Annotated in this window: 45 protein-coding genes, 1 tRNA gene and 1 pseudogene; 22 read left to right on the top strand and 25 right to left on the bottom strand. The window is 44.9% G+C overall.

Going from position 1 to position 54590, the window contains the following annotated elements; translation table 11 throughout:
* Positions 1–74: 74 nt before the first annotated feature.
* Entirely contained in the window at positions 75–971 is an 897-nt protein-coding gene (locus E5S67_RS11850; protein ID WP_172187342.1) for a PstS family phosphate ABC transporter substrate-binding protein, read from the bottom strand.
* Positions 972–1021: 50 nt separating this feature from the next.
* On the bottom strand, positions 1022–2173 hold the full coding sequence (locus E5S67_RS11845; RefSeq protein WP_339382844.1) for a sulfate ABC transporter substrate-binding protein: 1152 nt from the start codon (positions 2171–2173) through the stop codon (positions 1022–1024).
* A gap of 131 nt (positions 2174–2304) precedes the next feature.
* Between E5S67_RS11845 and E5S67_RS11840 the strand changes: the two genes are divergently transcribed.
* Positions 2305–2520 carry an ATP-binding cassette domain-containing protein gene (locus E5S67_RS11840; protein ID WP_216670371.1) on the top strand — a complete coding sequence of 72 codons (216 nt, stop codon included), beginning with the start codon at positions 2305–2307 and terminating at the stop codon, positions 2518–2520.
* A gap of 446 nt (positions 2521–2966) precedes the next feature.
* Here the strand turns inward: E5S67_RS11840 and E5S67_RS11835 are convergent, their stop codons facing one another.
* On the bottom strand, positions 2967–3839 hold the full coding sequence (locus tag E5S67_RS11835) for an alpha/beta fold hydrolase (RefSeq protein ID WP_172187340.1): 873 nt from the start codon (positions 3837–3839) through the stop codon (positions 2967–2969).
* Positions 3840–3877: 38 nt separating this feature from the next.
* On the bottom strand, positions 3878–4087 hold the full coding sequence (locus E5S67_RS11830) for a hypothetical protein (RefSeq protein WP_172187338.1): 210 nt from the start codon (positions 4085–4087) through the stop codon (positions 3878–3880).
* A gap of 139 nt (positions 4088–4226) precedes the next feature.
* Between E5S67_RS11830 and E5S67_RS11825 the strand changes: the two genes are divergently transcribed.
* Entirely contained in the window at positions 4227–4721 is a 495-nt protein-coding gene (locus E5S67_RS11825) for a GAF domain-containing protein (RefSeq protein WP_172187336.1), read from the top strand.
* A gap of 91 nt (positions 4722–4812) precedes the next feature.
* On the opposite strand, the gene E5S67_RS11820 is transcribed toward E5S67_RS11825, so the two are convergent.
* The 7 genes from E5S67_RS11820 to E5S67_RS11790 form a co-directional block, all read right to left on the bottom strand.
* Entirely contained in the window at positions 4813–5190 is a 378-nt protein-coding gene (locus E5S67_RS11820; protein WP_172187334.1) for a helix-turn-helix domain-containing protein, read from the bottom strand.
* Positions 5191–5204: 14 nt separating this feature from the next.
* A complete protein-coding gene (locus E5S67_RS11815) occupies positions 5205–5498 on the bottom strand; it encodes a type II toxin-antitoxin system HigB family toxin (RefSeq protein WP_172187332.1) in 294 nt (97 codons plus the stop codon).
* A gap of 200 nt (positions 5499–5698) precedes the next feature.
* Positions 5699–6241, bottom strand: a complete 543-nt coding sequence (locus E5S67_RS11810; RefSeq protein ID WP_172187330.1) for a hypothetical protein — start codon at positions 6239–6241, stop codon at positions 5699–5701.
* Between the two features lie 226 nt (positions 6242–6467).
* A complete protein-coding gene (gene uvrA / locus E5S67_RS11805; protein WP_172187328.1) occupies positions 6468–9431 on the bottom strand; it encodes an excinuclease ABC subunit UvrA in 2964 nt (987 codons plus the stop codon).
* A 73-nt stretch (positions 9432–9504) separates the two neighbouring features.
* A complete protein-coding gene (locus tag E5S67_RS11800) occupies positions 9505–9948 on the bottom strand; it encodes a retroviral-like aspartic protease family protein (RefSeq protein ID WP_172187350.1) in 444 nt (147 codons plus the stop codon).
* Between the two features lie 120 nt (positions 9949–10068).
* On the bottom strand, positions 10069–10701 hold the full coding sequence (locus tag E5S67_RS11795) for a 7-carboxy-7-deazaguanine synthase QueE (RefSeq protein WP_172187326.1): 633 nt from the start codon (positions 10699–10701) through the stop codon (positions 10069–10071).
* Positions 10702–10886: 185 nt separating this feature from the next.
* Positions 10887–11585 (bottom strand): class I SAM-dependent methyltransferase, encoded by a 699-nt coding sequence (locus tag E5S67_RS11790; protein ID WP_172187324.1) that lies wholly within the window; start codon positions 11583–11585, stop codon positions 10887–10889.
* 1113 nt (positions 11586–12698) lie between these two features.
* Here E5S67_RS11790 and E5S67_RS11785 point away from each other — a divergent pair.
* Both E5S67_RS11785 and E5S67_RS11780 read left to right on the top strand, forming a co-directional pair.
* The gene (locus tag E5S67_RS11785) at positions 12699–13469 is read left to right on the top strand and encodes a hypothetical protein (RefSeq protein ID WP_172187322.1); all 771 of its coding nucleotides are present in this window, start codon (positions 12699–12701) and stop codon (positions 13467–13469) included.
* Between the two features lie 445 nt (positions 13470–13914).
* A complete protein-coding gene (locus tag E5S67_RS11780) occupies positions 13915–14361 on the top strand; it encodes a hypothetical protein (protein WP_172187320.1) in 447 nt (148 codons plus the stop codon).
* 219 nt (positions 14362–14580) lie between these two features.
* On the opposite strand, the gene E5S67_RS11775 is transcribed toward E5S67_RS11780, so the two are convergent.
* Both E5S67_RS11775 and E5S67_RS11770 read right to left on the bottom strand, forming a co-directional pair.
* Positions 14581–15135: a cyclic nucleotide-binding domain-containing protein gene (locus E5S67_RS11775; RefSeq protein WP_172187318.1), complete on the bottom strand. Its 555-nt coding sequence runs from the start codon at positions 15133–15135 to the stop codon at positions 14581–14583.
* 337 nt (positions 15136–15472) lie between these two features.
* Entirely contained in the window at positions 15473–16456 is a 984-nt protein-coding gene (locus E5S67_RS11770; RefSeq protein ID WP_172187316.1) for a DUF1517 domain-containing protein, read from the bottom strand.
* Between the two features lie 303 nt (positions 16457–16759).
* Here E5S67_RS11770 and hemB point away from each other — a divergent pair, with 303 nt between their 5' ends.
* Both hemB and E5S67_RS11760 read left to right on the top strand, forming a co-directional pair.
* Positions 16760–17743, top strand: coding sequence for a porphobilinogen synthase (gene hemB / locus E5S67_RS11765; protein WP_172187314.1), 984 nt, complete (start codon positions 16760–16762; stop codon positions 17741–17743).
* Positions 17744–18242: 499 nt separating this feature from the next.
* Entirely contained in the window at positions 18243–18731 is a 489-nt protein-coding gene (locus E5S67_RS11760) for a GNAT family N-acetyltransferase (RefSeq protein WP_172187312.1), read from the top strand.
* Between the two features lie 179 nt (positions 18732–18910).
* Here E5S67_RS11760 and E5S67_RS11755 read toward each other — a convergent pair whose 3' ends face one another.
* From E5S67_RS11755 to E5S67_RS11725, 7 genes are all read right to left on the bottom strand, one after another.
* Positions 18911–19846, bottom strand: a complete 936-nt coding sequence (locus E5S67_RS11755) for a sensor histidine kinase (RefSeq protein WP_172187310.1) — start codon at positions 19844–19846, stop codon at positions 18911–18913.
* 25 nt (positions 19847–19871) lie between these two features.
* A complete protein-coding gene (locus E5S67_RS11750) occupies positions 19872–20465 on the bottom strand; it encodes an L-threonylcarbamoyladenylate synthase (protein ID WP_172187308.1) in 594 nt (197 codons plus the stop codon).
* A 16-nt stretch (positions 20466–20481) separates the two neighbouring features.
* Positions 20482–21438: a YcxB family protein gene (locus E5S67_RS11745; protein ID WP_172187306.1), complete on the bottom strand. Its 957-nt coding sequence runs from the start codon at positions 21436–21438 to the stop codon at positions 20482–20484.
* Between the two features lie 421 nt (positions 21439–21859).
* Positions 21860–22747 carry a peptide chain release factor N(5)-glutamine methyltransferase gene (gene prmC / locus E5S67_RS11740; protein WP_172187304.1) on the bottom strand — a complete coding sequence of 296 codons (888 nt, stop codon included), beginning with the start codon at positions 22745–22747 and terminating at the stop codon, positions 21860–21862.
* Between the two features lie 152 nt (positions 22748–22899).
* Positions 22900–23766, bottom strand: a complete 867-nt coding sequence (locus E5S67_RS11735; protein ID WP_172187302.1) for a Tic22 family protein — start codon at positions 23764–23766, stop codon at positions 22900–22902.
* 149 nt (positions 23767–23915) lie between these two features.
* Positions 23916–23989, bottom strand: a tRNA-Pro gene (locus tag E5S67_RS11730).
* Between the two features lie 466 nt (positions 23990–24455).
* Complete coding sequence (locus E5S67_RS11725; RefSeq protein ID WP_172187348.1) at positions 24456–25007, bottom strand: GNAT family N-acetyltransferase; 552 nt, start codon at positions 25005–25007, stop codon at positions 24456–24458.
* Between the two features lie 246 nt (positions 25008–25253).
* On the opposite strand from E5S67_RS11725, the gene E5S67_RS11720 reads away from it, so the two are divergent.
* The 11 genes from E5S67_RS11720 to E5S67_RS11670 all read left to right on the top strand — a co-directional run bounded on the left by E5S67_RS11720 (position 25254) and on the right by E5S67_RS11670 (position 39967).
* Entirely contained in the window at positions 25254–25430 is a 177-nt protein-coding gene (locus E5S67_RS11720) for a hypothetical protein (RefSeq protein WP_190274376.1), read from the top strand.
* 85 nt (positions 25431–25515) lie between these two features.
* The gene (locus E5S67_RS11715; protein WP_006631881.1) at positions 25516–26241 is read left to right on the top strand and encodes a hypothetical protein; all 726 of its coding nucleotides are present in this window, start codon (positions 25516–25518) and stop codon (positions 26239–26241) included.
* Between the two features lie 1204 nt (positions 26242–27445).
* Positions 27446–27670, top strand: a complete 225-nt coding sequence (locus tag E5S67_RS11710; protein WP_172187300.1) for a hypothetical protein — start codon at positions 27446–27448, stop codon at positions 27668–27670.
* 37 nt (positions 27671–27707) lie between these two features.
* Positions 27708–28577, top strand: coding sequence for an alpha/beta fold hydrolase (locus E5S67_RS11705; protein WP_172187298.1), 870 nt, complete (start codon positions 27708–27710; stop codon positions 28575–28577).
* Between the two features lie 300 nt (positions 28578–28877).
* Positions 28878–30020 carry a heat-inducible transcriptional repressor HrcA gene (gene hrcA, locus E5S67_RS11700; RefSeq protein ID WP_425487375.1) on the top strand — a complete coding sequence of 381 codons (1143 nt, stop codon included), beginning with the start codon at positions 28878–28880 and terminating at the stop codon, positions 30018–30020.
* A 108-nt stretch (positions 30021–30128) separates the two neighbouring features.
* A complete protein-coding gene (locus E5S67_RS11695; RefSeq protein WP_172187294.1) occupies positions 30129–30380 on the top strand; it encodes a hypothetical protein in 252 nt (83 codons plus the stop codon).
* 164 nt (positions 30381–30544) lie between these two features.
* Positions 30545–32152, top strand: a complete 1608-nt coding sequence (gene metG / locus E5S67_RS11690; protein ID WP_172187292.1) for a methionine--tRNA ligase — start codon at positions 30545–30547, stop codon at positions 32150–32152.
* A 90-nt stretch (positions 32153–32242) separates the two neighbouring features.
* Positions 32243–32848 carry a LabA-like NYN domain-containing protein gene (locus E5S67_RS11685; RefSeq protein WP_096831201.1) on the top strand — a complete coding sequence of 202 codons (606 nt, stop codon included), beginning with the start codon at positions 32243–32245 and terminating at the stop codon, positions 32846–32848.
* A gap of 204 nt (positions 32849–33052) precedes the next feature.
* Positions 33053–34249, top strand: a complete 1197-nt coding sequence (lptC, locus tag E5S67_RS11680) for an LPS export ABC transporter periplasmic protein LptC (protein ID WP_172187290.1) — start codon at positions 33053–33055, stop codon at positions 34247–34249.
* 1013 nt (positions 34250–35262) lie between these two features.
* Complete coding sequence (locus tag E5S67_RS11675; RefSeq protein WP_172187288.1) at positions 35263–38061, top strand: hybrid sensor histidine kinase/response regulator; 2799 nt, start codon at positions 35263–35265, stop codon at positions 38059–38061.
* Between the two features lies 1 nt (position 38062).
* Entirely contained in the window at positions 38063–39967 is a 1905-nt protein-coding gene (locus E5S67_RS11670; RefSeq protein WP_172187286.1) for a two-component system response regulator, read from the top strand.
* Between the two features lie 128 nt (positions 39968–40095).
* Here E5S67_RS11670 and E5S67_RS11665 read toward each other — a convergent pair.
* The 5 genes and pseudogenes from E5S67_RS11665 to E5S67_RS11650 all read right to left on the bottom strand — a co-directional run bounded on the left by E5S67_RS11665 (position 40096) and on the right by E5S67_RS11650 (position 45028).
* Positions 40096–40692: pseudogene (locus E5S67_RS11665) on the bottom strand (Uma2 family endonuclease).
* A 171-nt stretch (positions 40693–40863) separates the two neighbouring features.
* Entirely contained in the window at positions 40864–42303 is a 1440-nt protein-coding gene (ffh, locus tag E5S67_RS11660; protein WP_172187284.1) for a signal recognition particle protein, read from the bottom strand.
* A 168-nt stretch (positions 42304–42471) separates the two neighbouring features.
* The gene (locus E5S67_RS33330; RefSeq protein WP_246276741.1) at positions 42472–43017 is read right to left on the bottom strand and encodes a hypothetical protein; all 546 of its coding nucleotides are present in this window, start codon (positions 43015–43017) and stop codon (positions 42472–42474) included.
* Complete coding sequence (locus tag E5S67_RS33325; RefSeq protein WP_246276740.1) at positions 42972–43835, bottom strand: helix-turn-helix domain-containing protein; 864 nt, start codon at positions 43833–43835, stop codon at positions 42972–42974. The genes E5S67_RS33330 and E5S67_RS33325 overlap by 46 nt, the downstream gene beginning before the upstream one ends.
* Positions 43836–44248: 413 nt before the next feature.
* Entirely contained in the window at positions 44249–45028 is a 780-nt protein-coding gene (locus tag E5S67_RS11650) for a calcium-binding protein (protein ID WP_172187282.1), read from the bottom strand.
* A gap of 507 nt (positions 45029–45535) precedes the next feature.
* Here E5S67_RS11650 and E5S67_RS11645 point away from each other — a divergent pair.
* From E5S67_RS11645 to E5S67_RS34720, 5 genes are all read left to right on the top strand, one after another.
* Positions 45536–47923, top strand: coding sequence for a GAF domain-containing protein (locus E5S67_RS11645; protein ID WP_172187280.1), 2388 nt, complete (start codon positions 45536–45538; stop codon positions 47921–47923).
* A 297-nt stretch (positions 47924–48220) separates the two neighbouring features.
* Positions 48221–53677, top strand: a complete 5457-nt coding sequence (locus E5S67_RS11640) for a trifunctional serine/threonine-protein kinase/ATP-binding protein/sensor histidine kinase (RefSeq protein ID WP_172187278.1) — start codon at positions 48221–48223, stop codon at positions 53675–53677.
* A gap of 111 nt (positions 53678–53788) precedes the next feature.
* Positions 53789–53929, top strand: a complete 141-nt coding sequence (locus E5S67_RS11635; RefSeq protein WP_172187276.1) for a hypothetical protein — start codon at positions 53789–53791, stop codon at positions 53927–53929.
* A gap of 1 nt (position 53930) precedes the next feature.
* Complete coding sequence (locus tag E5S67_RS34725; protein ID WP_172187346.1) at positions 53931–54224, top strand: helix-turn-helix domain-containing protein; 294 nt, start codon at positions 53931–53933, stop codon at positions 54222–54224.
* Between the two features lie 117 nt (positions 54225–54341).
* Positions 54342–54563 carry a transposase family protein gene (locus E5S67_RS34720; protein ID WP_172187344.1) on the top strand — a complete coding sequence of 74 codons (222 nt, stop codon included), beginning with the start codon at positions 54342–54344 and terminating at the stop codon, positions 54561–54563.
* The last annotated feature ends 27 nt before the right edge of the window (positions 54564–54590 follow it).

Raw genomic sequence — 54590 nt, 5'->3', positions numbered from 1 at the left:
AACAAGTTAAACACAGAGGTACTGGAATCATAATGAATACTCCTATATTTATTGTTTCAAGCACTGCATAGCCCTTAACTGAACCGTATTGCCACATAGCCCACACCATCCACCCATTTCCAAGAATTTTCTAAATAGAATTTCACGAATCTTTCCAGGGAAGGATTGGTTTCAAGGGCTTTTTTATTGACGTAGATAAAGAGAGGTCGAGATAGGGGGCTGTAGATATTTCTCAGAACGTTATCAAGGGGAACTGGTTTAACACACTTTCCATCCGCATTTTCAATCCCCACCGCGTTCAATTTGTCTTGGTTTTGGAGCAAGAAGGCAATTCCCAGATAGGCCAGTCCCGATTTATTGCCAATCACCCCTTGAACGAGGGTATTTTGGTTGCGACTGGGGGTAAAGTCGGTACGACTATTTCTCCTTTTACCTGTTATAGCTTGGGTGAAATAATCAAAGGTTCCCGTATCGGAAGGAGGGGCAAACAGCAACAGTTTTTCGTCTGGAAATTCGGGATTGATTTGTTTCCAACTTGCGATCTTGCCTTCCGATTTGGAATTCCACATTGTGTCTAATTCCTGAATCGTTAGACATTTGGCAAAGTTATTTTCCTTATTAACAACTACCGCAAGACCATCAAGAGCCATCGGCAGTTCAATAAATTCGATTCCTTTTTCCTCACATTTTTTGATTTCTTCGTCTCTGATCGTGCGAGAAGCCCCCGCAATCTCAAGGTTTCCAGCACAAAACTTGCTAAACCCTCCCCCTGTGCCACTGGCAGCGACGCTGACTTGGGCATTGGGATAAAGTTTTTGGTATTCTTCGGCGACGGCGAGGGAAACGCTAAAGCCCACAGCACCACCATCAATACTGATTTGCTGTTCCTTATCTCCTGAATTGCCACAACTCGTCATCAGGTTGCCCGTGACGATGAGAGGGATTAGGTAAAACCAACGAGAAAATTTCATAGGATTTGAGCGTAAATTTGGAAAAATGAAAGTGAATTAGGCGTTTAGGTTCAGGACTTGCCTTTAATTTGGTCAAAGATGCCATCCTTTGCAAAAAACTTCTCTTTGATCGAAGGCCACCCTCCTAAATCTTGAGCATTAAACAAGGTTTTAATTGGGGGAAATTGCACCTCTGTGCCTTGAGCGATAAAGGGATTGACCGAACGGTAGCCTAATTTGGCGAATTCTTGCTGAGCTTCGTCTGAATAGAGAAAATCGACAAAGGCTGCTGCCACTTCTCTCGTTCCATGCTTATCCACGTTTTTATCAACTATCGCCACGGGATTATCGATAGAGATATTGAGGGAAGGAACAAAATAACTGGTTTTGGGTCGGTTCGTTCCAGCTAAAATCACTTCATTTTCATAGGTTACTAAGGCATCTCCCTGCCCTTGTTGGAAGAATAAGTCGCTGGCTTCCCGCGCATCTTTCGTTAGGGTGGGAATTTTTTTATAGATTTTTCCCACAAAATCAAGGGCTTGTTCAGGATCTCCTCCTTCTTGGGTGACTGACCCCCACAGACCTAAAAATTGCCAAACACCAATACCAGAGGTTTGAGGATTCGCTGTAATGACATTTACATCTTCTTTGGCTAAATCTGCCCAAGTTTGAATATCTTTGGGGTTGCCTTCTCGGGTGACAATTGCCGCCACCGATTGACTAACTACTCCCCTTCTAGGAACTCTGTCCTGCCAGCCAGAATTAATTAAACCCGCTTCTTCGATGCGAACGACATCCAATGGGAGGGCAAGATGCACTACATCGGCTTCTTGTTTGCCGGCAACGATCTCGTCGGTTTGCGCTAAAGACCCGCCATAACTGCGTTCAAAAATGACGTTTTGGTTGTGTTCTTTCTGCCACTTTTCAACAAATTTAGGGACGATTTGGTCGTGGGCCGCTTTCGTCACTGAGAAGGAAACTAGGTTGAGCTTGATATCGCCTTGATTAGCCCTACTCGTTCCAGAGCAAGCAGCAATTGATGTACTTAGAATTACACTTAGTAAAAACAAGACGATGTACGCTTTTCCTGAGCGTCCTAGATGCTGAGATCTTTTGAGAAATTGCCCTGAAAATCGCAGCAATTGGGAACTGGCTGCGATCGCAAATTTTAGAGACTGAACGATCGAAGTCACTGAATTTTGCCAAACTTGTTGTTGATTCACCGATACTTTTTATTTAACTACGGTATTTCTATCGAGATTTCGTAGTTACTTTGAGGAGTATAGAGTCATCAAATTAGAGTCTTCAGTTTTCTTAATATTTTCTTAATGATTGATCTTAACCTACCGCTACCATGACCAAGAGTCCAAACTCACACCCGCCCGCCGCAGCCGCTAAACAGTTAGAACTGACTAACTTAAGTGACTCCCGCATTGGCGATGCCCAGAAAACGGTGATTATTGCCTCTGGAAGTGGGTGCGGTAAAAGTACGCTGTTGCGGATTATTGCTGGCTTGGAATATCCGACGGTGGGGGGAGTGTTTATTGACCCGGATGTCGCATCGCCGTAGAAGTGTTTGAAGGCAATATTAATGATGCTTCAAGCTTAAGTCCACTGCTGGAAAAAGTTCGCCAAAAGAGTTAGACAAAATTGTCACGCTCGACAACCGCTCGAATCGTCCACTTTGAGGAGCCGAAAAAATTGGGGTGAGAGTGGGAAAGGTCATCAATCGCTATCAGGTAGCAAAGCATTTTCATCTCAAGATTACCGACAACAGCTTCTGCTACGAACGAAACAGCGAGAAGATTGAGATGGAAGCGCATTTAGATGGAATTTATGTGCATTCGTACCTCGGTCTGTGCTTCTGGGTTAGATGAGAGAGAAACAGTGAAGGCGTATCAGAGTATATTCGATCGGACGCACCTTGCATCATCTCCGGTAGGGTGCGTCCGAAACAAAAACTTTCGAGTTGATGCAAAAACTTCGACTGACGCACCTTACACTATCTGTATCAATTCAAACAGCTTTGCTTGCCAAAAAATCTCTCATGTACCTATTCACCAACTCCGGCTGTTCCTGCTGCACCCAGTGGCTGCAATTAGGAATGTAATGAATCTGAAAATCCCGCACGTAATCTGCGGTTCCATAGGTTAACTCTTTACCGAGGGCGGCATCATTTTCTCCCCAAATCATCAGCGTCGGAACTTGCAGCACGCTCCAATTCTGGCGATCGAGAAATCCGCTAGCCATATTGCGGTAATAATTGATAGTAGCAGTCAGAGCGCCCCGTTTGGCAGCCGCATCTTTGTAAGCTTCGATATCTGAGGGGGTAAAAGTGTTTTTGTCAACTGCCATACCTTCCAAAGCAGCAGAAATTGCCTGATAGTCGCCCAACTGAATTAACAACTCCGGCAAAACTGGGAACTGAAATAAAAAGATGTACCAACTTTTTAGCAATTGTTGGGGAGTGCGTAACCCTTCAGCAAACTTTGCCGGATGCGGTAGATTCATCACAATTAATTTATCCACCATATGGGGGTAAGCATAAGCAAAATTCCAGGCGATCGCGCCTCCCCAGTCGTGACCAACTAAGACGCAACTTTCGTATCCCAAACCCTGAATAATTCCCTTGACATCTTGCACAAACTCTGCCATCACGTAAGCAGATTTATCCTGAGGTTTGTCGCTGTCGTTGTAACCCCTGAGATCCACAGCGACAACTTTATAATCTGATGCAAATTCCGGGATTTGATGACGCCAAGAATACCAAAATTCAGGAAATCCGTGCAGCATCAGCATCAGCGGCCCAGAACCTTGAGTGACATAGTGCAGTTTGATGCCGTTCGTAGCGATAAATTCGTGTTTCCAAGCAGCTTCCAGCACAGACATATTTGATGCTTCCTCTAGCTTTCGAGATATCCTAGCAGTTACTCTCTTTGAGAGGAACCAACTTTAGGCATATCTAGCAATTCACCCAGCACTTGTAAACTCTTCCTTTTCTCTTCATTTGTGGAACAGGCGTCCCGCCGCTGGTTCTTCGCGCAAAAAAAGCCGTAGCTTGCGGGACCCGACGCCATCGCCCATTTCCCAAAAAGATTGCTATCTTTGTCAAAAGAATAGTATAATGTTGCTGGCATCCAGACAACGGTTAAGCCAAAAATTACTCTTTTTCGAGCGCGCGAAAATCCCGAAGCGCAACAATTTTAGGTGTGGTAATTGTGCAATTTCAATAATTAATATCTGGCGAGTGTACTAAGAATTAAAGGAGTTAATACTATGTCTGGCGATCGCCTGCAAAACATTGTTAACCGCTTGACAGATCGTCTAAAGCGCGACGTATTAATTGAAACATCCCTCTACGACATTCGAGAAATTTTGCAGAGCGATCGCGCGGTGCTTTATCATTTTTACAAACAGTGGCAAGGTCGAGTGACTTACGAGATGTTAAGTGCGATCGAACTCTCCATCTTGGGTTCAACGGGGCCAGACGAGTGTTTTAACGGCGAATACGCTGCTTTGTACGAAGCCGGCCGAGTTAGAGCAATTGCAGACATTGAAGTAGAACCAATTCACCAATGCCACCGAGATTTTCTGCGTAGCCTGAAAGTTCGCGCCAATTTAGCCGTGCCAATTTTAACGAACAAAGGACTGTGGGGGCTGTTAATTGCTCATCAGTGCAGCGGGCCTCGTACTTGGTTGCGATCGGACATTGAATTCATGCAACAACAAGCACAAAATATGGCAATGTCTCCGACAATTCAAGATAGTTAATCTTTCCTCCAAAATCCTGCTTTGTGACTGTTCGGGTGCATTGTCTGTGCGAGCGAAAATTACCAACCAACCAAAATATGATGTTCTATTGTTAGGCAGAGGTTTGTAGCGAGTCATAGGGCTGGATGAGAATCTCAGCGGGAATTCCTAACTCTTGATTCAGCTTCCGAATCATTTCCAAAGTCAAGGAGCGTTTGCGAGATAATATCTCAGATACTCTAGCTCGACTGCCAATACATTGTTCCAAATCGCTACCAGACCATCCGCGAGCCTCCATGTAGTATTGAATGGCTGCAATTGGATCGGGTATTGCGATCGGAAAGTGTGCCTTCTCGTAAGCTTCTACTAGGGTACTGAGCACATCTAGGCGATCGGAGTCAGGTGTATTAGGAGGTGCATTAAACAGCAACTCAACCTCTCGAAGGGCATCCTGATAGTCAGTTTGGGTTCTAATTGGACGTATTTCCATATATCAATTTGTGTTTAGATTGTTTCTGCATCTACCTTGTCATACTCGGCATGAGTGCTTATAAAGCGGATAAAAATAATGCCAATGTCATAACGAATGGCAACAATCAGCCGATAGGAATTGCCTTTGATGTTGAACACAACACGATTGTTAGCAATGATGCTGGCATTACGATGAGCGGACTTAACATCGACTGGACTCTGCCAATCGGCGTGAGACGCTTCGTAGTACCAAGTTTTTAGTGCTTCTGAGGCATCTGGATGAGTTTCCCAGAAGTTTCGCAAGGTGCTGCGGGACAAAATACGCATAGAACTTATAGTAACTCGATCTTAAAACGGGAGCAAGAGGCGCTTGAAGAGATGCCAAATCTTTTTCCAAATTAAGCTTAACGGCTTGGGCTTCAGCAGTGGCGGGCGAACCTGTAGCCGGAAAGGCAGTCGGGTTGCTTCTAGCCTTCAAAATCACTGCGATCTTGTGGGCGCAGAGCACCGTCTGCTGGAAGCCCTTGTTAGTAGCCAAGAGTGGCTAGACGAAATCGGCTCAATTCTTCTACCCATTGCTTTGATACTGATAATAATATTTGTGATGTCTCTCGAAGACATTCAGGCGTAAAAAAAATTAGATCCTCACCAAGTTCTCGATTGAGAAAAGGAGTCACGTTTCCGTGACAAAGATCATTTCTTAGGGCAACGATCTTGACATCTACACGGTTAGGTTTAGTTGTTGCTAAATTTTCAATAAAGTCACTTTCACCTGGAAAGGCTAGGGCTAGAATTGGCATTCCCTTGTCGCCTGCTTGATTTATCAGAGTATTACTCAGCAACTTATAATCGCTCAGATCTTCGTTAAAGGACTTGCCTGCAAGTTGATGAATGGTTATTCGGAGGGTTGCCTCTATACCATTAATGAGCGATAAGACTCCTGGTATATATAGATCCTTCCGCAGCGCTTGTGCCCCTTGCACAAAAAACCAGTGCATTTCTGAACCACGCAAATGTGCAAAAAAAAGTCCATCATTGGGTTGGTCAAATACCGAAAGCATATCGCTCATATTTCTACCTTGAATGTATAACCAACATAGTAGAATACCAAGCTTATTTTATAACTTGTCCTCTTCATTTCAACTGGCTTGATGACTTGACAGCTAACTTCTAATTGTATCGCAGTTGCGGTACAGTAAGGGATATAATCAAACAATACCGCAGCTCGATCACCTACATCTTTCTTACTCCCCATCAGCATCTCCCTTCCTCGAAGGTTAGGTGCTGTAGTGAGAATTAACTAACAGCTACAGCCTCCCCTAAAGGATGCTGCTGCAAAACCGCTTGCAAATACTTCCCAGTATAAGACCTCTGATTTGCCGCCACATCCTCCGGCGTCCCCGCCACAATAATTTCGCCGCCCTTATCTCCCCCTTCAGGCCCCAAATCGATCGCCCAATCGCAGCACCGAATCACATCTAAATTGTGTTCGATTACCAAAATTGAATTACCCTTATCCACCAATCTTTGCAGCACATTTAACAAATGGTGAACATCATAAAACGACAAACCAGTCGTCGGTTCATCGATTAAATAAAGTGTCTTCCCAGTAGCGCGGCGCGACAGTTCCGTTGCCAATTTTACCCGCTGCGCTTCCCCCCCAGAAAGCGTCGGCGCCGGCTGTCCCAACTGAATGTAACCCAAACCAACATCAACCAAAGTTTGCAGTCTGGCGCCTGCCCTGGGAATATTTTTAAACATTTCCAAAGATTCCTCCACAGTCATGTTCAAAACATCGGAAATCGACTTGCCTTTGTACTTCACTTGCAGCGTTTCCCGGTTGTACCGTGCACCCTTGCAAACCTCGCACTGCACGTAAACATCCGGGAGAAAATTCATCGAAATCACGTTCACGCCTTGGCCTCCGCAAGCTTCGCACCTTCCCCCTTTCACGTTAAAAGAAAACTGCCCCGCTTTGTAACCTCTGGCCTTCGCTTCAATGCTTTCGGCAAACAAATCCCGAATCACATCAAAGACTCCCGTGTAAGTAGCGGGATTAGAACGCGGAGTACGACCGATGGGAGATTGATCGATGACAATTACCTTATCAACCACATCCTCTAGAGAGCGTTCGCCTTTAGTTTTGAGGGCGTCCATATCGGGTGGTAAAGGCACTTTTTTGGTGATATAGTGTTGCAGTGACGGGTAGAGCAATTCATTGATTAAAGTTGATTTTCCCGAACCGGAAACCCCCGTCACGCAGACAAGTTTTCCCAGCGGAATTTCCACATCAATATTTTTTAAATTGTTGCGCCTCGCATTTGTGATTGAAAGAGCTTTGCCGTTGCCTTTTCTCCTTTCATTAGGAGTTTCAATTACTCGCTTTCCCGACAAATAAGCACCCGTCAAAGATTCCTCTGCCGTTAGCAAATTTTCTAAACTTCCTTGCGATATAATTTTGCCACCGTGAACGCCGGCGCCGGGCCCGATATCGACAATGTGGTCGGCAGCTCGCATGGTTTCTTCATCGTGTTCTACGACAATCAAAGTATTGCCTAAATCCCGCAATTTTGTTAAGGTTTGCAGCAGGCGAAAATTGTCTCTTTGGTGCAGTCCGATGCTCGGTTCGTCCAAAACGTAGAGAACACCAGTCAAACCCGAACCGATTTGAGTCGCCAGCCGAATTCGCTGGGCTTCTCCGCCAGAAAGCGTCATTGCTGCGCGGTCTAAAGTCAGGTAATCTAACCCGACATCGAGCAAAAATTGCAGCCTTGCTTTGATTTCTCTCAGGGCTAAATCGGATATTTGGAATTGCCGATCGCTCAATCCCAAATTATTTACTCGTTCGCGGCATTCGCGAATCGAAATACTGGTTAAATCCACAATTCCGTACTGTCCCAACCGCACCGAAAGCGCCTCTGTTTTCAAGCGCTTGCCGTGACAAACCTCGCAAGAGCGATCGACCCGATACTGTTCCAACTTCTGCTTGATCAGATCGGAACCAGTATCGTCGTACTGGCGCTGCAACATGGAAATTACGCCCTTAAAATCTCTTTTCAAATCGGTGGTGTTGCCCTCTCGCTTCTTACTTTCTGAGGTACCCCTGGACTCATTGCCGTACAAAATCACGCGCTGGTGTTCGGGCTTTAATCGATACCAAGGAGTGTCGATATCAAACCCGCAAGTATCAGCAATACTGCACAGCAAAGAAAGATAATAAGAATTGTCTTTGTCAGACCAAGGTGCGATCGCACAATAAAGAGGTGCTTTCTCGTCGGGAACTACCAACTCCGGCGCAAAAGTCCGCAAACTCCCCAAACCGTGGCAGTTCTGGCACGCGCCGTAGGGCGAATTAAAAGAAAATAGCCTGGGTGAAAGTTCTTCCATTACCGCGCCGTGTTCGGGACAAGCAAAGTTTTCGGAAAATACGATCGGCCCCTGTGGTTCGGAATTTTCATCACTCGGTAACTCTTCAATTATCGCAATTCCCTCTGAATGGCGCAAACAAGTTGCCAGAGAATCAACTAAACGTTCTTCTAAACCCGGTTTTTTAATTAACCGATCGACAACTATCTCAATATTGTGCGTATGATTTTTATCTAATTCGATATTTTCCGAAAGTTCTAAAATTTCTCCGTCAACTTTGACGCGGATAAATCCTTCCGCAGCTATACTCGACAATAATTTGCGGTGAGTGCCTTTTTTTCCGCGCACAACTGGTGCCAGAAGGTGAAAGCGAGTGCCGTCGGGAAGTGCCATGACTCGATCGCACATTTCATCAATTGTCTGCGGCGCAATGCTGCGATCGCAAATCGGACAGTGCGGTTCACCGGCTCTGCCGTAGAGCAATCTGAGATAATCGTAAATTTCTGTAACAGTGCCAACAGTCGATCGCGGGTTGTGAGAAGTTGACTTTTGGTCGATCGAAATAGCCGGACTCAAGCCTTCAATCGCGTCCACATCCGGTTTGTCCAACTGTCCCAAAAACTGGCGCGCGTAGGCGCTGAGAGACTCCACGTAGCGGCGCTGTCCCTCGGCAAAAATTGTATCGAAAGCGAGGGAAGACTTACCAGAACCGGAGACACCCGTAAAAACTATCAGACGATCGCGCGGCAGTTCCAGATCGATATTTTTCAGGTTGTGCTGTCTCGCACCGCGAACCCGAATCATATTTTGGTTGTTAGAGTGAGAATTGGTCACATTATGCCCGTTGCGGGATGCACTTGGCTGGCTGTTTGAGGTTTCGGCGCGTTGGGACATGAGAGTAGTGCAAAACAGTGCTTAACCATCTTAGCGCTGCAGATCGAATTGCTGGCATCCAAACTCAAGAATATCAAAGAATTGTCAAATAGGTTTCCGTCGGCCCGTCGGGCAAAACTTTCAATCTTTGATTTTTTAAATCAATTTCAATTCCCAGCGCTTCCATCGGAATCACACCTAAAAGTGGCGTTTTCCCCTCGGGCAATTCCAGACACTCAAAAGTGCCTTCGCGCCCGCACAGAGAAATCTTGGCATCTTGAAAAATCCTCGCTTCACTAATGCCTGTGGCTGTTTCCACAACTACTTGCTTGAGAATTTTCAAACCCAGTCGGGCAATGACATCTTTAGGCAAACACAAAGTTGTCGCGCCCGTATCCACCAAAACATTTTCTAGAGTAACAGACCTGACTTTTTCAATGGGAATTAAACCATCTTCGGCTTTCCCTTCGTCCAGCCGATTCGTAATTACTAGGGTTGTGATAACTTTTCCTATTGGGGTTTCCGTAGTTGTTTCCATTACGTTCAGATTATCATAAATTGCTGCTTTAATTTTAGCACATATTTCCACATCTTGTAGGGCGATATACTCCCACTTTGCACCCCCCACCTGACGAATAGCTCTGACTAACTTCTCAACTTATTGCACACCAATAAACTTGTGAGTTTGCAAAGATAACTTGTAACTAGGATTTTGTTTCAGCAATTCCAAGATTATGGGAATCGCTGAATCTTTCGAGTTCCATTCTGGTTGCAAGAAAACCGGAATATCCACATTACTTGCCAAATGCTTGTGATAAAATTCAACTTCTTCGCCAGTGCTAACCACCAACTTAATTTCATTAGCTCTAGTCCAAAAAAGCTCTTGCACCGGATATTTAGGGTTGATGTGTTCCTTAGGAGAAAGAGTAATCCAAGCCTGCGGCGAAACATCCTGCCACCAAGCACCGGAAGTTTCAATACTCACCTGCTTGTCAGCTTCTAACAAAGCTTCAACTAACTCCGGCAAATTCTGATGTATAAAAGGTTCGCCGCCAGTAATGACAACTCTCGGAGACTGCAATTGAGCGAGCAATTGTGCGATCGACTGTGGCGCAGACGGCAAACCTTTGCCCCCATTTGCGTAACCGGTGTCGCACCAAGGACATCGCACAGGGCAACCTGCCAATCTGATAAAATCAACTAAAGCCCCCGTCCAGTAACCTTCGCCTTGAACAGTACACTGAAAAGTTTCGTGAATCGGTAATTTTACCTGCAAATTTGAACCCAGCATTTGCGCCTCTGATTAACTAAAAAATAAATCATTCTCTAGGGTACGCATTGCGCACCTTACTCTATACTTTTGAGTTTCTAGGGTGCGCATTGCGCACCTTACTCTATATAAAACTGACTTGTATATTCTTGAATAATTAGCAGTTTGTGGCAATTTAAAATGAACCGCAAACCGCAAACAACTCTTTAATTATGCTGTTCAGGTTCCATCATAGTAGCCCAGCGGCGTTTCAATGCCAAAGTCAGCCCGTCACCAATGGGGACAACACTGAGAGTAACTCTGGGATCGTTGCGCAATTTGTCGTTAAAAGTACGAATGGCGGTGGTACTTTCGTCTTGTACTTGAGGGTCAGCAACTCGTCCAGACCACAGAACATTGTCAATTACAACTAAACCGCCATTGCGTACAAGTTGCAGCGATCGCTCAAAATAAGCCTCATAATTTTCTTTATCGGCGTCGATGAAGGCAAAATCAAAGGTTCCTGCTTGTCCTTCAGCTATTAACTTGTCAAGAGTATTTATTGCTGGGCCCAACTGCAAAGAAATCTTATTAGCAACGCCCGCAGCTTCCCAATAGCGTCGCGCGATCGCAGTATATTCCTCGCTGACATCGCAAGCAATAATCTGACCGTTTGAAGGCAGCGCTAAAGCTACGCACAGCGAGCTATAACCAGTAAAAACGCCAATTTCTATGGTTTTGGTCGCTCCCATAAGCTGAACCAGCATCTCCATAAACTGACCTTGTTCGGGAGCAATCTGCATCATAGCCCTAGGATGCTTAGCAGTTTCTTCCCGTAGGGAAGCGAGAATGTCTGGCTCCCGCAGAGAAATAGATAACAGATAATCGTAAAGTTGATTTTCTAGGCCAAGAGTTGAGTTCGCCATCGGTTTGTCCTTCCTGCTGACTTTTTATTTGAGATTGTAGACGCGCAGTTAATGGAAATCGGAGACTGTAGAGTTAAATTTGGCACCTATTTTGCTGTGGATGATGACAGGTTGCAGTAGCAGTGTCTCGGTTATGGAGAGGCAACTTGCAAAACGCGCGATCTAGCTCCAAACCAGTTTATCTCAGCCACAGGTGATTTAGCAGCTCTGGAAAAGAAAAATCGATAGAGGGGAGCGTTTTGAGATGGCGGCGTTCCTAGCACTAGCACCGCGTAACGCCGTTAGTGATACCAGTTCAAAAGATGAATGCAACTGTGGACAAGCTGCAAACCCATACATAATCTGCCATTGCTCATCTCAAATCTCAAATCTCAAATGCTATGAGTTGGGTAGAATGTGACCGAAAGCATCTAGGATACAAGCCCCCGGATTCATCCGTGGATAAATAAAAAACCTGTATCCGATAAAGGAGCCCCCGAATTTATCCGTGGGGTCAATGCTTCAATTCTAAAATCTAAAATCTAAAATCTAAAATCTAAAATCTAAAATCGATTGACTTCATCCCGATCGCTAAGTAGATGAACTGCGAAAAACATAAGTAGTCAAAAGCGAGTGAAATGAAGCAATCGCAGAGGTTGTGATTAGTTTACATTTTGTTACATTCCCAAGTTTTTGCGCGTCGCTCTACTTAATCCTCAATGACTAATTATTGAGAAGTTACGCACTCTCAAAAAACAAACCGTTTCATTTAACTCTTATTGATGGGTTAAAGCCGGTGTATTTTCCTGGAACAAAGCAGGGGCCTGGAAACACTGGTGTCGCGGAGTATGACTAATCACTAATAAACTCGGTTTAATAGGACGATTGCTTAACTGTCACAGTTTATTCCTGCACACCTAAACAACCTACCCACAATCAGCACAACATTCCAGGATTTAGGTAAAGCAAGTATTTGTGGGAAAAAACTTGGTTCCTATCAACCCTTTACCCGCACTATTACTCATAACGAATAAACTGGGTTTAATAGGACGATTACTTAACTGTCACAGTTTATTCCTCCATACTTAAACAACCTACCCACAATCAAAACAACATTCTACCAAGGCGATAGTTATGTATTACAGTTTTGCAGGTTTCGGTGCCGTCACAGGTGTATTTTTGCTGCTAGTTTTTGCCATTCTGCAATGGCTGCACATCCCCGCCGGCAGCTTCATCGATTGGGTAATTGCCATAGCTAGTTTTGAATGGCTGTTGTTGATAGTTACAGTTCCCTGGAATATCCATTTTGAAGCTAAAGAAGTTTTAGCGCAAGCTGCAGAATCAACAGCAAAAGGGATTGCAGTAGACGAGAAGCAAGTCAAATATGTTAATTTATTAGCTAGCCGTTCCTTGTGGGTTGCTCTCGGACTTCACCTCTTGAGTGCGATCGCACTTTACGCCCTAGCAGCCGCCGGAATTAGCGCTGTTGGCTATCTGAGTTCCGGTGCAGCGCTGCTGTTAACTATACTGCGCCCCGCGATTAGAGGTTATCAGTATTTAGCGGCGCGGCTGACAATGATTCGCAGTCAATTTTTGCATCCCCGCGAAGATATTCTCGAACTCCGCACCCGCTTCGCCAACTTAGAATCTACCCTTCAAAATTTGGAAGCTAGATTCAATTCTAACGATCCGAATTCTTGGGTAGCTGTACAAGAGCGGCAGCAGGAAGCGACTAGAAGAGAATTAACTCGACTAACAGCATCACTGGAAAATTTCCGATCGACAAACCAAGCCGAACACACTGCACTGGCAAGAAATGCAGAAAGTGCGATCGCCCAACTCACCGATGACGGACAGTTTCTCAACCACGTCCGCGAAATCATCCGCTTCTATAAAGAAGCATAAAAGAAGTCATTAGTGATTAGTCATTAGTGATTAGCGATTAGTCATTAATGATTAGTCATCAGTCATTCTCCCAATTACCCATTCTCAATTTCCCTTCCCAATTATCTACCTTTAGATAGATGTCAAATACTCGCAGGCTGTGGAATTGGCAATGTAAAGATAATTTTATCAGTCTTGAGGAAGACTCAATAAATGTATTTTTCATATAGCAACCGCCCTGACGGTTAGCACGTTCTTAATTCCTGAAACCCTTGCGGAAGATTGCTTCTTCCTTTTCTCGTAGATAACTAAAACCTTTTTGCTTCTTCCTTGTTCCTTCAACATCTGCTATAAAAGCAAGTTCTCGAAAACTATAACCAAAGATAGTTTGTGAATGAGCTAGCTTGGCCTTAATATTTAAACATAAGCCAAACATCTTTTTGTAAAGATAACTCAGGAATAAATCATGACTAATCGCCAACCAACACCGCCCGACGAAGAAATTAGCAAATCAACACCCGCCGACGAACAAATCGAAGCTAATATGGAAGCCCCGCACTACGACAGGGGCATTACTCCTGCGGAGACAGCAGCGCGGCAAGAACGCGAAGGCGCTAACTTCATGCACCCTACCACCGAAGGGAAGCAGAAAGGTGCAAAAACTGATGACCAAACCGATGACGAAAGCATTCACACTACAGATGGTTATACAGTAGACAAAGAAGGTCTAGTTAACAATTACGCGATCGAACCGGAAATGTACATCAACGAACCGGGCGATTTGAGAGCAAAAGAGGAAGCCGAAGCCCAAGAACGCGCTCGAATTCTCGCAGAAGTCAAAGATAAAAAAGGCGAGGAAGGAAAACTGACCGACGAAGAAGACACCCGCGGCAAAGGGCCGGGAATTATCTAGATTGTGTGGTTGGTAGTTGCATTTGGGCGCGCGAGGTTGCAACTGTAAAGCAAAGGGGGGGTTGTTATAGTTCCGGCAGTTATCGATCGATATTTCCGGTAAAACCCGCCCCTATCTTGCTGGAGACTTCTGTTTTTAGACTTGAGAGTTTACATCGATAAATTACCGTCTGTATTGGTCTGTTTTCACAGCACAAACTCAAAAACGCCTTAAAATTACTCAAGCCCTAACATTTTCCTTCAGCCAATTAAACTTAGCCTGAGCCAGCGCCAAATTTTCCAGGACGTTAGGATTGATATCCTCCCGTTCAAATTCTGGTTTATCTAATTCTATATTGCGCCCGTATTCTATATGTCTGATCGTACCGCGCATCCTGTCTGCCAGACACAGTGAAATTCCATAATAAAACCGGGAAGCAAAGCCCATATCCTGTTGAAGTTTGATTACTAACTGCCGCCTGGGAATTGCCAGCAAGTGAGTTTCTTCGATCGCCTTCACCGTTGCCAAAGGAGGGCGAGCGTCAATAAAAGAAACTTCTCCAACCAGTTCTCCGCTGGCTATTTTAGCAAGTTCTTTAGTCCCCTCAGCCTCGATCAAAACGCTCAAACTCCCATCCAAAACAATGTATAGCGCATCGATCTGTCTCCCTTCATGGATCAAAATCGCGCCCGGATCTAGAATTTCCTTTTTGCCTTTTTGGACGATCCAGTTGATATCGTCATTATTTAACTGGCTCAAAATGAAAAGTGCTTTTTTTCTGCTGCTGTCGGCCATAAGTTTAGCTCCCGATGTTTCTTTTTTCTTCTATAAAATTTAGAGTACACCCGGTTGCAACTTCTTCCGAAGCAGTAACTCCTGACTCAATCAGTTTTTTTTATCCTGCCTAACTTCTTCGCCAAACTTTTCTCGGGTCAGCCATGCCCATAGCAGAAGATCGATCGAACTGAATCATAATCTCTAAATAGTAGCATTTGTTAAACAATCTTTTTTAAGTCGATCGGCATCCACAAACTCCCGCGAAATGCCCGTCTCAAAGGCAATTGGGTTCGCCCCCACAGTTTTGGGGCGGGATGGGGCGCGGCAGACAATGCTCCGCGCCCAGTCTTGCTCACTAAATCGATCGCAAATCAGGATAGCCGGCCAACATATCGTCAGCAGTCAGAGTGTCCCCGTTCGCTTGAGGAGTCCACAGCACCTCAACCGCCAGCAACTGCTCGCTCGATACTCCGCCAATCTGGCGCAAAGCTTGGCGCAAATCTTCAGAGTTTTTCACTGCTGGCAATTGCAATTTGCCTTGAGTACCGACAAGTACCGTCACCACAATAAATTCCCCGGGATCTGAATTCAAATCAGAGGCAACCAGCGCGCCATTTTCCTGCGAACCTGGCAGGACATTGCTGCTCCCTGCTTGGCGGAGCTGATTGTTATAATTCGAGAGCGTTTCTTCAGTAAATTTACTGCGTTCTGCCAAAGAAAGTTGATTAAACTTAGCTTCGGCTGCTTCTAAGCGAGTTTGCACAGATTCAGCGCCCGCGTAAACCCAGTATTCAGGATGCCGCAGCAGCGCCAGAGTAGATTCTTGCACCACTTGAGCGCGACCGGCCGCTGTATCGGTATCCGCTTTGCGCGCTAGGGAGTCGAGTTCGGCTTGCAAACCGCGAGCCTCTGCTAGCAAACCAACTTGCAAGCGGGCGACAGATACGGTGGTACTGGGAGCGCTGTTGCCCAGTTCGTCAGTTCCGCCTCCGGCGCGGCGGAAACTTTGGACGAGGAAATTAGCGATCGAGATAAAAATCAAAATCGAGAACAGGCCGCCAAACCCGCCCCCAAAGCCAAAAAACGGCAGTAAGAACGGGAAACCGAAGCCGCCGCCAAAGCCACCGCCCGGGTAGTAACCGCCTCCCGACGGCGCGTAAGTGCGGCTCGGCGATGAGTAACTGGGCGCCGGAGCTCTAAAAGATCCGCCCCCGATGCGTCCTCCGCTGCGGGCTGCCAGAGCTCCGTCAGCGTTACCGAGGGCTAGCGTCAGTACCAGACCGATCGCGAATAGTGGTTTCAAAAGCGGTTTCATCTTTGAAATTAGTTGCTTGTACATAAGACCGTTACTATTCGATACATTTATAATTTACCGTCTATTCTCGCTTCTGGGCACCCTGGTTGCAGGTGTGAAGCCAGCGAGATATCCGTACTAACCGATCCGAGAAGCAGCGTTAGGGCTGTGTCTGGGAAAGGGAAAGGCTACAAAGGACTTGCATTCCTGACTGCGAACAATCGACATCGCGGGTTTTACAGAAGTTTACTTAAGTACAGGGCGATCGGCCAACAATAAGCTCTAGACTTTTAAAGAAACCCCGCGAGTCCTAGAAAACAGGCATTTATCTACCGTAAAAAAAACATTATGTTTCCAACTCACCGCCCCCGCCGCCTCCGCAACCATCCCCAACTCCGCCGGATGGTACGCGAAAATATCTTGACAACCAGCGATTTAATTTACCCCCTATTTGCCGTACCGGGGGAAGCTTTTGCTAAAGAAGTCACATCGATGCCGGGAGTTTACCAGCTATCGGTAGACAAAATAGTAGAAGAAGCAAAAGAAGTCTACGACCTCGGCATTCCGGCTATTATTTTATTCGGCATTCCCGCAGATAAAGACACAGATGCTACAGGTGCTTGGCACGACTGCGGCATCGTCCAACAAGCGACGGAAGCAGTTAAAAAAGCCGTACCGGATTTAATCGTCATGGTCGATACTTGTCTGTGCGAATATACCAGTCACGGTCACTGCGGCTATTTGGAAGTCGGAGATTTAAGCGGCCGCGTCTTGAACGATCCCACACTAGAATTGCTGAAGAAAACCGCAGTTGCTCAAGCTAAAGCCGGTGCAGATATTATCGCACCTTCGGGAATGATGGACGGTTTTGTCGGAGCAATTCGCCAAGGATTGGACTCCGCTGGATTTGAAGATATTCCCATCATGTCTTACGCGGCAAAATACGCCTCAGCTTATTATGGCCCGTTCCGGGATGCGGCCGATTCTGCTCCGCAATTTGGCGATCGGCGCACCTATCAAATGGACCCGGGAAACGGCAAGGAAGCTCTCAAAGAAATAGCTCTCGACATTGCCGAAGGCGCAGATATGCTCATGGTTAAACCCGCTTTAGCTTACATGGACATCATCTGGCGCGTGAAGGAAGCAACTAATCTGCCAGTTGCTGCTTACAACGTTTCTGGAGAATATGCGATGGTGAAAGCCGCCGCCCTCAACGGTTGGATAGACGAAGAAAGAGTAGTGATGGAAACTTTGACAGGATTCAAGCGTGCTGGTACTGATTTGATTTTGACTTATCACGCCAAAGACGCCGCGCGCTGGCTGCAAAACTGATTCACTCGATTAGAGATTAGAGATTAAAGAATTGACTCCACAGCACAATCTTCGGGTGTTCTCGTGGAGTCAATACCTCTCTCGATAGATGATTTTTGAGCAATTAGGCAACACACAAGCTATCGCTTACGCTTACCGATGGACGACGCCTCGAAACCCCGGGTTTTTACCGTTTCAGTGGGCTGTAACGAAGTATTGCTATGAAAAAACTCGGTTTCTCTGCAGACAAACTCCAGACCCCTAAAAAATCAGTCATTCCCATCTAAAATCTCAAATGGTATGAGTTATAAGTTGGGAATTTTGACTCAAAGACTTTTTTACAAAATTTACCCCAAAAAGTATTAATCATCACCGAAATTACTTAGAAAATATGTATCAATAAAAATAGTTTTGTAAATGGGGAATTCAACCATTGATCGTTCCCAAGCAAAATCAACTTTCACTCCTGTAAAACAGTAAAACTAACACAGTTTAGATACAACTTGAAGGCAGATTGAGCATGACATCAACGACTAGGGATTCCAGTCACATTCAATTTTGTATAGGTCGCGATCGCGCAGACATCGCACAGATCCAAGAACTATTTAAAGCCGCCGCCTTTTGGGCGAGGGAACGCAAGATAGAAGATTGGGAAATTGCGATCGCCAACAGCGAACCAATTGTTACAGTGTGGGACGGCTCACGGGCGATCGGCTTTGCCAGGGCCACCTCAGACGGCATCTATCGAGCCACCATCTGGGATGTTGCCATTCACCCGGATTACCAAGGTGCAGGACTCGGCCGCAAATTAGTCCAAACCGTCTTGAGTCACCCTCGAATGTGCCGAGTAGAGCGAGTTTACCTGATGACAACTTACAAACAAAGCTTCTACGAGCGCATCGGTTTTCAGAAAAACGCTAGCACCACCATGGTACTTGAAAATCAGCTTCTAGAAGAGAATCTCGAATTAGAAATTAGCAACGGCGAATTGCTAAGGGCTAATTGTTAAATAAGCAGAAAACTTGCACCCAAATTGCGTCAAAATCTCTTAAATGTAGGTGCGCATTGCGCACCTTACTCCCGATCGATAATTTCCCTTTTCCTTCCTTCTTCACTCTTTCATCTTGACGCTTGACTTCTTCCCTGCATCCCTTAATCCGTTAAACAATCCATTCCCTTCTTCCTTCTTCACGAATTTGCCAAAGGAATAGAACACTGAGTCCGGTTAAAATTGGACTCTTCGGACTCAGAAGGCACAGCCAGAACCTCCAATTTTCCGTTCATCAAACTTAAAAGAGTCTGATTCATCAATAACCTCATTCCAGAAGACACCTTAGAATTATCGCTGCTCTTAGTAGCATCACACTCCAAATCGTGTTTAAGCAAATCCCAAGACTCGCTCCAAGCACTCACTGAACGCTGATCGTCAACCCAAATGTGAACGTATCCAGATTCCGGCGAAGAATGCGCCGAAACAGAAATACTCCCCTCCTCCATCTGAGCAACAGCCGTATCTACCAAATTGACTAAAACTTGTCTAAACCTCGGCAAATCTGCCAATACATAAATTCCGGGATCTGGCGGTAATATCTCCAAACGAATGCTGCGATTTGCAGCTTGCAAGTAAGTTAAATCATCTACTTGATCAAAAATCGCAGCTAACTGAATCGGCTCAATATCCATCGTTTCAGTGCCGTGTTCAGTTTTAGCAACAAAGATAATTTCATCTATCAATTTCACCAGCTTAAGTGCGGCGAGGTGAGCTTGCTCGACAAACTCTCGTTCCTCAGCAGGATCGTCGCACAGATCCGACAGAATTAATTGCAGCGTACCAATCATACTGCTAAGGGGCGATCGCAACTCGTGAGAAGTTCGAGCCAAAAAACCCGCCTTAAATTGGCTCATCTCCGATGCCATCTGATAAGCCAATTGAGTTTGCTTAAGTTGCTCGGAAAGGGCATCAAACTTCTCTAAGTGAATTTCTTGAGGAGGTGGCTGCACTTTGGGCGCAGGTTCGGGCGGTTGCGAGCTTTTTTGCCGCAGGCGCCAAATCCAACTGCTTCCCAAACCCAACCCCAGTCCCATACCTAAATATATCAAGTCGCTCCAGCCGATCGGCGCCATATTGCTTTGCCTTGGAGTTTAGCTTTTAGCATTCTAACTCGATCGTGCCTTGTCGCAATATTTCCCACTCGCTGCCCGTCCATTTAGCCACAGTGGAAGGCAAACTCGAAGCTGTTGTCGCTGTTGCTAATTCAGAAGCAACTAATGTCAAGACTTCCGGAAAGTGAGCCTCAATTTCTGCCACCGATTCCAGAGGCGGCTGACCGGATAAATTAGCACTGGTAGTAGCCAAAGGGCCTGTCTGCTCTAGAATCTTTAGGGCAAGGGGAAGGTTAGGCACTCGTATTCCGATTGTACTCGGGTCGATGGGATTCATCGCCGCCGGGACTTTTGGCGAAGCCGGCAGCACCAAAGTTAACGCCCCCGGCCAATAGGATTCGGCCACTTGCTGCCACAAGTTTAACTCTGCGGGACTTCCCTGCACGTAAGGCCACAAAGCCTGGGCCGATGCTGCCATCAAAATCAGCGGTTTGTCTTGACTGCGACGTTTAGCTGCAAAAATCAGCTCCGAGCGATCGGGACGTGCAGCCAAAGCGGGTACAGTATCTGTGGGAAAGCTTACAATATAATCTCCTGAAATTGCCCCTTGAATCAAGGAGTCGATCGAAACTTGCGCCATTATTCGATTTTAGATTTTAGATTTTAGATTTTAGATTGAGGAATTGCGCCTGCATTTTCTTGAAATAATTATAGTGGCTTTTCCCGATATTGTTGTGCAGCAATTTTTTGAAATCCGACAATTCCTCTTCACCGCTAAATGCACGCTTGGGAACTATAAAGTGCGATATTTTTGACACAGGATAGAGGGACGGTACAGGATAAATTAATAATAAATTTCGGGTTTCAATAAATACTTTAAAAGCTTCCCATTTAAAGTTTCCTTCCCAACTCGGAGTTTTAAGTGCCAGCCGATCTCCTATCACTTCCACCGTCGTAGGTTCCCCCCAGTTCATCTGCATGACGCTCATCGGCATCTTTATCTTTATGCCACCGGGCTTCAGAAAAAATTTAGAGAATAAAATACATAATAAAACTAGCATGGGTATCCAAAAAACGCCCAGCACTAATAAGTTAATTTCTTTCAAAATTATTCCCATTAAACAAAAACATACCCCTATTAGTAATTCCGACTTTACAAATTTTATATTGCTAGATTTTGAGGTGTGTTTTGTATCCCCATCAATAGCTTCTATGAAATCTTTAAAATTCAGTTGAAACTCAAACTTCCTGGCTTTCATATCAACAACGTGAGGAACTGACCGAATATTGCTGTATAGCAATTCTCTAAAACCTTGAAGCTGCTCTCGATTAAATGGTTTTTTTGGAAAAAAATGCGGTATATTGGAAGACTCCTCAAGATAGAGAACGAACAAACTTTTTGTCTCTAACAAGTGCGAGTAAAATAGCCACTTGAGTTTGATGCTAACCTTTTCAGTTTCTAACTCCAGTCCAGATTCAGTTATTTTTAAAATAATCAGTTCCTGCCAAATATTAGTTCTCTGTCTCCACGGAGAGAGTAAAAGGAGTCTCAAAAATTGAGATATCCAATGAAGAAGTTGTAAAATTGCCCATATTAACAAAAAAGGCCCCACTGAAATTTCCGATTGGATGCCAACAAATTTAATCGTCGGGAAAAAAAGCATACACCAAAAGAAAAACCGATCGAAAGAGCTGATATTGCGCCACTCTAGGAACTTCACAATAGGAATGTAGCAGATGCCAAAACCTAGAATGAAATAACCCCAGACGGGATGCTGGCCAGCCATAATATTGACAATTCCCCACCCTGCAAGAACGACAGCAAGACTCCACAATTCGACTGTCTCGAAAGGATCGAATTTCGGGGACATTCTACTAGCTTCTAAATATTCTTTGAACGTAAACTGGTATTCCAGCTTCACAGTGATACCTCTTGGGTGCTGAGTGCGATCGCAGTTTTTACCGCAACTATAATCTCTCAAAATTAAGCAAGTATGCACAGTCGAGAAATTATCTCTTTGCTAGCCTTGCTCCCTACTGCCGATAGGCTAAAGCAAACCGATCGATTCCTGCTAAATCAGAAAATATCTGAACTTCACGGTAACTCCCGTGACTTTGCAGCATATCAGCTACCGCCTCAGCTTGTCCAGCCATCATCTCAACCAGCCAAACTCCCCCCGATTCTAAATAATCGGGAGCCGTTTCTACCAAATGCCGGATGCACTCTAACCCATCAAAACCGCCGTCTAAGGCCAGATGAGGTTCGTGTTGGACAACTTCCGGTTGCAGAGTCAGCACCGTGCTGCTGGGGATGTAAGGGGGGTTAGACACCATGCCGCTGACTTGACCTTTGAGAAATGCTAACGGTTCCCACCACAAACCTTGATAAAAATTAACTCGCGATCCAAAACCCAAATTTTCAGCATTCAGTCGAGCAACTGCCAAAGCTTCCGAACTGCAATCTACCGCATAAATCCTAGCATTTGTCAACGCACAAGCTAAGCCGATCGCGATCGCCCCGCTGCCCGTCCCCAAATCCACCCAATGCGATTTTGGATTAACTGAATAGCTTTTAACAGCTTCTACAGCCAAATCGATCAGCAATTCCGTTTCAGGACGCGGAATTAGCACCGCCGGCGTTACTTTGAGCGAAAAATGTCGCCAATGTGCAACTCCCGTTAAATACTGCACCGGCACCCGTTCCTGCAAGCGCCGCTGCCACAATTGAGCAAGTTCAGATAAAGACAACTTTAATTCAATTTTTGGCAAATCTTTAAACGACTCCAAACGCAGAGCCAACCTATCCAAACCAGCCAGCTCTTGCAGCAGCCAGTCGATTTCTGCTAGGGGAACGTCAGAGGCGATGGCCTCCGCCTTAGCTTGATTCACCCACTGCCAAAGCTCTAAACCAGAAACAAACATAGGACTTTTTAGTAACAGGTAATTGCTAATTACTAATTGGCAATTGGTAATTCTAATTAATAAGTAGAATTGATAAATAGTAGGTTGAATCGAGAAACCCAACCTACTAACTAAAGACTGATGACTGATGACTGATGACTGCTGGCTAACTATTAGCGAGTCGGTCGAGCTGGAGCCGGAGAGGCAGGGGCCGGCCGAGCTGGAGCCGGAGAGGCAGGAGCCGGTCGAGTTTGATTCGGAGCAAGCTGTGGATTTTGGCCCGCACCGGCAGGTTGGAGCGATCGCACAAATTCCAGCGACTCCCGCGAGGGAATCAAAATCATTTGGGTCAAAAACGGGTCGTTCTCAGTGCGCAAAGCTTCCAAAACGCTCTCCAAGTTCACCACCTCAATCTTAATTGCGGCAGTCACGTTCGGCTGCTGCTGCTTAAAACGATCGACCATGCCCTGCAAATCCTCCTTGTTAAAAAACAAGGGAATCACCTCTTGTTGACCCCGCTGAATCGTCAAATAACCATTTTCCGCGCCGCCTCTGGCCAAAAACAGAGGTACACCGTTGAACTCGTTAACTTGTTGACCAGTCTGCTGAAGTACAGTTTTAGCCGACTGCACCTGCACCGGAGCCGGAACAAAAGCAAATTGCACCTCTTCCGGCTTGCCTTTATTTGCTTGAGTGAGCTGATAAATTTCCCCCAGCGACACCGGCATCACGCGCACCGACGCCGCCAACTGAGGATTTTTGGTTTTCAGTTGATCGACAAAAGCTTGAGCATCTTTCTGGCTGATGAAAATTCCCGCCACGGAAGCATTACCAGTTTGACCCTGACCCTGCTTGGGAACAGAAGCGATCAGGGGCGCACCCTGAGCGTCTGTAATCGTAAATACCGGCACCGATCGCAATTTTTCCAAAATTTGCGGTTCCGGCAGTGCCAGTGCAGACATCTTGCCAATTGGGGAGGGGCCCAGCAGAGCGCTGCCGACAATTCCCAATATTGCGCCCAAACGAACTAATGATTTCATGTTTTTTCCATCAGGAGCGATCCTGAAACACATTAACGCAAAGACTCGCGCTTTCACACGATCGGCAAAAACTGCCTGCGTTTTCATTTTGACCAAATGTAAACATCAGAGGCAGTTTTTGCTTCAATCTATTATTTAACATTATTTGATCGGGATGACAGGATTTGAACCTGCGACATCCTGCTCCCAAAGCAGGCGCGCTACCAAGCTGCGCTACATCCCGGTGTTATAGTTAGCTAACCTCTAACAATTAACGCACAAAATCGCTAGCTTGTCAAGTTTTTTAAAATATTTAGCTCTCGATGCAGCTAAGGCGAAGTTTTTTTCAGGTTGTGCGGTTTGACCCCACCCAAAAACGGATACCGTGCCACGTACTTCTGTCGTGAGCCGCCCACAATTTTAGACGGTTGTTCAAGCTCCCAGATTCATCTGTGGAATAAATCTCAAATCTCAAATAGTTCGACTGAGCGCTCGCCGTCGAGTCGCCATCGCCGAACGTCTCGCCGAAGTCTCACGCCGAAGTCTCAAATCTCAAATTGACTGACAATAGTTGCACAGCTTCATAACTGCCCTGCTGCCGGGATAAATCCAAGCGTAACTGACCGCAACGCACAGGTGCAGTCGGTGTTGGCAGCGTTAATATTGTATGGTATTTCCTCCACAAATCAACGCCGACCTGCACCTCTGGGCTAATCTGGATACCAAAACATACCTTTAATCCCCTCTGGATCGGACATAAAGCCCAAATTGCGGTAAAAATCCACCACCTGAGGGTCAGCAAATAAGGTAATGTTGCTGATATCTTCACTGCGGAGTTTTTTAATGATGTATTTCATCAGCGCCTTGCCCATGCCTTTGCCCTGGTAGTCAGGATGAACTACCACATCCCAAAGCGTGGCATTAAAAGCATGGTCTGAAGTCGCTCTGGCGAAACCCACCAGCCGTCGCTGGCTGCCCCGCATCTCCCACATAGAGACGACTAGGAAGCTGTGCTGAATAGCTTTTTTGACTTTACGCAGGGGACGGCGGGACCAACCCACTGCATTACAAAGTTCTTCGAGTTCGTAGAGGTCAATGTCCCGATCGCAACTGAAAAAGATGCGAGCGTTGCCGCTGGCGGGTTTGCGAAACGTTGGGGAAAGCGGATCGCCTAACCCAACAGCCACATCTTCCTCAAAATCCGCTGTTTGGGGTACAGAGGCAGACTCAGAACTACTAAATAAGTTTTTCCAAAAACCCATGCAGGCGCGGTTAAGGTAGTAGAAGTTGGACGACGAGAAAGAGAACCAGACAGATAAACCCACTCCGATCGGCGTAGGATCAATTGCCGGTAGCCTCTTGAGGAACAGTTTACGGTACACTCATCTTACGCCGAAAACAGGGATTTGTCGTCCAACATTGAGTCTGCGCTTTTTTGATTCTGTCAATTTTGGTAGAACAGTTCTGCTAGCCAGTGCCCGGACAACCCGCTTTTAAGGTAAAATTTGTTGCCGAACCAGGACAGAGGCATTTTGGGAAATGCTTCTTTTGAGTGCCGCCGATCGCGCCGGAACTTATACCCTTGGTGGGAAATACCACTGGAATGGCGCAACGGTGACATTCTCGTGATAAGTTCTCAGACAGATTTGACTTTTGCTTTTAGTGAGGAGACGGGCACAATTTAAGTCGAATCGTCGAATCGAAAATCCCATTGCCATAAGGCATGGAAGAGTCAATACCTATTATATTTCCCGCACCTTCTCCTCAATTATGGCTTCGGGTTTAAAACCATCTACACTAGAACTTCTCAAGCGCTTTAACCGAGCGTTTCCGCAGTTTTATGAGCAATTTGTCAGCAGCGAAATCCAGTTGCAAAACCTCAAATTAGCTTACCAGCTTTACAAAACTCGGCAAGCAGTCATCGAAATCCGAGCCGAAGGTAACAAAAGTGCCCTGCATTTTGCTTACCGGAACCAGTCTTTTCTACTGAGCGATATTTTTGGAGTGCTCGCCGCCTACGGGCTGACTATTCACAGTCTGAGTCTGTACGGTCAAATTTACCCGCCCATGCTGGTATTTATCAAATTGGTCGTATCTCGCGGTGGCAAGGTACTGGCAGATAAAACAGCAGAAAACGTCTGTAGAGCCGTTCGAGAGGCATTGGCGGGGCATTTTGAGGTTGAAGAGATGTTGGCGGTTGAATTTAATTTAGACGCGGGTTTGGAAGATGTGGCAACTGAATTCTACGTCGATCCGGTTTTCCACTTGCCAGCTTTGCTCATTGAAGCAGATAATCAACCGGGACTTTTTTACAAAGTTATGTATGCCATCTGGCAAGAGGATTTGTTGGTGGTAAATGCTAATTTGCTGGTTTGGCGGGGGCGAACTCGCCTGATTCTCTACTTGTTGGGGCCAAATGAAAGTTTAATTCCCGAGTATCTGGGGCAGAAAATCGCTGAGGGGGTACGACAAAGATTGCTGGGCGAGCGATTTTAGGGCAAGCTGCCGAGTTCTAAATAACTAGATTTACATAAGTAGACATTAGTTTGCAGAAGTTTTCCAGTGACATAGGGTTAAAAGCTCGGCAAGATTGTTCGTACAAACGAGTATAGATAGCGGTTCTCATAAAAATGGGATACGCCTAAACAATCGTGTTGTCAAGCTTTTTAAGTTTGATTCCGTACCTCATCTACCAAAGAACCGCCATAATAGAAAAGACGTGCGAGATCAATACGGGAGTTTAAAAAGTGCAACTTTCGTTTAATACCGAATTAAAACCTAATAATCAACTCGTGGCTCTATTCCGTCAACATAGTTGAGTAGCAAGACACGCTTACAATTGCGCGAACAGAATAATGCTGGAAGTATTGGCGTTGAGAGCAACAGATCAAACCGTAAAAATCCCTAAACAGATCAAATTACCAAAACGTTTTGTAGCTAAAATTCAAAGTATTTATCCGTCGTATTACAAAAGTTAAAAACTATCATCACAGCAAGCATTAACTGATTAATGCGTTTGTTTTATAGAGCAAGGTACAAAATCAAAACCAAGAATTAGCAACGATGGTAAGCGTATCAAGCTCCATAAAGTAGGTTGGGTTAGACTGTGCGAAACGTTACCCATTACAACCGCACACAATTGCGTAATTAGTCGCACCGCTGACCGATGGTTGATAGCGGTAAGATATGAGATATAATCGCCTATAGTCTAGGTATAACGACTGTCTATGGGCGTTTATATCGGTATTAAAGAACTCGGTGTTTGCTCTAACAGTCAAGTATTTGGTAACCCCAAAGCTTACCGAAAGATGAGCAAAAATTTGAAGCGCAAACAGCGGCGGTGAGTCGTAAAATCCGATGTTATAACCGTCGTAAAAATTCAGTAAATAAGCTGGCTAAACTACACGCAAAAGTCATAATTTTCCGCAAAAATGCGCTCATAAACTTACGTATTACGTAGCCACAAACCGCTACAAAGTAAAAATATAAAAATGATCTATTAAAACCTCTTTAAATAAATAATTACAATTTAGCGGTACAATATCCGACTGTTGGATTTACCAATTCAAAATTTAACCAGAATAAAAAACAGCAAAGTTTTGATCTCGATTAACACTGATAGACCGAGGGTTTCCCTGTTTTCAAATTTGCTAAAATTGTGGATATAATCGCCACAAAATGCCCTTAAAAAATTGCGTTTATGTATGTTCCCGATAATATACCTGACATAGATTTGAATGCTGCAAAAAACATACAACGCTGGTTTGAAGGGATATTTATTACAGGGTGTTCGGATAAAATAGCAAGCTATGCCAAGATTGCCTGTGAAGTGGACAAACATCTTGAGCGTCAGCTTAAGACCGGGTTGAAGCAGGAAGTAAGCGGTAAATCGATAGATTTGAGTCTTTTTGACTTATTTACATAGGTTTACATAGGTATTAGATAGCGGATAAAATAAAGTTATGGCAAAAATCGACATCCTAGGGGTTCGGCACGCTTACGATTTGACGACTCCGACTGCAACTTCTCCCGTTCTGGTATTTGTCCACGGCTGGCTGTTAAGCCGTCGCTACTGGCAACCTTTGACCGATCGCTTGGCACCAAACTATCAGTGCCTGACCTACGATTTGCGGGGGTTTGGCGATTCTCAATCCGACGGAGGCGGCTATACCGGGCCTTCGGAAACGCTAAATTCCTGCTACACTCCCGCAGCTTACGCTCGCGATTTGGAAATTTTACTCGAAAAACTGGATATTTCTTGTGCTTGGCTGGTGGGACACTCTCTCGGCGGTACGATCGCTCTTTGGGGAGCCAGCAAATTGTCCGATCGCGTTAAAGGTGTCGTCTGCATGAATGCAGGCGGCGGCATCTATCTTAAGGAAGAATTCGAGCGGTTTCGAGCGGTCGGCAAGCAGCTAGTGAAAATGCGTCCCGGCTGGCTGTCTCACTTGCCGTTAGCAGATTTCGTTTTTGGCCGGGATTCTGTAGCCCGCTCGATCGGTCGCTCCTGGGGACGGCAGCGCTTGAGAGATTTCGTGAGAGCTCATCCAGAGGCAGCTTTGGGGGCTTTATTGGACTCGACCACAGAACCGGAAATTCACCTCTTGCCACAAATTGTGTCCCAACTAAAGCAGCCTGTTTATTTTATTGCCGGCACTAAAGACAAAATTATGGAACCCAAATACGTGCTGCATTTGGCTAGCTTTCACTGGATGTTCCAAGGTTGCGGCGAGAATGTCCTTCAGCTACCCGATTGCGGCCATTTGGCAATGGTGGAACAGCCGGATGCAGTGGCTAGTTACCTGCAAAATATCCTGAAAGAACACACTTAAAGGGCATTGCGTAAAGCGAAACCGAGGAATGGGGCATTGGGCAGAGATCCGGTTCGGGAAAGCGAATCTTCCCAAATAGAAAGTTAAAAGTTAAAAGTTAAAACATTTTTCCCTGTTCATTCCCTCAACATCGATCCGTAAAATCACGTAAACAATCCGTAAAATCCCGTACACAATCCGTTGCTGAACTCACCGAAGCCTAAATCTGTTATCTTAAATAAATAACTCTGCCCGATCGCCCTTAAGGACAGAGCTTCTGACTCTATAGTGGCAAATTGTCTCAATACTAATTCTGCTTAAATATCTGTGCGCGTTAACCTCACCGATCGGCAACAACACATCCTTTGGGCAACGGTTCGCCACTACATAGCAACAGCGGAACCCGTTGGCTCAAAAGCTTTGGCTGACGAATTCAACCTCAGCGTCAGCCCAGCTACAATTCGCAATGCAATGGGGACTCTTGAAAAAGCTGGATTGCTCTATCAGCCCCACACTTCGGCAGGACGAGTCCCCTCTGACTCCGGCTACCGAATTTACGTAGACCAGTTGATTCAGCCCTCTGATACGCTGGCCCGCAAGGTAGAACAGGTACTCGACCAGCTCAATTGGTCGGACGGTCGCATGGACGCGGCACTCCGCGGCGCTGCTCAAATCCTGGCAACTATCAGCGGTTACATAGCGATGATCACCATACCGCAAACCAATATGGCTTGCTTGCGCCACTTGCAACTGGTGCAGCTAGAGCCGGGAAAGGTGATGCTGATCGTGGTGACGGATGCCTACGAAACTCAGTCGGTTTTGGTGCAGTTGCCGAGGGACGCAGAAGGTAACAAGCCTGATGTCGAAATCGTCGATCGCCAATTGCAGATTTTGTCGAATTTTTTGAACACCAAGTTGCGGGGACGATCGCTCTCGGAACTCTCGACTGTAGACTGGAGCGAGTTAGACCGGGACTTTGAACTGTACGCTGAGTGGATGGGAACGATGCTGACTGCTTTGAGCAGCCGCCAAAGCAATCCAACCTACACGCGGATTCTGATCGGCGGTTTGGCAGAAGCGCTGCGCTTGCCTGAGTTTTCGCAGTTGCAACAAGTTCAAACCCTGGTGCAACTGCTCGAACAAGAGCAAGAACTGCTTTGGCCTTTGATTTTTGAATCGCCTGAGTTGGACACCCCCGGGAAGCGGGTAACAGTGCGTATTGGTTCGGAAAATTCTTTAGAACCAATTCGTGGCTGTACTCTGATTTCTTCGACTTACCGCCGGGGATCGGTGCCGGTGGGTAGCGTTGGGGTTTTGGGGCCGACGCGGATGGTTTACGAAAATGCGATCGCGGTGGTGGAAGCTGCGGCGGATTATTTGTCAGAAGCTATTGGCGGAAATCGAGTTAGTTTTCCTGATGGCGATCGAGGGCGATCGGATAATCCCTTGTTAGATGCACCCTAATTTGATAGCCTCAAGCTTAACTGGCTTGGGGTTTTATTATCTGTGGACGCACTCGCAACCTTTATAAACCGGCTTTTGTGAGAAAAAACCTAGGCTTTTATACTCTTTTTGACACAAGAAACTAAAGCTTTGCGCTTGACGAGAGAGTTTTGTAAACAACCCGGTTTCTGCGTCCAGTCGAACGGCGGGTTTAGCGGCTCAAGTGAGGAGTTTTGGTGCAAACCGGGTGCGCGATCGCCGACTCTATGGATGGTGGCGAAAAATGAATTGAGGACGCGGGAGCGGCGATCGCGCGGAACCCGAATCCAGCAAAATGTCAAAATATTAAGACATTTTAGAGAGTTTGTCAAAAAGAACTAAAAAAGATTAGTGTTGATATGAAAGCGATATTTCTTTTGGGAATAGCCCGGGTTAAACAATTGCAAATAACTTGCAGTAAATTTGGCTTCATTGCCACTTCATAAAAAATTTAACCGCTGAGTTAAGATCGAAACGAGATTTAGGGAATTTTCTTTTAGCATTCAATGAAATCGACCGATAAAACTAAGAATACCTTTGCGATCACAACACCTCTGTATTATGTAAACGATTTACCTCACGTTGGCAGCGCTTACACGACTATGGCAGCCGATGCCCTAGCCCGATTTGAGAGGCTGCGGGGCAAATCAGTTTTGCTGGTGACGGGGACTGACGAACACGGGCAGAAAATTCAGCGGACAGCCGAGAGTTTGGGACGATCGCCCCAAGCTCATTGCGACTTAGTGGTTCCTGGGTTTGAGGCGCTTTGGGAGCAACTCGACATCCAGTACGATCGCTTCATCCGCACAACTTCGCGGCGCCACGAGTACATTGTCAAAGAATTTTTCCAGCGCGTCTGGAACTCCGGTGACATCTACTTGAACCAGCAACAAGGCTGGTACTGCGTTTCCTGCGAAGAATTCAAAGATGAACGGGATTTGTTGCCAGGAAATCGGTGCTCTGTCCACACCAGCAAGGAAGTTGAGTGGCGCGACGAGGAAAATTACTTTTTTCGCCTGTCGCGGTATCAAGACCAACTGCTGGCCTTGTACGCAGAACGTCCCGACTTCATCGCGCCGGAAAGTCGCCGCAACGAAGTGCTGAGCTTCGTCAACTCTGGACTGCAAGACTTTTCGATTTCTAGAGTGAATCTGGCATGGGGTCTGCCAATACCGGTTGACCCCAGTCACACCATATACGTTTGGTTTGACGCTTTGCTGGGATACGTCACCGCCTTGGTAGATCCGGACAGCGACCCGACGTTGGAGAATGCTTTATCTAAATGGTGGCCGGTTGACCTGCACTTGATCGGCAAAGATATTCTCCGCTTCCACGCAGTTTACTGGCCGGCAATGCTGCTGTCAGCGGGTATGTCGGTGCCGGGCGGGGTCTTCGCTCACGGGTTTTTGACCAAAGATGGCAAAAAAATGGGGAAAACGGAGGGTAATACTTTAGATCCCGTCGAATTGGTCAAGAAATACGGCGCTGATGCAGTGCGTTACTATTTCCTCAAAGAAATTGAGTTCGGAGAGGACGGCGATTTTAACGAAACTCGGTTTATCAATATATTGAATGCTGAGCTAGCAAATGATTTGGGAAATTTGCTTAACCGCACGTTAAACATGGCTCGCAAATATTGCGGTGGCTGCGTGCCAAATGTGTCGGGAGAAAACTTGGACGGGGACAACCTTCTCAAGGGTATGAGCCTGGATTTGGGCGATCGAGTAGCGGGTTTTTACGAAGAGTTGGCTTTTAGCAAGGCTTGCGAAGCCGTGCTTGCATTAGTGCGAGCCGGGAACAAGTTTATTGACGTGCAAGCACCTTGGAGTTTGTACAAGCAGGGACAGATAGAAAGTGTCGAACAAGTGCTATATTCTGTTCTGGAATCTGTTAGACTAGCATCTTACCTTTTATCGCCGATTATTCCCAATATCAGCAACGCTATCTATCAACAGCTAGGTTTTTCAATTGACTTTAACGATCGGGTTACAGTTAACAGTTTAGCGAATTTTGCAGATCATGCTGCCTGGGGCGCTTTGCCGGCAAACCAAACTCTGGGGGAACCTCAACCTGTTTTTAAGCGGCTCGAACTGCTTGAAACAGTACCTTCATAGTTGGCAGCCAGCGCTTGAGGTGCGATGACAGACTACGAATTAGCAGTTATTTCCTTACCAATCTTTCATAAAAATTGAGGCATAAGAATCATGTTGAATAGAATAGAAAGCAATGACCTTTTTACGCCGGAACAGGTGCTAGAAAATCGGGGTCGAGTAGCAATTTTTATTGACGGCTCTAACCTTTTTTACGCGGCTTTGCAGTTAGGAATTGAGATTGATTACACTAAGCTGCTGTGCCGTTTAACTGCGGGTTCGCGGCTGCTGCGCTCTTTTTTCTACACGGGTGTCGATCGCACTAACGAAAAACAGCAAGGATTTTTGCTGTGGATGCGCCGCAACGGCTACCGGGTGATTTCTAAGGATTTGGTACAGTTGCCGGACGGTTCTAAGAAGGCGAATTTAGATGTAGAAATTGCTGTGGATATGATGGCTTTAGTGGGGTCTTACGATACGGCGGTTCTGGTCAGCGGTGACGGCGATTTGGCTTATGCTGTAGACGCTGTGAGCTATCGCGGCGTGCGGGTTGAGGTGGTGAGTTTGCGATCGATGACGAGCGACAGTTTGATTAATGTAGCCGATCGCTATATCGATTTGGAAATGATTAAGGACGACATCCAAAAAACATCGCGCCCTAATTATGCTTACCGCCCTTTGTCGGGTCTGAGCTTGATGGACGAACACGACGACAGATAGGGATTTCGTAATGGGTAATGGGTAATGAGTAACGGGTGATAGGTGATGGTTAATGGGTTAAATCATTGAAAATTAAAAGTTAAAAATTTAGAGAAAACATGACACATTTTTAATTTTTGATTAATAGTTTTTCAATACCCAAATATTAATTCCCAATTACCTATTACCAATTCCCAATTACCTATTACCCATTCCCATTTGCCAATGATTAATCTCAAATCCCAAATCCCCAATCTCAAATCCCCAAAATTGATGCTGCTATTTTTAGCAGCACTGATTTTGGGGGTTGGTGCTTGTGGGGCTCCGCAAGAAACTCAAAAGAACAAATTAGCTGAGGATCTCAAAACTGCTCAACAGTCAAACAGCACTTTAACTTTGAACAAAGTAACTCTAGAGCAAGCAAACGAAAAGGGCGAGACGTTCTGGAAAGTAAACTCGCAAAATGCCGTTTACAGCAAAGACAAAAAGATAGTTAACATTCAGAAGCCTGTGGGCAAATTGTTTCAGGACGGCAAAGAAATTTACGACATTCAGGGAGAAACGGGGCAGGTATTTCAGGAAGGAAATCAAGTTTTTCTCAAAGGTAACATAGTCGCTACTGACCTTAAAAATGGAGTGGTATTGCGGGGAAATGAGTTGGAGTGGCGGCCGAAGGAAGATGTCTTAGTTGTTCGCAACAATTTGACGGGAGAGAACAAACAGGTGACGGCTTCAGCGAAGGAAGCGCGGGTTTTCAGTAGGGCTAAGAGGATGGAGTTATTCGGATCTGTGGTGGCGAATGTTAAAGATCCGGCTTTGCAATTGCGAACTGAGCACTTAGTGTGGTTTGTAGAGCAACAAAAGGTAAACAGCGACAAACCGACTCAAATTGACAAATACAAAGATAAAAAAGTCACAGACAGCGGTTTTGCCGACCAAGTAGATGTAGACTTAAAAACCAAGATTGCGACGCTGACGAAAAATGCTCAGTTGATGCCATCAGACCCGCCGCTGCAAATAGAAAGCAGTTTGATGAGTTGGAATTTTCCGGCGCAATCTGTGATATCGCCCGGGCCTGTGAAGGTATTTCACCGCGTGGAAAAGGTGACGATGACTGGGGATACGGGGCGGGGAGATTTAGAGAAAAAAATCTTTTATTTGACGGGAAATGTGATAGGAATCGGGGAAAAACGTCAAGCTCAATTAAATACCGATCGAGTAACGTGGTATTTAACTAACCAGACTTTCGACGCCGAAGGAAATGTGGTTTACAAGCAACTAAATCCGGTGTTTAATTTGACTGGGCCGAGGGCTGCCGGAGAGTTGAAAAATCAAACTGTGATTGTCAAAGGCGACGGTGGCGGCGGTCAAGTAGTTACGGAATTTGTACCGGACGAGTACAAGGGAACTTTGGGAAAGTAGATAGGATTGCGATCGCAGATGCAGGCAGATGAGCGCCAATAAACGCAGATCTAATTAAGATGAGATTGAGTAAGGAGAGGTTGGGATGACAACAATTTAGAAACAACCTTAGAAAGGCTTGATGAACCTATCTTAATTGATGGATTAAATTGGAGAGAGTTTAAAGCTGTTGAACTGATTCTCTCGCCTCCGGGGGTGCGGCTGTCGTTTTTATATGGGGTGTGGGAGATTAGACGTATGCCTGGAAGAAAAAACGAAACTGGCAAACAGCGGATTTCAACGCTATCTCGCTCAGCCCCCTATGTTTCCGGCGATCGCCCGTGCAGTCAAATCTTTTTATGTTTTGCATCTGATTCAACCTCAACTCATTGCACTGTTGAGTTTAGGGTTGATTTAGCTACTATGCACTATAGACTATTAAGCTATTGTGCATCTAGTTTGCCATTTCCTCAGTTTTAGAATCCTTGTGGGACGGGCCACCGATCCCGTTTAAAAGCGCAATTAAGGTGGCGTAAGCTTAGGACTTACGCATAGATACCCCAAAGCCCCTTCCCAAGTAGGCTTTCAAGTAACCCTTTTTCAAGCGGTTCCCCTCTTTTTAAGCGCAGCACGCGGGAGCAGGGTTTCAGGCCGTATCGCGCGTAAGCCCTGACTATAATTGTATGCTTAGATCAATTAGGATTGAGGTCAAGACCTACAAGTGAATGGAGGTGTAATCAATATCAATGCAATCTGCACGTAGGCTCACACTGCCACCCCAAGCAAAATATACCGCGTTTGAGATTTAGGGAACTTCAGTCTTAAATGGGGTAGCTGTTTTTTTTTTCATAAATTTGTCAACTGTACCAGTATTAGCTGCTCATTTCACTCCAGTTATTCAACAATAAGATATCATGAAACCAATTGGCTTTAAAAAGAGAGGGAATCAATAACTTCCCTAGAACTAATTTTAAATAAGCAACTGTGAGCGAATGTTGTTATTGAAACAATCCACATACTAAAATGACTCCGCCATGACACTAATCGCAAGTGAGCATGAACTTGCAAAAAGCCCTCAAAAAATCCCGCTGCGCCTCGTCTTAGTCGTACCATTTGTCCTGCAAATCTTTGCCGCTGTGGGACTAACAGGTTGGTTCTCGCTACACAACGGCAAAACTGCCGTCAACAACGTTACTAGCCAATTACGAACAGAGGTACTCGCCCGCATCAACCAACAACTAAACACTTACTTGGAAACGCCCCACTTGGTCAATGCCATCAGCGTCGATGCCATTCGCCGCTTTGGGTTGTGGAATCCAGACAATATGGGTTCGATGAGAAGTTACTTTTTCTGGCAGCTCAAGCAATTTTCCACCGTTAATTACATCAGTTTTGGAGGAGAAAAAAAAGAATTTGCAGGTGCTGGATATAAGGATGATGGCACTCTTGTTATTGAAATAACCGATCGATCTACTAATTTTATCGATACGATCGTCAGCGTAGATAGAGAGGGCAACCCGACTCAGTTTAAGGAAACCCACCCAGACTACGACCCCCGCATTCGAGGCTGGTATAAAGCCGCAAAAGTTGCAGGCAAGCCCCAATGGAATAAAATTTATCAATATTTTATTCAACCTAGCCTAGGAATCTCCGCTAGCCAACCTGTTTACGACAAAAATGGCACTTTTCGAGGAGTTGTAAGTACCGATTTATTTCTCTCAAAAATTGGCGACTTTCTCCAAAGTTTAAAAATTGGTAAATCGGGAAAGACTTTTATCATAGAACGCTCTGGCTTGCTAGTGGCTTCTTCCACCGCAGAGAAGCCATTTATTAACACAAAAAATAGCAAAAAAACGCAAAGATTAAAAGCGATTGAAAGCAGCGTACCTTTGATCCAGGGTACAGCGAAGCATTTAATAGAACGCTTTGGTAACTTCAACGAAATTGACAGCAATCAGCAACTAGACTTCATCCTAAATGGCCAGCGGGAATTCGTGCAAGTATCCCCATTCCAAGATGGTCGAGGTCTTGATTGGCTGATTGTTGTAGTCGTTCCAGAAGCCGACTTTATGGAGCAGATCAATGCCAATACCCGCAGCACAGTCCTACTCTGCATTTTAGCGTTAGTGCTAGCGACGTTGTTAGGAATCCTCGCCTCCCGCTGGATTACCCATCCTATTTTTCGTTTGAGTAAAGCTAGTAGAGCGATCGCTAGCGGTCAATTAGACCAAGAAGTAGAGGTAAATGGCATAGATGAACTGGGAATTCTCGCTCAATCTTTTAACCAAATGGCACAGCAATTGCGCGAGTCTTTTGCTGCTTTAGAAAAGACTAACTCAGAGTTAGAAAATCGAGTAGAAGAACGGACAAGTGAGCTAAAGGAGGCAAAAGTTGCCGCTGATACTGCTAACCACGCCAAAAGCCAGTTTCTCGCCAACATGAGCCATGAACTCCGCACCCCCCTGAACGGGATTCTAGGATACGCTCAAATTATGGAACGCGATAAAAGTACCACTCCTCAACAAAAAGATGCTATCCAAATTATTCACCATTGTGGTTCGCACTTACTCACCCTGATTAACGATATTTTAGACATTTATAAAATTGAAGCCAGTAAAATGGAACTTTACAGTTCAACTTTTAATTTTCCTTCTTTTCTGATCGAGGTTGTAGAAATCTGCCGCATCCGAGCTGAACAAAAAGAAATTACATTTAATTATCAAGTATTAAATCAACTTCCTAACGCTGTCAATGCCGATCAAAAACGACTGCGCCAAGTTTTGATTAACCTTTTGGGCAATGCTATTAAATTTACAGAAAAAGGAGGTGTTATTTTTAAGGTAGGTGTAATAGGTAACGGGGAAGACTCTGACCAATCACCACTTACTACAATTCGTTTTTATATCGAAGATACTGGGGTTGGGATGGCACCAGAACAGTTAGAAAAAATATTTTTACCGTTTGAACAAGTCGGAAATAGTCAGCAGAAGGCTGAAGGCACCGGGTTAGGATTAGCGATTGCACAGAAAATTGTTCAAATGATGGGAGGCGAAATAAAAGTCGAAAGTAGACTCGGTAAAGGCAGCACTTTTTCCCTTGATTTAGAGTTGACTGAATCATCCGAATATATTGCTCAACGTTCGAGGAAGAATTCAACCAATTTAAGGGGTTTCAAAGGAAATAAAAATAAAATTTTGCTAGTAGATGATCGATGCGAAAATCGAGGTTTTATTAAGAATATTTTAGAACCACTAGGTTTTAAAATCATGGAAGCTTGTAATGGACAAGACGGTTTAGATAAAGCCACTGATTTTCAACCAGATCTGATTATTACAGACTTAGTGATGCCAGTAATGGATGGATTTGAAATGTCCCGGCGCTTTCGGAAATCATCAGAGTTTAAAGATGTAATATTGATAGCATCCAGTGCTAGCGTGTTTAAATTCGATCGGCAAAATAGCAAAGAAGCAGGTTGTAACGAGTTCCTGTCAAAGCCTATCCAAGTAGAAGAATTGCTAGAAGTATTAAAGATTTACTTGCAAATAGAATGGATTTACGAGCAACCTGCTGATTTGGCGAACGAACAGCAGGAAGGTTTCACTAATTTATTAAATGTTCAAAGTTGTGAGCTGGTGATACCGCCATCAATAGAGCTTGTAGCGCTATTTAATGCGGCTCGAATCGGCGATATTGAAGCTGTGGAGCAGGAAGCCAATAGACTCAAGCAGATACACGGCAACTATCTACCCTTTGCTAATAAACTATTGCAATTTGCCAAAAATTTTGAAGAAAAAGAAATACTAGCTTTTGTAAAAACACATTTGGTAAAATAAAATGCTTACCCCAAAAGACAATGTAATTTTAATTGTTGACGATCACCCGAATAACCTAAAACTTCTGTTCGATTTTTTTAAGGAGTCAGGCTTCAAGGTTTTAGTTGCTAAGGATGGGGAAAGTGCTATTGAAAAGCTACAAGAAGTTTCGCCAAATATCATATTGTTAGATGTGATGATGCCGGGTATAGATGGGTTTGAAACCTGCTACCGCTTAAAAGCATCGGTGGCAACGAAAGATATCCCTGTGATTTTTATGACATGTCTTACCGATCGCGTGGATAAGGTTAAAGGTCTGTCAATAGGGGCAGTAGATTATATTACCAAACCCTTTCAGCAAGAGGAAGTCCTAGCCCGCGTGCAACTACACCTGAGACTGCGAAATTTGACCAAGACCCTGGAAGAGCAAAATGTGCTTCTAAAAGAGGAAATTGAAGCGCGAAAAGAGGCGGAAGCCGCCTTGCAGAAACTCACTTTTGAATTAGAGGAACGGGTGGCTTCTCAAACGGCCGATCTTACACAAGCCTGCAACGAGCTTCAACAGGCTCAAGTTCTGCTGTTGCAAAGGGAAAAAAAATTAGGACATGATGCTTTTCACGACGCACTAACGGATTTGCCCAACCGTGCTTGGTTTATGAATCGCCTGCAACAGGCGATCGACTTGTCATACAGACGTAAAGATTATTTATATGCGGTGCTATTTATTGACCTCGATCGCTTTAAAGTTGTCAATGATAGCCTCGGACATTTGGTTGGGGATGAATTACTAAAAAGCGTTGCTCGTCAACTGCAAGCTTCTTTACGCCACACAGATGTAGTTGCGCGGTTTGGAGGAGATGAATTTGTGCTCTTGCTAGAAGATATTAAAGAGCTTGATGAACCAATCAGGGTGGCCGAACGCATCCAAAACCAATTAAGGCAGCCGTTTAATTTGAATGATTATGAAGTATTTACTCAGGTCAGCATTGGCATTATTCTGAGCACAATGGGTTACGATCGCCCAGAAGACGTGCTCAGAGATGCGGATATCGCAATGTATTATGCTAAAGCTCAAGGCAGAGGGCGTTACGAAGTTTTCGATCCAGCGATGCAAACTGTTGCGATGACACGCTTGCAGTTGGAGAACGACTTGAGAAGGGCGATCGCGCTACAAGAATTTTGCCTTCACTACCAGCCAATTGTCTCGCTTTGTACGGGGCAACTGAGTGGCTTTGAAGCTTTGGTGCGCTGGTATCACCCATCTGGCACGATCTACCCGCCTGCCGAGTTTATCCCTGTGGCGGAAGAAACTGGTTTGATCAATGAACTAGGGTGGTGGGTTTTGCAGGAAGCTTGTCACCAGATTAGTATTTGGCAGCAACAGTTTCCCCAAACACCTCCCTTGGCGATTAATGTCAATCTTTCCGCCGTGCAGCTCAAGCAAATAAATCTACTCAATCGAATTGAGGAGCTTTTGCAGCAGACTAGAATTCCAAGCTACTCTCTCAAACTAGAGATTACTGAAAGTTGCATTTTAGAAACAGTATCCAGGGAAGAAAAGATGTTGAAGCAGCTAAAAGCTCTAGGCATTCTGTTGTGTATCGACGACTTTGGCACGGGCTACTCTTCTTTAAGCCGCTTACACGAGTTTCCGATTGATACCTTAAAGATTGACCGCTCTTTTGTCAGCCGCATGGGCGCAGACAACAGTGGCTTAGAAATTATCCAGACGATCGTGACGCTGGCTCGCAGCCGAGGTATGGATATCGTGGCAGAAGGTATAGAAACGCCAACACAGCTACAGAAACTGCGAGAGTTGGGGTGTGAGTTTGGGCAAGGATATTTATTTTCTAAAGCTGTAGACAGCTTCAAGGCAACGGAAATACTAGACCTAAAAGTAGGGCTATTAAGCTGGCCTCACATCTAGTTTACCTCGTTGAAAAGGCATTTTCGGTAAACCGATCGATCGCCAAAATGCGTCTATTTTTCAAAAGTTAAAAAAACAATACCGGAGGACACGGCAATGCCGTTTCCCTACCCCAAAATAATCATTACTTACCTTAAATTCAACACAAATTCTGGCAATACGTCTTCCCCAGATAACTCGGCAGGATTGATTAATATTTCTACTTCTGCTTGCTCTCGATAAATCTCTACCTGCCTGTTTTGCGGAGCGATCGACCAGACCAATCTGGTGCCGTTGTCCATATATTCCCGCATCTTAGTTTGAAGGGTGGAGAGACTATCGGATGCCGATCGCAATTCTACTACAAAGTCTGGACACAGGGTTACAAAGCCTTTGCGCTGTTTTGGTGTCAAGGCTTCCCAGCGAGTTCGACTCACCCAGGAAGCATCGGGAGAAAGGCGAGTACCGTTGGGGAGGATGAATCCAGTAGAAGAGTCAAAGCCTTCTCCTAAATCTTAGTGTGTTTCGCACCAGTTGCCTAGTTGCGTACTGATACTAAGGTTTTTCTGGCCTGATTCTCCTCCTCTAGGTGGATTCACTATTAATTCTCCTTCTGCGGTTCTCTCTAATCTCAAGTCCGGATTTGCCAATGCTAGGGCCTCGAATTGCTCGCTACTGACAAGAAGCCCGATCGAATTTGGCAATTCTATAGATATGGTTTCTGGTTGAGTAATTGTTTGTACCATATTTAATTGCAGGCTTTTTCAGGTAGAAACTGGCAACAAGAAAAGAGTTCAAGTTTGATAGTTCTTACATATTCCACCAATACTAATAAAGCCATCTCGGACTGGGTGGGGGCAGGTTTACAAGATTATCGGTTTTAGGCAATTATTGTTAGTGAAACCCGCCCCCACTTTTTACAACTGTCCGAAACCTTTTTTGGGCTTATCTTTTTTCTTTTTCTTCTTCTGCTGGGCACCCATATAGCCGCGGGAACCGGGCTGCATTCCGGGGCCGCCCATTCCGGGCATTCCGGGCATTCCGGGCATTCCGGCGAAGTTGCCTTGACTCATTTGCTGCATCATGGTGCGCATTTTCTGGAAGTCGCTCACCAGCTTAGTTACGTCGTTTTCAGCGTAGCCTGCGCCTTTGCCGATGCGGCGGCGGCGGGATGGAGAACTTGCTAAAATTTCAGGGTTCCGGCGTTCTTCAACTGTCATCGAATTAATCATGGCTTCGGTGCGTTTTAGCTGCACTTCTCCCTGCCGCATTTGTTCGTCTGAGAGTTTGTTCATCCCCGGAATCATTTTCATGATGCCGCCGAGGGAACCCATATTTTTTAACAGTCTGGTTTGCTTGAGAAAGTCGGTAAAGTCAAACTTTGCCGTGAGCATTTTCTCTTGCATTTTTTCGGCGTCGGCGATGTCGAATTCTTCTTGCGCTTTTTCTACTAGCGTCAAGACATCGCCCATGCCGAGTATTCTCGATGCCATGCGATCGGGATAAAATGGTTGCAAGGCTTCCACTTTTTCGCCGACCCCGACAAATTTAATCGGCGCGCCGGATATTTGCCGGACGGATAAGGCTGCACCGCCGCGGCTGTCGCCGTCTAATTTGGTTAAGATTGCGCCGGTAATGCCAATTTGTTCGTGAAAGGTGCGGGTTAAATTTGCTGCTTCTTGGCCGGTCATGGCATCAACAACTAACAGCGTTTCGTGTGGTTGTACTGTTTGTTTGATGCGGGCCAATTCTGCCATCATGTCTTGGTCGATTTGCAGGCGGCCTGCTGTATCGACGATGATGGTATCAATGCCGATTTGTTTGCCGTGTTCAATGCCTTGGCGGGCAATTTCTACGGGGTCAATGTCTTTGCCTAATTCAAATACTGGTACGTCGATTTGTTTGCCGAGTGTGAGCAATTGATCGATCGCCGCAGGTCGATAAATGTCGGTTGCGACTAGGAGTGCGGTACGATTTTGCTTGCGGAGGTGCAGCGCTAGTTTGGCGGTAGCTGTGGTTTTCCCGGTTCCTTGCAAACCCGCCATCAGGATAACTGTGGGCCCGGATTCGGCTGTGGCGAGGGGTACGTTGGTCTCCCCCATGACGCGCACGAGTTCGTCGTGGACGATTTTGATGAATTGTTGGTCGGGACGGACGCCTGAAACGACTTCTGCGCCTTGTGCTTTGGCTGCGACCTCTCCGATGAAGTTTTTGACGACTTGGAGGTTGACATCGGCTTCCAGGAGGGCGCGGCGGACTTCTTTGAGCGCGTCTTGGATGTTGGACTCGGAGATTTTATTTTGTCCGCGCAGTTTTTTCCAGGTGGATTCGAGTCGATCGGCAAGGGCTTCAAACATAGGGCAATGTAGGCTAGTCAGTCTTTTTTATTTTAGGGCTAAATGCGGATGTTTGGATTAATGTTTTGCTAATTTTTGAATAATCCTTTCAGGGCGGGCTAGAAGCCCACCCCACAAGCAAATTATTCATGTGTTGTGGAACAAGCATCTTGCCTGTTCTTAAAACTGCTATAAGATGTGAGTTTTTATGTATTCTGCGATCGCTGGTTGGACTGTGAAGATGGCGCGATCGCCTTTTTGGACTTTTTCGATTAATGACCTCAGTCTCAATGATTCGACGGCTTTTAAGAATTCTGAACGGGATAATTCGAGAAGGGCTGGCTTTTTGGATATTTCAACTTCTTCGATTTGATTTGCTAACCAGGACAGTACTTGTTTTTCGGTGTCTGACAAACGCTGAAAATGTTGGTGCAATAAATATTCTAACTCTCCTAAGACTAGGCTATTATAGGATAAAAATTTTGCAACTTTGCCACTAAATAAGTCTTTAATTGCAGCGGCTACTGTATTTAACCACAATGGATTGCCTTTGTAAAGCTCGATCAAGTCTGACCATTTTTCTGATTCAAGTAAACCTTTTTCTATAAATATTTCTCGCGCTGGTTCGCCTAAACTATTGAGTTTCCATGTTTGACAATTTTTCGGATGGCTTTCTAATTCTGCAATTTTTATGGGTTTTTCCAACTGAGCAAAACTATGCAATTGTTGTGGCATGATTCTACTATTTCTTTGAAGAAAGTGCCGTAATTTTCATATCCTGGTTGATAGTTTCCTGCTAGTTGTTGGCTGCTGAAGATTGTTTGCACGTCATCGAGTACAATCAGACAGTGGTAAGAACGCAAATAGTTGATTAAATATGGTAATTCAGTTTCTTGCTGCTCCGATAGGAATTTAATTATGTCGGTTTGGAGGGTTTGGAGGGGTGGGGCGTTGCGGAGGCTTCGCCAGATAATACAGTCAAATTCATATTGAATGTGTTGGATTAGTTGGAGTGCGATCGCACTTTTGCCGCTTCCGCTTAATCCTAAGATGCTGATGAGACGGGTGCGGTTTTCCAAAATCCATTGTCTGAGGGTAGAAAGTTCGGATGTGCGATCGAAAAATGTCGAGATTTCGGGTGCGTCGTCTAAGTCGATGCGGGGCTGTTTTGCTGTTGGTTCGGGGTTTTGAGGTGTTTTGGGCGATCGGGCTTTTTCACGACAAATGTTAAGCTTATTATTAACTGTTATACTCTCGCCTGTTATATTTTCAACAATTGCTGATTGATAATTATAAATTTTACCCTTTTCTAATACAGTCCTAAAATTTGCTTTAGTAATATTTTTTCCTAATTCTTTAGAAAGTATTTTCCAAAGTTGCGATCCGACATTTCTAACATGACTTGGACTTGAGTAAACTTCTTGAGCAATTTGCGTGTAAGTTGCGTCTTGTAAAGTTCCCCGCAGAATAGCTTCTTGCACGTAATCTAAATGCTTTCCCGTCTTAGCAAAAATTAGCTCATCTGCCAGTGTTAAAATTTCGGCAATATCCATAGATTAGGGAGAAGCTGGAGTTTACGCAATTCATTATACCTGACATTGCGTACATTTCGTATATTTCCGCCATTGCCAGCATTACTATGCCCTACTTTAGTTGTAGAGGTTCTAGGTTAACAACCTCACACTGCCTCCAGAAACACTTTCAAAGCTTTTTTTCCGATCTTTATAGGCATTTTTCCAAACAAAAACTATAGCTCCAGCTAAGGCTTCGACTCAGTATTTTCCCCATCAAACTCGGTTTCTGCGTGCGGGAATGTAAATGAATATCTAAAGGGATAACTGTTTTAATATCAATTCTGCAAAGTACGGTTGCTTAGAGATAGATTTTCGGCGATATGTAGGGACACGGCACTGCCGTGTCCCTACCCGGGACTAGGTATATCGCCCCTCTAATTCCCTACTAATAACTAAGCCAAAAACTGGAATTGAGAACCATTAATTGCCAAAGCAAATGGACTTGCCTGTTCAAAAGCACCGACAAGTTCAAAGTTATCCACATTTAAAACTACTCCCAAAATCAGTCCGTCTCTTCGATTGCGAATCACCATATCATTTACAAATCCGTCGTTTTCGTAAGCGATTAGATTGTCGTTTTCAAAGAAAAGGTCTATTTCTGTTAAACCGTCAGTCAAACCGATGCGATCGCCATCGTCAAACCTAAAATCTGTAATGATATCGGCTCCATTGACTCCAAATCCTTCGTTGCTTCTGAGCACAAATATGTCAGCACCGGCTCGCCCCGTGAGCACGTCAACTCCCCGATCGCCCGCTAAAAAATCGTTGCCTTCATTGCCGTCTAAATCGTCGTCTCCTTGCCCTCCCCGCAGGATATCGTTTCCGAAACCTCCAAAGATAATGTCATTTCCGGCGTCGCCCCTAACTACGTCGTTGCCATCATTTCCATCCAGGCGATCGTTATCTTTCCCGCCGTAAATTATGTCATTTCCGCCGCCACCGCCGATAACATCATTGCCGTTATTTCCTAACAGCCGTTCGTTGGAATCCGACGAACCTCCTATGGTATCGTTGCCGTCGAGTCCCCAAACTCCCCAGGGAAAAGACGACAAATTTCCATCCTCTACGTCAATCTCATCGGATGTAGCGAATCCCAAAAAACGCGGTCCCCCGCCCGCAAATACAGGAAATCCAGTCAAATCCCCGATGAGATTGTTAGTCGTTAAAGCCATAACTATGTCCTTTCATAAATGCTGTTAGCTGTATTATATATTTTAATTCTTGCATTGCGAAATAGCAAGTTTATTTGGATTGTTTGCCAATTTTTATTTACTAGATTAGTGACTTGTCACCTGCTTGCCAATTACCAATTACCAATTATCAATTACCAATTATCAATTACCAATTACCAGGGCTGTGCCTCATTCAACCCAAAGCTGCTATATATCTCACCTCTGAGTCAAATAGCATTAGTTGCTGACACTATCCGCTACTATCTACCGCTTATAATGGGTGTTACCCCCCAGGCGGTAAACACGTTAATATCACCTATAACGTCGAGGCTGAGAGGTTGTTTGTGGATAAAAGTCAAAGCCCCTGGGGCCCATCGTCCGAGAAAACACCCAGTTTTCCATACCCACACACAAACTTTACAAACAGGATCTAAGCTCTTTACAAAGCCATAATCGCCGATCGCTGACTTTTTTTGGCAAAATCCACTGCTTTCAGGTGTTTTACTCATGTCTACTCCTAAATCGTCTGCCCATCAAAACAACAGCAACTCCGTAAAATCACTGCCAGCGACAGATATCACCCCAACAGAGCAAGACAGTAACAATCTGCCGAGCGAACCAAGTATAGAACAGCTACTGGAAGCTTTGGCGGGTCAAGTACCCAGCCAATCTGCTGAAATTGAACGCTTGAAAACGTGGAAACAAGATTTAAAGCGACTGTTTCAATTTCTCGGCGACCGCCGCGTTTTAATCGCAGTAATGGAACCGGGAACTTTTGCCCTGCGTTATGCTAACGCGGCATTTTGTCGCTTGGCGGGTTGGGAGGGAACGTCCTTGGCAACTCAATCTACCAACGGTTGGTTTGCAGAAACTGACATCACTCTGCTGGAACTGTTCGAGGATTGGGGTGGCAAAACAGCAGAACAATTGTACCGCAGCCACCTTTTGCACTGGGTATTTAAGCAATATTATCAAGTTGACATCGACGGTTTGCGGGTGCTAGACGAACCCGTCACGGCGAGTGTAAAAAACCCCAAACGCCGAGAACCCAGATTTATTGAGTTTTGGCTGGGTTCGGAACAGTTAAAAATTACTCGAATTGACTCAAAAATAGATGAATTTGCGGATATTTCTTTAAGATTAATGCCTGTTGCGGAACGGGAAGCTTGGTTGATGCAGCCGAATCAACTAGAAAATTTAGCCGATCGATTGCATTTGGATAATTACCGCGTAGAAGGTTTGCTGCTGCTAGAAGGTTTTGATGTCACGGTGCAGGAGCAAATTCGGCGGCTGACTCAGTTATTGATCGATCGAGATTCGATGCTCGGGCCAGACAAATTTGAGAAAATCGATCGGTGTTTGCGATCGCTCTTCAATGCTGACGGCACTTTGCTGCTGCGGCCCGACGGCGATCAGGTACAGCTATTAATTGCAAAAGACGGCCAACATTTGCAGCCGATTCTTTATTCAATGCACTCGCTAGAAGCTTCTCACTTTTTGAAGGCCACAGCAGCAAATCAAGTTTGGAACGTGCCAGACTTGCGCAGGGACTGCGAAACCGAGTGCGATCGAACTTTGCGGAAAAGGGGGACTCGATCGATGTTGCTCGTGCCCCTGGTAGTCAAATCCGTCACCCGCGAGGGGTGCGGGCAGCGGATTTTGGGTGTCGTGGGGCTGTTGTGCGATCGGCCCAACCACTTCAACGGCATTGACGCTCAACACGCCCAAGAACTCATTCCCGCCTTCATTGCAGCCCTGCGGCAAGCCATCCAAGAGCGGTTTACCCACATTCACAACATCCACCCCGCAGTAGAGTGGCGGTTCGCCCAAGAAGCAGAAAGGCGAAGTTGGGGACTGCCCCCAGATACAATCGTATTTGCTGACGTTTATCCGCTGTACGGAATTTCGGACATTCGCGGTTCTAGCGACGAAAGAAACCGAGCCATTCAAACTGATTTGCTCGAACAATTCCGCTTAGGTTTAGTCGTAGCCGATGCCGTTTGCGAAACACAAACTACCCACCTCGGCGAGCAACTGCGGCTCGATTTGCTCGACTACATCCAGCATTTAAAACAAAAAGTAACAGTCGATATGGAGGTGCGAGCAACCGAATATTTAAACAACCGTTTAGAAGTATATTTTGACTATTTTGTGCAGTGTGCCCCCAGGGTTCAGGCAGCAGTTGAAGCTTACCGAGCAGCCTGTGAAAACGAACACAACTGCGTTTACAGCGATCGTACCCGCTACGACCAAATGCTAAACCTAATCAGCACCAAACTCCAAGAAATCTGGGCCCGCTGGCAAGAAAAAATGCAGCAAATTCTCCCCCACTACTGTGACATCGAATGCACCGACGGCATCGATCACATGATTTATGCAGGAAAATCGATCGACCCCAAATTCAGCCCGTTTCACCTGCACAGTTTGCGGTACGAACAACTGCGAGCAATTTGCGACTGTGCCCGCGCAGTTTTTCGCTTGCAAGCCGAGTCTCAAATTAACATGGAACTCACACATTTAGTCTTAGTGCAGAATACCACGATCGACATTTTTCACAACGAAAACACCGAAAAAATGTTTGACGTAAAAGGCACTCGCGACATCCGCTACGAACTCGTGAAAAAGCGGATCGAAAAAGCCGTTGACAAAGACGCACAAGAGCGGATTACCCAGCCGGGAATGTTAACGGTAGTTTATTCAACCGAAGACGAATGGGAAGAGTACCAACAATACTTGCGCTACTTGTCTCGCGAAGGTTGGGTAGAACAAAAAATTCAGACTGGCATGGTAGAATCACAACAAGGAGTCAACGGTTTGAAATTTGCCCGCGTGCGTATTTTGCCGGAACCAGAATCACTTTCTACTATCTGTGAAGTTACGGTTGTTACCGATTGAAAACCCGCTCAATTGCCTGTTTAAGGCGGAGTGCGATCGCTCCCATCCCCTCCTATTTTAAACGTAGTGCGATCGCTCCAATCCCCTTAAAAAAGCCGGAGCGAAATCATTCTGGACTCACAAGACCGATATTACATTTAAGATTTTTGTTGACACCCGCGAACACTGCCGCGTTGTCACTTAGTGTATCTTCGGTGTGATTTGGGAGCGAAAATTACACGATCTGAATCACAGCAAATCAAGATAAAGTAGTGTTAATCTAATGAAAATTAGCTCCTGTAATTAATAATTCAAGTTATGTTGAAATTCTCCAAATACCAAATCAATATTACTCTGCACGAAGGCGTCGAAACAATAATCTATCGCGGACAAACACCGACAGACGGGCCAGCAGCAATTCTGAAAGTCCTCAAAGCCGAATATCCAACACTCGAAGCCATTACCAGGCTCAAACACGAATATCAAATCCGCCAAAATTTAGACAGCGAACAAATCGTCAAAGCCATCAGTCTCGAAACATTTGACCACCGATTAGGAATCGTGTTAGAAGACTTTGGCGGGGAATCCCTCGCAAAACTGCTGGAAAGAGAGACGTTGAGCCTGCAAGCAAATTTAAACATCCTCATTCAAATAGTCAAAGCCTTACAATACCTGCATTTTCAGCACATTATTCACAAAGACATCAAACCCAGCAACATCATAATTAACTCGCAAACAAAACAAGTAAAAATCACCGACTTCGGCATTGCCACAAAACTGAACAAAGAAAACCCACAATTTAATAATCCCAACTCCGTCGAAGGAACCTTAGCCTATATGTCACCCGAACAAACCGGGAGAATGAACCGCACCCTTGACTACCGCACAGACTTTTATTCCCTTGGCATCACATTATATGAAATGCTGACAGGAAAATTGCCTTTCCCCAGCAGCGACCCCTTAGAAATAGTTTATAGCCACATCGCAGTTCAACCAATATATCCCCATCAAATCAATTCAGAAATACCTGTCGCCATCTCTGAGATAGTAATGAAATTGATGGCAAAAAATGCCGAAGATAGATATCAAAGTGCGGCCGGATTGTTAGCAGACTTAGAAAATTGTTTGCATCAGTTAGAAACCACCGGACAAATTGCCGACTTCATGCCCGGACGCTTAGATATTCTCAGCCAATTGTTAATCCCTCAAAAATTGTACGGTCGGGAAAATCAGGTTAATGAATTGCTAGCAGCATTTGAACGTGTAAGAGCGGGTTTAGCTAACAACTTGTTAGGAAAACCAGCAACCTTAGAACAAAACCCGCCTCCATCAGGAAGCAGCGAATTAATGCTAGTATCAGGCTACTCAGGCATCGGTAAATCAGCCGTAGTCAACGAAGTTAGCAAACCCATTACCCGGTCAAAAGGTTACTTCATTAGCGGCAAATTCGATCAATTAAAACGCAACATTCCTTATGCCTCATTAATCCAAGCATTTAACTCCTTGCTGCGGCAATTGCTAACAGAAAGTGCACTTTCATTAGAAATATGGCGCACTAAAATTTTAACAGCACTGGGAACAGACGGCCAAGTAATTGCCGATGTAATTCCCAAAGTTGAATTAATCATCGGCAAACAGCCAGAAGTCCCAGAACTCGCGCCCGTAGAATCCCAAAATCGATTCAATCGGGTATTCAAAGAATTTATTCGCGTTTTCGCCCAAAAAGAACACCCCCTAGTTATCTTTTTAGACGATTTGCAGTGGGCAGATTCAGCAACATTAAAGTTGATGCAAATACTGATAACTGACCCTGACCAAGAATATTTGTTGCTAATAGGTGCCTATCGAGACAATGAAGTTAGTCCGACCCACCCCTTAATTCAGACTGTAGAAGAGATTGAAAAGACGGGTACGGTTGTCAACAATATCGTGCTGCAACCGCTGGATTTAGAAAATGTGACTGAATTAGTCACTGAAACACTTAACACTTGCACAGAAAAAGTAACAAATCTAGCCGAGTTAATCTGGAATAAAACGGGCGGCAATCCTTTTTTCTTGACCCAATTACTTCAAGCACTTTATCAAGACTCTCTTTTAACATTTAAATTTAATCACGTTACAAATGAGGGAAGTCAAAGTGGCTGGTATTGGAGTATCGATGAAATCCAAGCCATTGGAATTACCGATAAAAGTGTGGTGGAACTGGTAGCTTCTCGCATTGAAAAGCTGCCCGAACCCACGCAAGAAGCCTTGAAGCTAGCAGCTTGCGTGGGAGATAAATTTGCTCTAGATGTGCTGTCACTTGTTAGCGAAAAGTCAGCTAATACTACAGCTACTGAACTTTATTCAGCTTTGCAATCAGGGTTAATTCTGCCCTTGAGCGATGCTTATCGTATTCCTTTAGTTTTCGATCGAGCCGAATCAATTAATCTCAAGTTAGACACATCGCGGGTTAGTTACAAATTTTTGCACGATCGCGTTCAGCAAGCCGCATATTCGCTAATTCCCGAAGACCAAAAGCAATCCACCCATTTAAAAATTGGTCAATTACTATTACAGAATACTCCACCAGACAAGCTAGAAGAAAACATCTTCGATCTCGTCAATCAATTGAATGTCGCAATTGACACGATTAGCCAGCCAGCAGAAAAGATGCAGTTAGCAAAATTAAATTTAACTGCTGGACGCAAGGCAAAAGCCGCGAGTGCTTATGAAGCTGCTGTTAGGTATTTGCGGGTGGCTATGGAATTACTGCCAGCGGATTGTTGGCAAAGTCAGTATGACTTAACATTAGCAATTTACGAGTCAACAGCAGAAGCTGAATACTTAAACATCAACTATGAAGGTTCAAAAAAGCTAGTTGATATTGTAGTGCAAAAAGCTAAAACCTTACTGGAAAAAGTGAATGTTTATCAACTTCAAATTCAGTCTTATAACGCTCAGAATAAACTTGTAGAAGCACTCTATACAGGACTGGAAGTCCTGAAACTGTTAGGCATTTCTTTTCCTCAAAATCCCAAGCCACTAAATATTGTGGCGGGACTGATTAATACAAAACTGAGCTTAGGATTGAAACGAATTGAGGATTTAGCTAACTTGCCAGAAATGATCGATCCCGAAAAACAAGCAGCCATGCGGATTTTATCAGGGATTCTCAGCAGTGCTGTTGCGGTCAAGCCCCAACTGGTACCGCTGCTGGCATTTAGGATGGTCAAGCTGTGCATTAAATATGGTAATTCGCCTTATGCAAGTATTGCTTACGTTTTTTATGGCGTAGTTATGTACAAGGTAGGGGACATTAGTTTGGCATATCAATTCGGTCAACTGGCAATTAGGATGTTAGACAAATTTCCCTCCCGTTCAATCAAAAGTAGAGTTTATACACCCTTTGGTTGCTTTATTAACCACTGGAAAGCCTCTGTCAAGTCCGGATTAGGCGATCTTAAAGAAGGTTTTAAAACTGGAATGGAAACTGGAGAGTTGGAATATGCTGGTTATTCTATAACTGAATATTGCTTCAAAAAACTGTCGATAGGAGAGCCTCTAGATTTGGTGGAGCAGGAGACTGGTAAATATATGAAACTAATGCAGCAATCTCAACTAGAATTTGCTGTACATTATATAAGTATAGGCAGGCAGACAGCCCTCAATTTGCGCGGTCAAGCTGTCGAACCCTGTCATTTAGTCGGTGAAAGATTTAATGAAGTCAAAACCCTCCCCATTTTAATAGAATCTCAAAGCTTTTTTTTAGTTAGTTTGGTTTATAATGCCAAAACTCAGCTTAATTTTATTTTCAGAAACTATGCGGAAGCCTTGGAAAATTCAAGGTTATTTGAGAAATATGAGGAGTCCGTAGCCGGATTTTATGTAGTTGCTCTGAATAATTTTTACTTTTCTCTCAGTCTGCTCGCTTTGTATCCCCAAGCTGAGAAAGGGGAACAAAAGCAAAACATGAAAAAAGTTGGACAAAACCAAAAAAATATGAAAAAATGGGCAGTTCATGCTCCCATGAATTATCAACACAAATACGACTTGGTAGCTGCGGAAAAAGCGCGAGTTTTAGGGCAAAATACCCAAGCAATGGAATTGTACGATCGCGCAATTGATGGAGCCGCAAAAAACGGTTACATTCAAGAGGAAGCATTAGCCTATGAATTAGCAGGAGAATTTTATCAAGCTTTGGGCAAAGAGATAGTTTCTCAAGCATATCTGACTAAAGCCTATTATGGATATATCCATTGGGGAGCCATAGCTAAAGTTAAACACTTAGAATCAACACATCCTTTCTTAGCAGCACAGACGCGCACAATTCAAACCCCAACCCTCGATGTCACCCGCACTACCACTGGAAATACTACCAGTAGTAGTTTAGGCGAGCTCTTAGACTTAGCTACTTTTATTAAGTCGGCGCAAGCCATTAACGGTGAAATTGTTCTAGAAAAATTGTTGACAAAATTAATCAAAATTATTTTAGAAAATGCGGCGGCTCAAAAAGTTGTGCTGCTGCTGCTGAAAAACGATATCCTCTGCATAGAAGCTACTGGCAGTTTTGCGGAGGATAAAGTGACACTTTTACCCTCTATTCCCGTAGAAAATCGTCAAGATGTTCCCCTGTCTGTGATTAATTACGTACACCGCAGCCAAAAGCATCTGGTTTTAGACAATGCGACTGTCGCCGAACCTTTTAAGGTGGATACCTACATTCAGAAATATCAACCAAAATCAATTCTATGTTTGCCGATTATTTATCAATCTCAGCGGCGGGGTATAATTTATCTAGAAAATGCTTTGACAGTAGGAGCTTTTACAGCAGAGAGAGTAGAAGTCTTCAAAGTGTTAATTGCTCAAGTTGCTATTGCCGTAGAAAATGCTGGTTTGTACGCGCGCGAGCAAGAGAAATCTCAACAGTTAGAAAAATCTTTCAATGAACTGCAACAAGCACAATTGCAGCTAATTCAAGGTGAAAAAATGTCTGCTCTGGGCAATCTGGTTGCTGGTGTCGCTCACGAAATTAACAATCCAGTCGGTTTTATTTCGGGGAATATTACCGAAGCTAATGCGGCTGTGGGCGATTTAATTAGCCACTTGAAGTTATATCAGGAAGAAGTGATTAATCCTAGCTCAAAAATCGCACAGGATGCTGAGGATATCGATTTAGAGTATCTTATAGAAGATTTACCGAAAATGCTGGGGTCGATGAAAGTTGGGTGCGATCGCATTCGCAATATTAGCACTTCTCTCCGCACGTTCTCCCGTGCGGACACCACCCGAAAAGTGTCGGCAGATATCCATGAGGGAATTGATAGCACTTTAATGATTTTACAGCATCGATTGAAAGCAAATCAAGACCGTCCGCTGATTCAAGTAGTTAAGGAGTATGGCAATATCCCGAAAGTTAAGTGTTATTTGGGACAGTTGAATCAGGTGTTTATGAATATTTTGGCAAATGCGATCGACTGTTTTGAGGAAGCAAATAAAGTTCGGAGTTTTGCGGAGATTGGACTGGCGCCTAATATCATTACCATCAAAACAGAGATGGATGATGACAATCAAACTGTTGTGATTAAGATTAGAGATAATGGCAGGGGAATTCCCAAAGAAATTTTAGCGCATATTTTTGACCATTTATTCACTACCAAAGGTGTTGGGAAAGGTACGGGGTTGGGGTTGTCTATCAGCCGCCAAATTGTGGTAGAAACCCACGGCGGCTGTTTGAGTTGTGATTCTGTTGTGGGTGAAGGGACGGAATTTACGATCGCCCTGCCGTTGAGTTAACTCATATGTTGCACCATTTTCATGAACAGGCTTTCGGGCCTGTTCCACAAAAAACCTCTTGCAAAAGTCCCCAACGCCGGGCAATAGTAAGGTGATTGAGAGGAAAAACTGATGACTTACGAACAAGTGCAAAGTTTAAAGCCAGAAGCCTTCAAGCGATTCTGTGGCGTTGGGTCTACAACTTTTGATGAAATGGTGTCAGTAAAGCGAACAACAGCAACTTCAGAAACGCAAACCCGGTCGCCCGCCTAAACTGAGCTTAGAAGACCAGGTACTGCTGGCATTACAATATTGGCGAGAGTACCGTACCTACTTTCACATTGCTCAAAGCTGGAACATCAATGAATCCACTGCGTTCAGGATCGTCAGACACGTAGAGGAAACATTCATTCGTTCAGGTCGGTTTAGCTTACCCGGAAAGAAAGCACTGCTGCAACCGGACTCAGTTTTAGAAGTAGTTGTGGTCGATGTGACCGAAAGCCCAGTCGAGCGTCCAAAAAAAAACAACGACAAGTGTTTTCCGGCAAAAAGAAGTATCATACATTGAAGTAGCAATTAGTGGTCAATCAAAAGACGGGAGCAATTATCTGCAGAGCTTCGTGGTAAAGGCAGAAGGCATTCCTTGTGACTATTCAAGAGCAGTAAAGTCAGGCTAGCAACTACAATTAAGCTTTGGCGTGACAAGGGTTATCAAGGAATTGCCAAACTTCATGCCAATAGTCAGATCCCTACTAAAAAGCCCAAAAGCTCTAATTTATCTCAGGTTCAACGGCAGGAAAACCGTACTCTGGCAAGCCAACGAATTATTATTGAACACGTTAATACAATACTCCGGACAGTTTTTAAGCAGCTAAAGTACCATAAGACAAGACTGAAGGAAGGTTAGGGTGATTTAAAATCAAATCCCGGTCTA

Origin of the sequence: Microcoleus asticus IPMA8 (assembly GCF_013179805.1) — a bacterium.
GTDB lineage: Bacteria > Cyanobacteriota > Cyanobacteriia > Cyanobacteriales > Microcoleaceae > Microcoleus > Microcoleus asticus.
This window is presented reverse-complemented; position numbering and strand designations above follow the sequence as displayed.

Excerpts from the sequence above, each read along its gene's own strand:
- E5S67_RS11850 (WP_172187342.1), bottom strand. The coding sequence starts at position 971 with ATGAAATTTTCTCGTTGGTTTTACCTAATCCCTCTCATCGTCACGGGC.
- E5S67_RS11840 (WP_216670371.1), top strand. The coding sequence starts at position 2,305 with ATGACCAAGAGTCCAAACTCACACCCGCCCGCCGCAGCCGCTAAACAG.
- E5S67_RS11835 (WP_172187340.1), bottom strand. The coding sequence starts at position 3,839 with ATGTCTGTGCTGGAAGCTGCTTGGAAACACGAATTTATCGCTACGAAC.
- E5S67_RS11830 (WP_172187338.1), bottom strand. The coding sequence starts at position 4,087 with ATGCCAGCAACATTATACTATTCTTTTGACAAAGATAGCAATCTTTTT.
- E5S67_RS11825 (WP_172187336.1), top strand. The coding sequence starts at position 4,227 with ATGTCTGGCGATCGCCTGCAAAACATTGTTAACCGCTTGACAGATCGT.
- E5S67_RS11820 (WP_172187334.1), bottom strand. The coding sequence starts at position 5,190 with ATGGAAATACGTCCAATTAGAACCCAAACTGACTATCAGGATGCCCTT.
- E5S67_RS11815 (WP_172187332.1), bottom strand. The coding sequence starts at position 5,498 with ATGCGTATTTTGTCCCGCAGCACCTTGCGAAACTTCTGGGAAACTCAT.
- E5S67_RS11810 (WP_172187330.1), bottom strand. The coding sequence starts at position 6,241 with ATGAGCGATATGCTTTCGGTATTTGACCAACCCAATGATGGACTTTTT.
- uvrA (WP_172187328.1), bottom strand. The coding sequence starts at position 9,431 with ATGTCCCAACGCGCCGAAACCTCAAACAGCCAGCCAAGTGCATCCCGC.
- E5S67_RS11800 (WP_172187350.1), bottom strand. The coding sequence starts at position 9,948 with ATGGAAACAACTACGGAAACCCCAATAGGAAAAGTTATCACAACCCTA.
- E5S67_RS11795 (WP_172187326.1), bottom strand. The coding sequence starts at position 10,701 with ATGCTGGGTTCAAATTTGCAGGTAAAATTACCGATTCACGAAACTTTT.
- E5S67_RS11790 (WP_172187324.1), bottom strand. The coding sequence starts at position 11,585 with ATGGCGAACTCAACTCTTGGCCTAGAAAATCAACTTTACGATTATCTG.
- E5S67_RS11785 (WP_172187322.1), top strand. The coding sequence starts at position 12,699 with ATGTATTACAGTTTTGCAGGTTTCGGTGCCGTCACAGGTGTATTTTTG.
- E5S67_RS11780 (WP_172187320.1), top strand. The coding sequence starts at position 13,915 with ATGACTAATCGCCAACCAACACCGCCCGACGAAGAAATTAGCAAATCA.
- E5S67_RS11775 (WP_172187318.1), bottom strand. The coding sequence starts at position 15,135 with ATGGCCGACAGCAGCAGAAAAAAAGCACTTTTCATTTTGAGCCAGTTA.
- E5S67_RS11770 (WP_172187316.1), bottom strand. The coding sequence starts at position 16,456 with ATGTACAAGCAACTAATTTCAAAGATGAAACCGCTTTTGAAACCACTA.
- hemB (WP_172187314.1), top strand. The coding sequence starts at position 16,760 with ATGTTTCCAACTCACCGCCCCCGCCGCCTCCGCAACCATCCCCAACTC.
- E5S67_RS11760 (WP_172187312.1), top strand. The coding sequence starts at position 18,243 with ATGACATCAACGACTAGGGATTCCAGTCACATTCAATTTTGTATAGGT.
- E5S67_RS11755 (WP_172187310.1), bottom strand. The coding sequence starts at position 19,846 with ATGGCGCCGATCGGCTGGAGCGACTTGATATATTTAGGTATGGGACTG.
- E5S67_RS11750 (WP_172187308.1), bottom strand. The coding sequence starts at position 20,465 with ATGGCGCAAGTTTCGATCGACTCCTTGATTCAAGGGGCAATTTCAGGA.
- prmC (WP_172187304.1), bottom strand. The coding sequence starts at position 22,747 with ATGTTTGTTTCTGGTTTAGAGCTTTGGCAGTGGGTGAATCAAGCTAAG.
- E5S67_RS11735 (WP_172187302.1), bottom strand. The coding sequence starts at position 23,766 with ATGAAATCATTAGTTCGTTTGGGCGCAATATTGGGAATTGTCGGCAGC.
- E5S67_RS11725 (WP_172187348.1), bottom strand. The coding sequence starts at position 25,007 with ATGGGTTTTTGGAAAAACTTATTTAGTAGTTCTGAGTCTGCCTCTGTA.
- E5S67_RS11715 (WP_006631881.1), top strand. The coding sequence starts at position 25,516 with ATGGCTTCGGGTTTAAAACCATCTACACTAGAACTTCTCAAGCGCTTT.
- E5S67_RS11710 (WP_172187300.1), top strand. The coding sequence starts at position 27,446 with ATGTATGTTCCCGATAATATACCTGACATAGATTTGAATGCTGCAAAA.
- E5S67_RS11705 (WP_172187298.1), top strand. The coding sequence starts at position 27,708 with ATGGCAAAAATCGACATCCTAGGGGTTCGGCACGCTTACGATTTGACG.
- metG (WP_172187292.1), top strand. The coding sequence starts at position 30,545 with ATGAAATCGACCGATAAAACTAAGAATACCTTTGCGATCACAACACCT.
- E5S67_RS11685 (WP_096831201.1), top strand. The coding sequence starts at position 32,243 with ATGTTGAATAGAATAGAAAGCAATGACCTTTTTACGCCGGAACAGGTG.
- lptC (WP_172187290.1), top strand. The coding sequence starts at position 33,053 with ATGATTAATCTCAAATCCCAAATCCCCAATCTCAAATCCCCAAAATTG.
- E5S67_RS11675 (WP_172187288.1), top strand. The coding sequence starts at position 35,263 with ATGACACTAATCGCAAGTGAGCATGAACTTGCAAAAAGCCCTCAAAAA.
- E5S67_RS11670 (WP_172187286.1), top strand. The coding sequence starts at position 38,063 with ATGCTTACCCCAAAAGACAATGTAATTTTAATTGTTGACGATCACCCG.
- ffh (WP_172187284.1), bottom strand. The coding sequence starts at position 42,303 with ATGTTTGAAGCCCTTGCCGATCGACTCGAATCCACCTGGAAAAAACTG.
- E5S67_RS33330 (WP_246276741.1), bottom strand. The coding sequence starts at position 43,017 with ATGCCACAACAATTGCATAGTTTTGCTCAGTTGGAAAAACCCATAAAA.
- E5S67_RS33325 (WP_246276740.1), bottom strand. The coding sequence starts at position 43,835 with ATGGATATTGCCGAAATTTTAACACTGGCAGATGAGCTAATTTTTGCT.
- E5S67_RS11650 (WP_172187282.1), bottom strand. The coding sequence starts at position 45,028 with ATGGCTTTAACGACTAACAATCTCATCGGGGATTTGACTGGATTTCCT.
- E5S67_RS11645 (WP_172187280.1), top strand. The coding sequence starts at position 45,536 with ATGTCTACTCCTAAATCGTCTGCCCATCAAAACAACAGCAACTCCGTA.
- E5S67_RS11640 (WP_172187278.1), top strand. The coding sequence starts at position 48,221 with ATGTTGAAATTCTCCAAATACCAAATCAATATTACTCTGCACGAAGGC.
- E5S67_RS11635 (WP_172187276.1), top strand. The coding sequence starts at position 53,789 with ATGACTTACGAACAAGTGCAAAGTTTAAAGCCAGAAGCCTTCAAGCGA.